Annotated in this window: 31 protein-coding genes, 1 tRNA gene and 4 pseudogenes; 8 read left to right on the top strand and 28 right to left on the bottom strand. The window is 41.8% G+C overall.

Going from position 1 to position 47,962, the window contains the following annotated elements; genetic code table 11:
* Together NWP22_RS03860 and NWP22_RS03855 are read left to right on the top strand one after the other, a co-directional pair.
* A pseudogene (locus NWP22_RS03860) lies at positions 1 to 184 on the top strand (type ISP restriction/modification enzyme); the annotation flags it as partial.
* 142 nt (positions 185 to 326) lie between these two features.
* Positions 327 to 485, top strand: a complete 159-nt coding sequence (locus tag NWP22_RS03855; RefSeq protein ID WP_280801537.1) for a hypothetical protein — start codon at positions 327 to 329, stop codon at positions 483 to 485.
* Positions 486 to 662: 177 nt separating this feature from the next.
* On the opposite strand, the gene NWP22_RS03850 is transcribed toward NWP22_RS03855, so the two are convergent.
* Entirely contained in the window at positions 663 to 2,078 is a 1,416-nt protein-coding gene (locus tag NWP22_RS03850) for a lysophospholipid acyltransferase family protein (RefSeq protein ID WP_271730969.1), read from the bottom strand.
* Between the two features lie 67 nt (positions 2,079 to 2,145).
* Here NWP22_RS03850 and NWP22_RS03845 point away from each other — a divergent pair, with 67 nt between their 5' ends.
* Entirely contained in the window at positions 2,146 to 2,778 is a 633-nt protein-coding gene (locus NWP22_RS03845; RefSeq protein ID WP_271730967.1) for a DUF938 domain-containing protein, read from the top strand.
* 3 nt (positions 2,779 to 2,781) lie between these two features.
* Here the strand turns inward: NWP22_RS03845 and NWP22_RS03840 are convergent.
* A tRNA-Ala gene (locus NWP22_RS03840) sits at positions 2,782 to 2,854 on the bottom strand.
* 70 nt (positions 2,855 to 2,924) lie between these two features.
* Here NWP22_RS03840 and trhO point away from each other — a divergent pair.
* A complete protein-coding gene (gene trhO / locus NWP22_RS03835) occupies positions 2,925 to 3,824 on the top strand; it encodes an oxygen-dependent tRNA uridine(34) hydroxylase TrhO (RefSeq protein ID WP_280801536.1) in 900 nt (299 codons plus the stop codon).
* A 123-nt stretch (positions 3,825 to 3,947) separates the two neighbouring features.
* Here trhO and NWP22_RS03830 read toward each other — a convergent pair whose 3' ends face one another.
* Positions 3,948 to 5,387, bottom strand: coding sequence for a M48 family metalloprotease (locus tag NWP22_RS03830; protein ID WP_271730965.1), 1,440 nt, complete (start codon positions 5,385 to 5,387; stop codon positions 3,948 to 3,950).
* 242 nt (positions 5,388 to 5,629) lie between these two features.
* Here NWP22_RS03830 and NWP22_RS03825 point away from each other — a divergent pair, with 242 nt between their 5' ends.
* Positions 5,630 to 5,857 carry a hypothetical protein gene (locus NWP22_RS03825; RefSeq protein WP_271730964.1) on the top strand — a complete coding sequence of 76 codons (228 nt, stop codon included), beginning with the start codon at positions 5,630 to 5,632 and terminating at the stop codon, positions 5,855 to 5,857.
* A 44-nt stretch (positions 5,858 to 5,901) separates the two neighbouring features.
* Here the strand turns inward: NWP22_RS03825 and NWP22_RS03820 are convergent, their stop codons facing one another.
* The gene (locus NWP22_RS03820) at positions 5,902 to 6,564 is read right to left on the bottom strand and encodes a class I SAM-dependent methyltransferase (RefSeq protein WP_271730963.1); all 663 of its coding nucleotides are present in this window, start codon (positions 6,562 to 6,564) and stop codon (positions 5,902 to 5,904) included.
* Between the two features lie 385 nt (positions 6,565 to 6,949).
* On the opposite strand from NWP22_RS03820, the pseudogene NWP22_RS03815 reads away from it, so the two are divergent.
* Together NWP22_RS03815 and NWP22_RS03810 are read left to right on the top strand one after the other, a co-directional pair.
* Positions 6,950 to 7,054 (top strand): annotated as a pseudogene (locus tag NWP22_RS03815) (NAD(P)-dependent oxidoreductase); the annotation flags it as partial.
* Positions 7,055 to 7,091: 37 nt separating this feature from the next.
* A complete protein-coding gene (locus NWP22_RS03810; RefSeq protein WP_271730962.1) occupies positions 7,092 to 7,349 on the top strand; it encodes a hypothetical protein in 258 nt (85 codons plus the stop codon).
* Here the strand turns inward: NWP22_RS03810 and mgtE are convergent.
* The 12 genes and pseudogenes from mgtE to NWP22_RS03750 all read right to left on the bottom strand — a co-directional run bounded on the left by mgtE (position 7,344) and on the right by NWP22_RS03750 (position 24,077).
* Entirely contained in the window at positions 7,344 to 8,744 is a 1,401-nt protein-coding gene (gene mgtE / locus NWP22_RS03805) for a magnesium transporter (RefSeq protein ID WP_271730961.1), read from the bottom strand. The two genes, NWP22_RS03810 and mgtE, sit on opposite strands and share 6 nt — an antisense overlap.
* Positions 8,745 to 8,852: 108 nt before the next feature.
* Positions 8,853 to 9,599 (bottom strand): TVP38/TMEM64 family protein, encoded by a 747-nt coding sequence (locus tag NWP22_RS03800; protein ID WP_271730960.1) that lies wholly within the window; start codon positions 9,597 to 9,599, stop codon positions 8,853 to 8,855.
* A gap of 121 nt (positions 9,600 to 9,720) precedes the next feature.
* Positions 9,721 to 10,398, bottom strand: coding sequence for a TIGR04283 family arsenosugar biosynthesis glycosyltransferase (locus NWP22_RS03795; RefSeq protein WP_271730959.1), 678 nt, complete (start codon positions 10,396 to 10,398; stop codon positions 9,721 to 9,723).
* A 175-nt stretch (positions 10,399 to 10,573) separates the two neighbouring features.
* Positions 10,574 to 11,548 (bottom strand): PRC-barrel domain-containing protein, encoded by a 975-nt coding sequence (locus tag NWP22_RS03790; protein WP_271730958.1) that lies wholly within the window; start codon positions 11,546 to 11,548, stop codon positions 10,574 to 10,576.
* 58 nt (positions 11,549 to 11,606) lie between these two features.
* Positions 11,607 to 15,179 carry a chromosome segregation protein SMC gene (gene smc / locus NWP22_RS03785; protein ID WP_280801535.1) on the bottom strand — a complete coding sequence of 1,191 codons (3,573 nt, stop codon included), beginning with the start codon at positions 15,177 to 15,179 and terminating at the stop codon, positions 11,607 to 11,609.
* Between the two features lie 126 nt (positions 15,180 to 15,305).
* A complete protein-coding gene (locus NWP22_RS03780) occupies positions 15,306 to 16,664 on the bottom strand; it encodes a tetratricopeptide repeat protein (protein WP_280801534.1) in 1,359 nt (452 codons plus the stop codon).
* Between the two features lie 95 nt (positions 16,665 to 16,759).
* Positions 16,760 to 16,981 (bottom strand): annotated as a pseudogene (locus tag NWP22_RS03775) (hypothetical protein); the annotation flags it as partial.
* 136 nt (positions 16,982 to 17,117) lie between these two features.
* Positions 17,118 to 18,326 (bottom strand): tetratricopeptide repeat protein, encoded by a 1,209-nt coding sequence (locus tag NWP22_RS03770; protein ID WP_280801533.1) that lies wholly within the window; start codon positions 18,324 to 18,326, stop codon positions 17,118 to 17,120.
* 95 nt (positions 18,327 to 18,421) lie between these two features.
* Positions 18,422 to 18,643, bottom strand: a pseudogene (locus tag NWP22_RS03765) (hypothetical protein); the annotation flags it as partial.
* Positions 18,644 to 18,763: 120 nt separating this feature from the next.
* On the bottom strand, positions 18,764 to 19,942 hold the full coding sequence (locus NWP22_RS03760) for a tetratricopeptide repeat protein (protein WP_280801531.1): 1,179 nt from the start codon (positions 19,940 to 19,942) through the stop codon (positions 18,764 to 18,766).
* A gap of 196 nt (positions 19,943 to 20,138) precedes the next feature.
* On the bottom strand, positions 20,139 to 22,172 hold the full coding sequence (locus NWP22_RS03755; RefSeq protein ID WP_280801530.1) for a serine/threonine-protein kinase: 2,034 nt from the start codon (positions 22,170 to 22,172) through the stop codon (positions 20,139 to 20,141).
* Between the two features lie 96 nt (positions 22,173 to 22,268).
* A complete protein-coding gene (locus tag NWP22_RS03750; protein ID WP_271730946.1) occupies positions 22,269 to 24,077 on the bottom strand; it encodes an aspartate kinase in 1,809 nt (602 codons plus the stop codon).
* Positions 24,078 to 24,435: 358 nt separating this feature from the next.
* Here NWP22_RS03750 and NWP22_RS03745 point away from each other — a divergent pair, with 358 nt between their 5' ends.
* Entirely contained in the window at positions 24,436 to 26,640 is a 2,205-nt protein-coding gene (locus NWP22_RS03745) for an HAD family hydrolase (protein WP_271730944.1), read from the top strand.
* A 7-nt stretch (positions 26,641 to 26,647) separates the two neighbouring features.
* On the opposite strand, the gene NWP22_RS03740 is transcribed toward NWP22_RS03745, so the two are convergent.
* From NWP22_RS03740 to NWP22_RS03685, 12 genes are all read right to left on the bottom strand, one after another.
* Positions 26,648 to 28,039: a PP2C family protein-serine/threonine phosphatase gene (locus NWP22_RS03740; RefSeq protein WP_271730942.1), complete on the bottom strand. Its 1,392-nt coding sequence runs from the start codon at positions 28,037 to 28,039 to the stop codon at positions 26,648 to 26,650.
* Between the two features lie 615 nt (positions 28,040 to 28,654).
* Positions 28,655 to 30,151: a signal recognition particle-docking protein FtsY gene (ftsY, locus tag NWP22_RS03735; RefSeq protein WP_271730940.1), complete on the bottom strand. Its 1,497-nt coding sequence runs from the start codon at positions 30,149 to 30,151 to the stop codon at positions 28,655 to 28,657.
* Between the two features lie 88 nt (positions 30,152 to 30,239).
* The gene (nusB, locus tag NWP22_RS03730; RefSeq protein WP_271730939.1) at positions 30,240 to 30,869 is read right to left on the bottom strand and encodes a transcription antitermination factor NusB; all 630 of its coding nucleotides are present in this window, start codon (positions 30,867 to 30,869) and stop codon (positions 30,240 to 30,242) included.
* A gap of 100 nt (positions 30,870 to 30,969) precedes the next feature.
* Positions 30,970 to 31,704, bottom strand: coding sequence for a DUF502 domain-containing protein (locus NWP22_RS03725; RefSeq protein ID WP_271730937.1), 735 nt, complete (start codon positions 31,702 to 31,704; stop codon positions 30,970 to 30,972).
* 336 nt (positions 31,705 to 32,040) lie between these two features.
* Entirely contained in the window at positions 32,041 to 32,877 is an 837-nt protein-coding gene (gene hpsJ-B, locus NWP22_RS03720) for a hormogonium polysaccharide biosynthesis protein HpsJ (RefSeq protein WP_280801529.1), read from the bottom strand.
* Between the two features lie 30 nt (positions 32,878 to 32,907).
* On the bottom strand, positions 32,908 to 33,549 hold the full coding sequence (locus NWP22_RS03715; protein WP_271730935.1) for a TIGR04282 family arsenosugar biosynthesis glycosyltransferase: 642 nt from the start codon (positions 33,547 to 33,549) through the stop codon (positions 32,908 to 32,910).
* 147 nt (positions 33,550 to 33,696) lie between these two features.
* Positions 33,697 to 33,933: a 50S ribosomal protein L28 gene (gene rpmB / locus NWP22_RS03710; protein ID WP_271730934.1), complete on the bottom strand. Its 237-nt coding sequence runs from the start codon at positions 33,931 to 33,933 to the stop codon at positions 33,697 to 33,699.
* A 68-nt stretch (positions 33,934 to 34,001) separates the two neighbouring features.
* Entirely contained in the window at positions 34,002 to 35,951 is a 1,950-nt protein-coding gene (gene htpG, locus NWP22_RS03705; RefSeq protein WP_271730932.1) for a molecular chaperone HtpG, read from the bottom strand.
* 193 nt (positions 35,952 to 36,144) lie between these two features.
* Positions 36,145 to 38,811 (bottom strand): ATP-dependent chaperone ClpB, encoded by a 2,667-nt coding sequence (gene clpB, locus NWP22_RS03700; protein ID WP_280801528.1) that lies wholly within the window; start codon positions 38,809 to 38,811, stop codon positions 36,145 to 36,147.
* Between the two features lie 287 nt (positions 38,812 to 39,098).
* The gene (gene gloA / locus NWP22_RS03695) at positions 39,099 to 39,494 is read right to left on the bottom strand and encodes a lactoylglutathione lyase (RefSeq protein WP_271762409.1); all 396 of its coding nucleotides are present in this window, start codon (positions 39,492 to 39,494) and stop codon (positions 39,099 to 39,101) included.
* 594 nt (positions 39,495 to 40,088) lie between these two features.
* On the bottom strand, positions 40,089 to 44,042 hold the full coding sequence (locus tag NWP22_RS03690; protein WP_280801527.1) for an Eco57I restriction-modification methylase domain-containing protein: 3,954 nt from the start codon (positions 44,040 to 44,042) through the stop codon (positions 40,089 to 40,091).
* A gap of 141 nt (positions 44,043 to 44,183) precedes the next feature.
* Positions 44,184 to 47,582 carry a helicase-related protein gene (locus NWP22_RS03685; RefSeq protein WP_280801526.1) on the bottom strand — a complete coding sequence of 1,133 codons (3,399 nt, stop codon included), beginning with the start codon at positions 47,580 to 47,582 and terminating at the stop codon, positions 44,184 to 44,186.
* Positions 47,583 to 47,962 lie beyond the last annotated feature (380 nt).

Below are 47,962 nucleotides of genomic sequence, written 5' to 3'. Positions count from 1 at the left end.
TTGCGCCTTAGAATGGATTTTAGATCAATATAAAGAGAAGAAACCCAAAGACCCCACCATTGCAGAAAAATTCAACACTTACCGGTTTGCAGACTACAAAGAACAGGTCATAGATTTATTAATGCGGGTGTGTAGAGTCAGCATGGAAACTATGAATATTGTTAATCAGATGTCGGGTGGTTAAGATCCCCGACTTCTCTCCCAAGTATTCAATAACTCCCTAGGTTATGGAAGAAGTCGGAGATTTGGGAGGGGGTGCAAGATCCCCGACTTCTCACATCATCACAGATAATCTAGGATGATTTAGCTAGAAGTCGGGGATCTGTGTGTCTGTGGGAGGGGATGGTAAGGCGATGTTAAAGGCGATCGCCACCAAGAGAAGCGTTACAAACCCCCCTCTCAAAGCCATAGAAAATAAACCTTTGCGTACCTTTGCGTACCTTTGCGCCCCTTTGCGTTTAACAACAGATATAGTCGCCACCTAAAAGGGGTTAAAATTTACGTTGGATGCTACACGGGGAGCCAGGGGTTAAAAACCCCCGTCTCAAAGCTAAAGTCAGATAAATCTGACTAGAAAATCATCTATTTGATTATCTTGACAAGATGTGATATAGAAGCGCTGCTACAAGGCGATCGCCCAAAGGTTGAAAAACCACTTGGCGTTAAACAGTATAATCAATCATGGTCTGCAAAGCATTTTGTAAGTCTTTGGTTAACTGACTGACAGCTTGACGAGTAGCAGGGCGATCGCCGGCGGATTTTTGCCAGCGTTCAGTAACAGAAATTGGTTCACCGACAGTAATCGTCGCTTTCCTGAAACCTAAACTAGGTCTACCGGGGAGGGTAGACTCCTGAATCCGAGAGAGCAGATCAAACATTAATAAAGCTGTTTCCGCTAACCTTTCGGGGGTTGGTTTTTCCTGAATATAATTAGCTGTCACACCTACAAAAGTTTCTACTATCCTCATGTGTTGCATTTTCAAATCTGCTTCACAGGCCACCCAGTCTGCTAACCCACGTTGGAAGGGTGCTAAAGCGTCAATATCTGCTAGATCATCCCGGTAGATATAATTCCAACCTGCTTCTTCTAAACGACGACAGCGATCGATAAAATTACCTTGTGGTGTTACGCCAAAATATTCTTCCGCCACCTGTAAGGCTATATCCATTAAATGATGTAATCTGTTAATGATCATCTGGTTACGGGTGGTAGATTGATCCACAGAGTTAGTTTTAGGTATGTCTCGATGATAGAAACGGCGGTAAAACTCTTCCATCTGGGTAATTAAATACTCAGCCAAACAACAAATACGTTGATAGTAAACTTCTAGTTGGTGATTAGTTCCTTGCTCAACTACCCCCAAACCGCTATCAGCTTCTAACTTACTTAATAGCCAATTCAGTCTTGACCAAGGTGGCTGGACGTAGCTATACTGAATAGCTACCGGGACAATAAACACAGTCTGATCACCCTGGGCTTTTTCCAGGTCTTCTACACACCAGAAACCTAATTGGGCTACACCGGGTTCTAAGGGGCTAACAATTCCACTATGACCATTATTACCTCCTTCTGGTGCAACGGCGATGGGCATTTGCCCATGACTAAATAAATCCCGTGCTGTTTGAATGGCTTTTCTATCTAATCGGCGACCACGACGAATGGGGACACCACCCACCCTAGAAAATAACCATCCTAACCAATCCCCAGCCCATATAGTCATACCCCGGTCATAAAGAAAATAGCTATGGAGGGGCGATCGCAGTTGAATATCCTGCTGGCGTGCAACCCGGGGCAAAATGTAGGAAAGTAGATAGAGCATACACAGAGGGTCTTCTACCTCTGGGTGACGAAATGCAATCAAAAAGCGAATTTTCCCGGACTGGAATTGTTGATAAAGTTTAGCTAAGGTCTCCACATTCTCACCTTCCACTTGCACAATTCCCGCAGGTAACCAAGGTCTAGTACGAAAACGTAGCACAATAGGCAATAACCACCGGAAAATCTGTAGTATAAATGGGTTAAAGTGATGGGGAATGAATTTGAGTGGTGGTTGGGTAGAACGAATTGACTTAGGCAAAGTAACTCTCCAGATTATTATGTAGTTGGTATGTAAAGGATTAAGTAAAGGATTAAGTAATTTGAATATGAATACACCCGAAGATGGGCGAAAGTACGCGCCAGCTACACAAAGGAATCGTGAACCTATTCTAGAGGTACTGTTACAGGTGTTACCCCCAACTGGTACTATTTTAGAAGTCGCTAGTGGCACGGGTGAACACGCTGTATATTTTGCGCCCGGTCTTACCCCCCGCAGATGGTTACCTACTGAACAAAATCCTTTATTACGTGCTAGTATTAAGGCTTGGGCTGAAGAATATCCATCAGATAATCTTTACCCACCCTTAGAACTTGATGCTAGTATGGCGAGTTGGACAGTAGAGAAAGATGCTGCACCAGACTTACCCATTGTAGCTATAGTTAATATTAATATGATTCATATTTCGCCCTGGTCAACTTGTCTAGGACTAATGGCTGGTGCGGGTCGCATTTTGCCATCTGGGGGAATACTCTATTTATATGGACCGTTTAAACAAAATGGAGAGCATACAGCACCTAGTAACGCTGCTTTTGATGAATCTTTGAGGGCGCAGAACCCAGCTTGGGGGGTGCGTAATTTACAGGATGTGATTGCAGCAGCTACCAGGGAAAATATGAACTTAAAAGCAACTTACCAAATGCCGGCTAACAATCTCTCTGTAGTGTTTGAACGCTCTTGACCATGGAGATTAGCAGACTCGAACTGCTGACATCCTGCTTGCAAAGCAGGCGCTCTACCAACTGAGCTAAACCCCCATCAACTATAAACAGCTTTGAGAAACAGTTTTTGCTGATTTTTAATTATTATATCATTACTCAATAGATTATGCAAGAAAAAAATCAGGTAGTGGCGGCGCTGTATAAATTTGTCAGCTTACCGGACTTTGCCGAGAAACAAGAACCCCTACTGTCTTACTGCCAATCACAAGGTATTAAGGGGACTATTTTATTAGCAGCAGAGGGCATTAACGGGACTATTGCCGGCTCGCGTCCAGGGGTTGACTCTGTTTTGGCGTTTTTGCGTTCTGACCCCCGTTTAGCAGACTTAGAACACAAAGAGTCATATACTGAAACACAGCCATTTGAACGCCTGAAGGTGCGGTTAAAGGCGGAAATTGTGACTATGGGTTTACCAGAAGTTGACCCAAATCAGCAGGTGGGTACTTATGTCAGTCCTCAAGAATGGAATGATTTGATTTGTGACCCGGAGGTGATTGTCATTGACACCCGTAATGATTATGAAGTGAATATCGGTACTTTTAAAACAGCACAAAATCCCCAAACCAAATCTTTCCGAGAGTTCCCGGAATATGTGAGTAATAACCTTGACCCCAATCAACACAAGAAAGTCGCTTTGTTTTGTACAGGGGGGATTCGTTGTGAAAAAGCCTCAGCTTTTATGCTCTCCCAAGGTTTTACGGAGGTCTATCACCTGAAGGGTGGTATTCTCAAGTATTTGGAATCAGTACCAGCAGAGGAAAGTTTGTGGGAGGGTGAATGTTTTGTTTTTGATGAACGGGTTGCGGTTCGTCATGGATTGGAGTTAGGTAGTCATGAGTTATGCTTTTGTTGCGGATATCCTATTTCTGAGCAAGATAAGGCTTCTCCTCAATATGAAGAAGGTATTTCTTGTCCTCACTGCTTTGATAGTCTGACTGCGGAAAAAAGGCTGCGTCAACAGGAGAAGTGGAAACAGTATAAATTACAGCACCTTTTTTCTGCGTGAGCCATACCAGGGTGGGCTTTCCTGCCCACAGAATGAGATTTATAATATTTGGATTCTTTTATATTCCAACTTTTGCCGAATCAGTTTGAGAATCTCAAGACCCAATATTACAGGCTTTTGCGATCACTCTTGCACAATTTCATCTTCTTGTTGTTTACTTTCCTCCAGAATTTGCTCTAGTCTGGCTTGAATTTCCTTGTGTGTTTGCACACCTTCAAAGGCATAACGATTATAACCATTACGCTGGATGATTTCTTCTAAATAGCGCATCCGGTCTTCAGATGCGGGGTGTGTACTCAAATAGGCGGGGATAGTTCGTCCTTTTTCCTGTTGTTTGATAGTAACAAAGAAATTGCGTAAACCATCAGCAGCATAACCCGCACCAGCTAATACACGAGTACCAACAACGTCGGCTTGAGTTTCTTGTTGACGGCCATAATCTAGGATTGCTAAATTAGAGATCAGATTGCCAAAAGGGATAATTTGCCCAACATTTGCCAGGAGATTGGCGTTAGTTATCCGATCAAATCCATGAGATAAAACTGCGTGACCAACTTCGTGTCCTAATAGTCCGGCTAATTCTGCTTCTGAATTGAGGGCCATAATCGCCCCGGTATTGACAAATACTTTACCACCGGGTAGAGCAAAGGCATTGAGCGAATCATCTAAGATGACATTAAATTCATAATCAAAATCATTGCGCCCCATTAAGTTGGCAATGTTATTACCAATGCGGCTAACGTATTCTACAATGGTGGGGTCTTCTATTAAAGTTGATTGCTGCTTATAAACTGCTGCAAGCTGCGCCCCCATAGCTGACTCACCTTGGAGGAGCAAAGGAGCTAATGTGACGGCTTGGAGATTGGCATTACCAGTTACAATCCCAATTGTAGCACCCACAATGCCCTGCAATACCACTTGTTGATTTAGTTGACTACGAAAGCGGTTAAAATTATTTTCAGCAATACTGGTAAATTCCTCGGCTTGGGGATGATCGGGGTAAGTCATCGCAAATTGACGCGCAGTAATAGAGGCTTCTAACCATTGTTCAGCTTCTTGCTGGGCTTTAATTAGGGCTTGATTTAGTTCTGCCGATTGGGGGAAAATACTGATGGCACGCTCTAAAACAGGTAGTATATCTTTCTTATCACCATATTTTTTCGTGGCTTCTGCATAGAGTGTATATGCAGGGGTGAATTCTGGATGTCTTTCTAGAAGCATTTGTAAAGGGACAAAGATTTTACTGGTAAGTCCCTGTTGCATTCCCTCGGTGGCGTTGCGCCAATATACTCTCCCAGCGCCGGAAAGTTGCTCTGGGTCAGTAATTGGCTCAGGAAGAGTAATTCTAGATGCTTCCTGAGCAAATGGGGTTTTGACTTGGCGGTAAAGTTTTTCGGCTCCTGCGGTATCTCCTGCTAGGTATAATTGATCTGCTTTCACCAGAGTTTGTAAGCGGTTAGCTACATTGGGAGTTTGTGCTGTAGAAATGATTGGTATTGTTAGGTGAAGACATAAGAATAAAAATATACCACAGGCTACCCATAGCAAGGGCTTTTTTTTCATGAATTTTTCCCCAATAATGGCAAAGCAACAAATACAGATGTATTTTAGGCGATCGCACTCGGTTTCTTTTATCTGTGCAACACAGTAATTTCACTATAATATTTTCCCCAAATATTATCCAGGGTTTCTGAAAAATTTATAAAAATTTATACTAAAATCACTAAAATAGCGATCGCTCCTCCCGTAAACGGCGTTTCCGTTAGGTTGAGATATAGTCAAAGTGTAGTTATTGTTTTGAAGTTATGCTTATCCAGAAGATAGTTCAAGAACTGCAAGACATTCCCGAAGACAAACTAGGAGAACTATATAATGTAATTCATTACTTTCGATTAGGTTTAAATCAAGAGCGTACGCAACCCCGCACCCCCGGTTTACTCAAGGGAAAACTGGGCGAGGCCTTTTTTGAAGCACTACCAGAAGAAGAACTCCAAATAATTGAAATCATTCCTGATGTAAAGCTTGATCAATAGCGATCGCCTTTAGTGGTAACTAAAGGCAATTCAAAACAGGATAATTATTTCTTATGGGCTAAAGTTAAGCCATCGGCGATGGGAAGTAAACTCAAATTAATCCGCTGGTCTTGGTGTAGTTTTTCATTGAGGGCGCGAATGTTGGTAGTGCGATTGTCTTGAATTTGTGGGTCGGCTACACTACCAGACCAAAGTACATTATCAATCAAAATTAATCCTCCTGGTCTGACTAGTTGGAGCGATCGCTCATAATAACCGTCATAATTACTTTTGTCAGCATCAATAAAGGCAAAGTCAAAGGTTTCTGCAGCACCTGCTGCTAATAATTGGTCTAATGTCTCCATTGCTGGGGCAATGTGTAAATCAATTTTATCTGCAACCCCTGCTTTTTGCCAATAACGACGGGCGATCGATGTAAACTCTGCACTCACATCACAGGCTACTACCCGACCATCGGCAGGTAATGCCAAAGACACCACCAGGGAACTATAACCCGTAAATACTCCTATATCTAAGGTTTTTTTTGCCCCGATTAATTGCACCAGCAAGGCCATAAACTGTCCCTGTTCCGGTGCAATCTGCATCACAGCCATCGGATGCTGGGCTGTTTCTGCTCTCAGTTGGGAGAGGATTTCCGGTTCCCGTAAAGATACGGATAATAAGTAGTTATATAGTGATGGTTCTATTCCCAGTGTTTTATTTGCCATAGTTCAGTGAAATTAACATCCAGATGATTGATTTTACTTCTTGAGAGTGAGAAAAGCTAATTTGTCTTTCCACCTCAAGAATGATAAATTTCTATATTTTCATAGTTAACTTAAAAGCAGATGAACAGGAGCAATCCTGACATTCCAAGAGAGTTGTGTACTTGTTTTCAGTGGTCAGATTAAGAGCGTGTGTCAGGTGTGAGGATGACAATGTCAGCTAAACCTAGTTTAGCTGACATCCTGGGTAAAACTGCCTGAACTTGAACATTATCAGTTGGGAGCTAAAGCATAAATTTTAACCTTGGATTGAGGTATTAATCCGAGGTTTGCTTTTAGGAATCTGTGAATTGTTTTTTCTTGATTAATTTACACATAAAATTATCCTATGCCAGAAGAAATATTACAACCACCACAGCAACAAAAACCACCCGGTAAAGAGTCAGAAATGAAGCCCCGTCCCCAAGCTGATGATCCGCACTATCAAGAGTCAACGGCTAATTACTTATAAAAAACAACAACTACAACCTATGACATCCCCAAAACCATTGCTAGGTACAGACTTAGTAGATTGTGCTAGAGCAAATGCCAAGCAAGGAATAGAAATTGCTGCTTATCAATGTGGGTATGGCGATGATATTAATAGTTTTAGCCAGGCCCTGAGAGAATCTTGTCAGACAATGAATTTAAAGGTGAGAGAACTCAATGAATTAATTACGAATCAAGACAAAATTATAGAATTAGGCACTGGGGAAATTGTCGCCCCTGAAACATCCTCACAGTTATAACCCTAAAATTACTCGCGCCAAATTAAAGTAAATCAAAACACCCAGGACATCAACGGCTGTAGTAATAAACGGTGCTGACATCAACGCGGGGTCTAGGCGGAAGGAGCGGAATAAAAATGGCAGTGCAGAACCTGAGACAGAAGCAATCACAGAAATAGCCACCAAACTGCTACCTACAGTAAATGCGACCTCTGGGCGGTCTTGCAAAAAATAAGCCCAGACTGTGGCGATACCACCTAACATTAGTCCCAAAAAAGCCCCGGCGATCGCTTCTCTGCCAATGACCTGCCATACTCCCAGGGATCTGATTTCATCGGTACTCATGCCGCGAATGACCACTGTAGAAGATTGAGCGCCCACATTACCACCAGTACCTGTGAGCAAAGGGATAAAGGCCGTCAGTATTACCACTTGTTCTAAGATATCTTCCTGGGACTTAATAATTGTGCCAGTGATTGTATTAGTGATGAGTAAGACAAACAACCATAGTACCCGCTTCCGGGCAACTTGTACCAAACTCATTTGAAAATAGTTGTCACCATCGGATTGCACACCACCGCCCAGGGCGTAGATATCTTCAGTAGTCTCCTGTTCGAGAATATCAATCACATCATCAACGGTGATAATACCTACTAAACGCTGTTCTTTATCCACCACAGGTAGAGCTAAAAAATCATATCTTTGAATTAATCTAGCGACTTCTTCTTGGTCTGTATCAGTGTAAACAAACACAACTTCACGGGTCATAATTTCGCCAATGGTTTGCTCTGGCTGAGATACTACCAACTCTCGTAAAGAAACAATACCCGTCAAACGCCTGACGCTATCGGTAACGTAAAGGTAGTAAATCGTTTCACTCAGATGTGCCAGACGGCGAATGCGTTCTATGGCTTGAGATACCGTCAGACGTTCTTTGATATAAATTAACTCTGGGGTCATGATCCGCCCAGCTGTACCCGCTTCATAACCTAAGAGTTGGGCTGTAGCTTGACGTTCTGCTGGGCTGAGTTGTTCTAGCAAGCGGTTGACAACTTTGGCTGGTAACTCGTCAAATAATCTGGCGCGGTCATCCGGGGACATTTTATCTACAATGTCACGGACATCCTGGCTTTTGAGTTCCTCAATTAAATGTTCTTGAACACTATAGTCGAGATATTCATACACCTCAATAGCCTCAGTTTTAGGAAGCAAGCGAAAAACCAAAGCTTGCATTGCTTCTGGTAAACCTTCAATGGCCTCAGCAATATCCGCAGGTTGTACGGGTCTGAGAATAGATTTTGCTGCTTGTAAGTCCCCCAATTCTAGGAACATTCGTAGCTCATTTCGCACCAGGTCTTGCAATTCGCTACGGCTGACATTTGGAGTGGTGAAGTTGAAATTATTTGTTTCAGTCAAAATCTACTTTCCTCATGCAGTTGCAACAGGTTTACTACTTTTAGTTTAGGGGAATAATGAGTTTTATTGACGTAAATTTAACTCAGGCACTCTGTGGTACATCGCCGGTCAATTATTAATCTGCTTATGGCTAATTTCCGCCATTCCTACAGTTTCCCTGAGAGTTTTTTGGGCAATTTTTGTGATATATACTGTTATGGCAATAGTGGCAAGTAACCCAATTATTTGCATGACCCATTGCCAGATTTGCGCTTGTGGATGACTGGGCTGATTGGGAGTATTGACCATGGCTAAATCACCGGCTAAGGAACCTATATAAACGTACATAACTGTACCGGGAATTATGCCCAAGGAACCTAAGATATAGTCTTTTAGAGAAACTTGTGTAACTCCAAAGGCGTAATTTAACAAGTTGAATGGGAAGATGGGAGATAAACGCGTGAGTAAGACAATTTTCCATCCCTCTTTAGCGACTGCTAAGTTAATGGCTGTAAATTTAGGATATTTATCAAGCTGTCGAGACACCCAATCACGGCATAAATAACGTCCGATCATAAAGGCTACAATTGCTCCGATCACTGCTGCAATTAAGACATATACAGACCCCCAAACCAGACCAAATAAGCAACCACCTTTGATAGTTAAGACAGAACCTGGTATAAATAATATAGTTGCTAAGTTGTAAATTATCATATAAGCTATGGGTGCTAAAATACCAAGACTTTGCACCTGTGAGATGGCATCATTGAAAACTTGTTTAACTGGGAAATATCGCGCCAAAATAATTAGGCTAGCAACTAGAAAACTAATTATTAATAATTTAAGTCTTCTATGTAATTGGTTTTTTGTATCCATAAAATATTTCTTTAATCCTAAGGTACTAAAACACAAAGGGAGTTTAATAAAAGATGAATGGTATCCAAATATTAAGATGTTTAATTTTTGGATATATTAATATAGGATATTTATCAAGTTTTTATCGCCGATACCAGCGGCGAATGCGTTTCGGTGATATACCCAGAAGGTAAGCAGTAATCACTATTTGATTCAGGATTGTAGTGTAAAATACTCCTTTTTGCAACCATCTCCGCGCAGAAGTAATAACTGGTACAGGGATGATGATAATTTTGCCGATGCTTTGTAAACGACGGATGAGTTCAAAATCCTCCATGATGGGTAAATCTGGAAAATGACCAACTTGATCGAATACTTCTGCTGTTAAAAATATTGCTTGGTCACCATAGGGCATTTGACAAAAACGCGATCGCCAATTTACTCCTTTTTCTACCCATCTCAAAGTCCACAGGGTGGCATTAATCTGTAAAGCAAAGGCTCCCGCTACCATCTGCGGCTGTTGTACCGCTGTGCGAATCATACCATCAAATCCAGGGGGTAAGCGTGTATCGGCGTGGAGAAACAGGAGGATGTCCCCACTTGCAGCCATAGCACCTGTATTCATTTGAGTAGCACGACCAGGAGCCGAGGCGATGACCTTGACGTTTAAAGACTCAGCTATGGTAACAGTGTCATCTTGTGAGCCTCCATCTACCACTATTAACTCTACATTAGTGCTGGGTTGAGTACAAGCGATCGCCTCTCGAATATTTCCTGCTTCATTATAGGTGGGGATAATAATTGAAATTTTGTTATACACTGCTTTTGTGAAGTCTCACAAGAGGTTATTTTAGAGGATATTTAGAATAATACTTGGAATTGAAATACCCCCTTCCGTGTATGAGAGGAAGAGGGTTAGGGTTATCTTATCTACTTAATTACGAATTACCTTGGCGTAGCGCTTCCGCAGGGAAAAGCAAATATGAGCGATTATTTCAGTATCCGCCTTCTTCTTCGTATTCTGGCTGTCTTTCTTTGATTTTCTTGGGAATATTCACTGGCTTTGGTGCATCCTCCCAAGCATCGCCTTCTACATCATCATCATCGTCGTATTCGTTGGTGTAAGCTTGGGTTTCATATCTAGGTTTAGGAGGCTCTTGATATCTATCCCTAGGAGTAACTTCACTCCAGTTATCTTCCTCGTCTTCTTCGTATGGAATAGATTCGTACTGTTGGGCCCGCATGACTTGACGACGGGGGATTTCTTCTTCCACATAGTCTTGGGTCCATTCCTCCTGTTCCACAGGTTCAGGAGCGCGGACTCTGGTTTTAGGTGGTTGTAATGGTACTCCACTAGGTAGCTGATTTGTTGGTGAAACCGTGCGGGGAATATAGCCATATTCCTCTTCTGCTTCTCTTTCCCAGGGGGCTTTACCGATACCTAAGCGCTCTAGTACGCCCACTGTTAACTGGTTAACTCGCTCTTCGGCTCCTTCAAATACAATCAACCTACTCGGTCCGGTGCTGACGACTTCATCCATCGATAACTCGTAGGTGCTGAGAAATTGGTCAGGAATTTGGGGGACTCCTAAAGAGGCGACGACTATGGAAAGAATCCGACCAGTTTCGCCATTGAACTTGAAACCCCGCACTCTCCCTAATACTTCACCCGTTTCTGTGATTACTTCCCAGTTAATCAGGTTGCTTAAACTCTCAATCTCAATATCTTCGATCGCATCTTCGTTATCAACTAGAATTACATCACCAATTTGGTTGATAGTGTTGAGGTACATATAGCGTGGCAGACCCGAAATAGAGATCAGGCTGTCTCGCAAACCAAGAGCCACAACCTCTCTTTGATCAATATCAACCCAAAGTTGATTGACGATACCGAGCCGTTTGCCGTTATCGCGAGTAATCACCTGGGTGTTTAATATGTCGGAACGCCTAATTATCTGTTCAGAGGTCATTCTATACCGAGTCCTGATCTCGAATCCGGTTTATCTATACACTATTATTAACAAAATCTCAAGCAGATGCATTGGATGATTTTAATTTAATCCCCAATACTTGAGTGTAAGCTCCTCGTGCTTGAGTAACGCCAATAGTCCGTTCGGCCGATTCTATCATCGGACGGCGTAAACTCACAACTATAAATTGGGCTTGTTGGGCTTGTTGTTTAATCATTTTAGCTAATCGCTCGACGTTGGCACCATCTAAAAACATATCTACTTCGTCAAAAGCATAAAATGGGGAGGGGCGGTAACGTTGTAGAGCAAAGATGAAACTTAAGGCTGTGAGGGATTTTTCCCCCCCGGACATGGACGCAAGGCGCTGTACTGGTTTACCTTTGGGGTGGGCGACTAGATTTAGCCCACTGTTAAAAATATCTTCGGGATCTTCTAGTTGCAAATAGCCGTCACCTTCGGAAAGAACCGCAAAAATAGATTGAAAGTTGGTGTTGACCGCATCAAAGGCTTCTTTAAATGCTAGCTGTCGCAATGTGGTAAAGTTTTCAATCCTTAGGAGTAATTCTGTGCGTTCGCCTTCTAGGGTCTGTAGTTTTTCCGTTAGTTCTTCTAGGCGGTTCTGGGTGCGTTCGTATTCCTCTAAGGCCAACATATTCACTGGTTCCATGGCCTGTAAGCGTTTGCTTAGGCTGCGCAGTTCTTTTTGCAGTTCCTCTAAATCTACCTTGTCTGGTACTTCTGGTAAGGGATTGGGCAATTCTGCGCCGGTTTCTCGTAATTGGTTTTGCAATGCTTTCAACTCTTCGATCCGTTTGTGTTGGCTTTCTTGGAGTTTTTCTATTTCCCATTGCAGTTGTTGTTGATGTAAAAGTTGCGATCGCAATTCTTGTTCTATTTTGTCCCGTTTTTGTTTCTCTAACCCTAAATTTTCGCTGATTTGCTGTAAATTGACCTGGTTTTGATTAATTTCACTGCTGAGGTTAACTGATTGACTATTCAGGGAATTTAGTTGATTTTCTTGGCTGGTTTGTTGTTGCTGATATTGCTGGATTTTAGCTTCAGCTTCTTGGATGCGTTCTTGCGATCGCTGTTGTTGAGTTTGACAATTTTTTAATTTTTCTTCGGCTTCCCTTAATTCTCTCTCTTTTTGTTGTAGTTGTTGCTCTTGGTTTTTAATAGTTATTTGCATTTCTTGCCATTCTCTGGGGGTTTGAGATGCTTCTAATTCCCCTAACTCTTGTCGCAATTGTTGTAACTCATTTTCTTTTATTGGTAATTCCCGATCTAACACTGATAAACGGGATTGGGCGAGGCTGATTTTTTCGGTATTTTGGGTCAGTTGCGATCGCGTCCCATGCAATTGCTCTGTTAAATTCTTGACTTCTTTTTGCAGTTGTTCCCATTGTAACTGCTGTTCTCTCCGGGTTTGTTTTGCTTCTGCGAGTTCCTGGGTGTATTGTTTAGTTTGAGCCGATAAAGTAGTTATGGACTCAGTACAACGTAATAAAATTCGCTCAATCTCTCCCAAGCGCCCCTTTAAAGCTATAGCTTCCTCAGATTCCGCTGACTCAGTTTTCCCAAACCGCAATACAGAACGCTGACTATTACTCCCCCCTGTCATAGCGCCGCTAGTTTCTAACAATTCCCCATCTAAGGTGACAATCCGATACAAACCCATATTTTGCCGGGCTGTTTGGATACTCGTAAATACTACAGTATTACCGAATACATAACTAAACACATCTTGATAACGGCGATCGCATTCAATTAAATTCATGGCATAATTGACAAACCCGTGGGCATAACGCAAGGTGGCATCCTGAGTAAATTTACTAGGTTTTACCTTATTTAAAGGTAAAAAAGTTGCCCTTCCTGCCCGTTTTTGCTTGAGTAATTCAATTCCCGCCGCGGCTACGCTGTCATCTTCTACGACAATATGACCCAAACGCCCACCAGCGGCAATTTCCAAGGCTAACTGATAGCGGGGGTCTACCTTACCCAACTGTACCACCAAACCGCACAACCCGGGCAGTCCCGACTGTAAAATTACCTTACTGGCTTGGGTTCCCTGTACCTCCTGTTGGGCTTGGGCTTGGGCTTCAATTTTATCTAACTGGCGTTGTTTTTCCCGTTGTTCTTGTAAAAGTCGCTTTTGGGTTTCCTGTTGGATTTGTAACTCTTGTTCTGTAGCTGCGAGAGTTGCGGTTAAATTGGCTATGGGTTCGCCCCCTCCCTGAAACTCCATTTCCCAGCGACTACATTCCGCTTGTTTACCACTTAACTCCGGTTCCCAACTATTAACCAGCTGAGTTTGTTCAGTAATTAGCTGCTGTAACTGCTCATAGCGTTCCCTCAGTTGTGCTTGTTCAGTGCGTTGGGGTTCCAGGATTTGCAGTAAAGATTCAATTTGACGATTAAAAGCTGTTTGTTGCTGTACCCAAGCTTCCGAAGCGGAAGCGATCGCCGCAGCTGCTGACCTGGAAGCATCTAAAACCCCTTGGGCTTGATTTCGTGCTTCCACACAACCCAGAATAGATTCTCTGGCTAAAACCTCAGTTTGGGCTAAACTTGTTAGTGACTGCTGATATTGTGCCACATCCTGGTGAGTTTGGCTCAATTCTTGGGTTGTTTGGGTTATGGCTGCGGTTAATTCCTGTTGTCGGCGCTGGAGTTGTTTAAATTCCGCCTCTTGGGTGGCTAAAGTAGTTTGGAGCGCCAAGAGTTCCTCCTCACCCAAAGCTTTGACATAAGCATTGAGTTGTTCTAGTTGCTCCGTCTGGAGAGTAATGGCGCAATTGAGGTTATTTAACTGAGTAGTAAATTCAATATAACTGCGATCGCCGCCTTGAATTTGCGCCACCAAATTTTCTTGCTGTGCTTGAAGAGAGCGCCAAGATAAAACCGCCTCCCAGGACTGCTTACACTGAAACTCACTGCGGAGTACTTGATACTTTTGCGCCTTAGCACGGGCTTGAGATAGGCGATCGCGCTGTATAGTTAACTCAGTCTGAATAATCCGACAACTATCCTCCTTGTCCTTCACCTCATCCAGAGTTTTCTTAGCTTGGACAATTTTACGGTCAAAAGCCGCCACCCCAGCCAACTCATCAATAATTTCCCGACGTTCCCTAGCATTCATAGAGATAATACTAGTAACATCCCCTTGTAACACCACATTGTAACCCTCTGGATAAATCCGCAGGTTATTCAACTCCTCATGTAGCTCCGTCAGAGTACAAGGTTCACCATTAATATAATAGTTAGAGGTATAACTCCCCTGCTGACTTACCCGCAACCTCCGGGTTACAGTCCACTCAGTGACAGCACCCTCCCCAATCTGGGTTTGTGTCCCCGATACATCCCCCGACAAATCAAAGGTTACCGTCACACTGGCCTCAATTCCAGCGCGTCCTTTAGGCTTTTGAGCATTATTCACCAAATCCGGTAACCTATCCGCTCGCATTCCCTTAGAACTAGAAAGCCCTAAACAAAACAGCAACGCATCCAGGATATTAGATTTACCCGAACCATTCGGCCCAGAAATGACCGTAAACCCCGGTAATAGAGGAACCGAGGTAGTACCACCGAAGGATTTAAAGTTAGTGAGTTCCACGCGCTTGACGTGTACCATAGATGCTGCTTAACTGGGCTAATGTAGCATAAGTGTATCAATTAATTAAGATTTGGCAATAGGGATAAGACCATCTTTTAGCATCCTCTAGGGGAAAACCAGATTTAGGTTAAGTATGAGTTGACATTAAGCTGTTTCAGAATGGAAATCGTTCAGATATTTAGCAGTCTTAAAATCATCAATTTCACCCTGGTTGTCTCCTAAAAAATAGCGAGCTAACCCCCGGTTGTAGTAAGCTTGAGCATAATTAGGGTCAATCTGAATAGCTTGGGTATAGTCATCAATTGCACTCTGGTAGTCTCCTAAGTTAGAGCGAGCTAACCCCCGGTTGTTGTAAGCATTAGCATAATTAGGGTCAATCTGAATAGCTTGGGTATAGTCATCAATTGCACTCTGGTAGTCTCCTAAGTTAGAGCGAGCTAACCCCCGGTTATTGTAAGCATTAGCAAAATTAGGGTTAATGTGAATAGCTTGGGTATAGTCATCAATTGCACCCTGCTTGTCTCCTAAGTTAGAGCGACCATTCCCCCGGTTGTAGTAAGCATTAGCAAAATTAGGGTTAATTTTAATAGCTTGGGTATAGTCATCAATTGCACCCTGGTTGTCTCCTAAGTCAGAGCGAGCATTCCCCCTGTTGTAGTAAGCATTAGCAAAATTAGGGTTAATTTTAATAGCTTGGGTATAGTCATTAATCGCACCCTCGTTATCTCCTAAATCACAGAGGGCTAACCCCCGGTTGAAGTAAGCATTAGCAAAATTAGGGTTAATGTGAATAGCTTGGGTATAGTGATCAATTGCACCCTGCTTGTCTCCTAACTTAGAGCGAGCTTTCCCCCGGTTGAAGTAAGCTTGAGCATTTGGCACAGGTTTATCAACTGGGGAAACTGTCAAACTTTTTAAATAGCCCCGTAAACCCCCACAATAGAGCAACTCATTGATTTTTACCCTGGCTTCCCCCCCAGTCGCATTGGTCATATTAGTGGGTAAAAACCCTGCTAGGACTAAATGATATTGATTTTGTGCCTCATTGACTTGCTCTTCAATTAAAATACAAACCAAAACAGCATTTTTGTTAATTTCTTTTTGACTAATTGACCATTCAATTTGATCAAATTGACCCTGACGAGCTTTTACCTGAATACCAATAGATGAATCAGCAGCTAGGGTAAAGTCTACACCACCATCACCATCCTGATATTCTTCATAGTCAACCTCCGTGAGCAGATCACCTAAACGGGTTTTAACTACCTCCTCCCCTAGCTTTCCCTTCATGTTGTTAACAAACACATCCTCACTCTTAGAGTTACTACGTCTATATATATCAACCATGCGCCAGCAAAACCGCCGTAATTGCTGTAACGAGTCACCGGTGATCACGGTTAACTCACTGTGCTGTCCTGGTTGGTCACACTGGAGTAAATTACCGGATTTCAGTCGGTTGATGAAGTCGGTCTGTTGGGCTTGTAATATAGTTTTCCAGTCCATTAGTAAAAATTCGCCTTCATCTGACAAGGAATATTAACATCTTGAGGAGATATGCAGACGCGGGAAAAATCACAACCATCAAAAACCCAAGGGTGTCCTTGAGGCTTTTGAGCATTATTCACCACATCCGGTAACCTATCCCCTCCCATTCCCTGAGAACTAGAAAGCTCTAAACAAAACAGCAACCCATCGAGAATATGAGATTTTACCGAACCATTGGGGCTAGAAATGACAGTAAACCCCGGTAGTAGAGGAACCGAGGTAGTACCACCGCAGGATTTAAAGTGAGTGAGTTCCACGCGCTTGACGTGTAGCATAGATGCTGCTTAACTGGTCTATTATAGCACAAGTGTATCAATTAATTAAGCCTTGGCAATAGGGACAAGAGCATTTTTTAGCATCCTCTAGGGGAGAACCAGATTTAGGTTCAGTATGAGTTGAGATTAAGCTGTTTCAGGATGGAATATCATCGTTGAGATATTTAATTTTATCCATAGCAGTTTGATAGTCTTTTGTTTTTCCTTGTCTTTCATATATATTGGCAGCAGTCTCAAAATCATCAATTGCACTCTGCTTGTCTCCTAAGTCAGAACGAGCTAACCCCCGGTTGTAGTAAGCTTTGGCATAATTAGGGTCAATGTGAATAGCTTGGGTATAGTCATCAATTGCACCCTGCTTGTCTCCTAAGTCAGAACGAGCTAACCCCCGGTTGTAGTAAGCTTGAGCAAGATTAGGGTCAATGTGAATAGCTTGGGTAAAGTCTTTAATTCCACCCAGGTTGTCTCCTAACTTAGATCGATCTACCCCCCGGTTGTGGTAAGCTTGAGCCAAATTAGGGTCAATGTGAATAGCTTGGGTATAGTCATCAATTGCACCCTGCTTGTCTCCTAACTTAGAGCGATATACCCCCCGGTTGAAGTAAAATTGAGCAAAATTAGGGTTAATGTGAATAGCTTGGGTAAAGTCTTTAATTCCCCCCTGGTTGTTTCCTAACTGAGAGGGATATACCCCCCGGTTGTGGTCAACTTGAGCATTTTGCACAGTTTCATCAAGTGGGGAAACTGTCAAACTTTCTAAATAGCCCCGTAAACCCCCACAATAGAGCAACTCATTGATTTTTACCCTGGCTTTCCCCCCGGTCGCAGTGGTTATATTAGTGGGTAAAAACCCTGCTAGGACTAAATGATATTGATTTTGTGCCTCATTGACTTGCTCTTCAATTAAAATACAAACCAAAACAGCATTTTTGTTAATTTCTTCTTGACTAATTGACCATTCAATCTGATTAAATTTACCCTGACGAGCTTTTACCTGAATACCAATAGATGAATCAGCTGTGAGGGTAAAGTCTACCTTACCATCACCACCCTGATATTTTTCATAGTCAACCTTCGTGAGCAGATCACCTAAACGGGTTTTAACTACCTCCTCCCCTAGCTTTCCCTTCATGTTGTTAACAAACAGATCACGAACAGAAGAGGACTTATTTATATACTTGTCAGCCATTTCCCAGCAAAAATCCCGTAATTGCTGTAACTGGTCATCGGTGATCACCGTTAACTCACTGTGCTTTCCTTGCTGGTCACACTGGAATAAATCACCGGATTTCATTCGGTTAATAAAGTCTGTCTGTTGGGCTTGTAATATAGTTTTCCAGTCCATTAGTAAAAATTCGCCTTCATCTGACAAGGAATATTAACACCTTGAGGAGATATGCAGACGCGGGAAAAATCACAACCATCAAAAACCCAAGGGTGTCCTTGAGGCTTTTGAGCATTATTCACCACATCCGGTAACCTATCCCCTCCCATTCCCTGATAACTAGAAAGCCCTAAACAAAACAGCAACGCATCGAGAATATGAGATTTTACCGAACCATTGGGGCTAGAAATGACGGTAAACCCCGGTAGTAGAGGAACCGAGGTAGTACCACCGCGGGATTTAAAGTGAGTGAGTTCCACGCGCTTGACGTGTACCATAGATGCTGCTTAACTGGTCTATTATAGCATAAGTGTATCAATTAATTAAGCCTTGGCAATAGGGACAAGAGCATTTTTTAGCATCCTCTAGGGGAGAAGCAGATTTAGGTTAACTATGATTTATGACTTTTGATCGCCGTTGCGTGAGAGCAGTTCAATTTTATCTACAGCATATTGATAGCATACTTCATCCCCTGCTGTTTGATAGATATATGCAGCAGCTTTCCAGTCATTAATCGCACCCTCGTTATCTCCTAAATCACAGAGGGCTAACCCCCGGTTGAAGTAAGCAGAAGCATAATTAGGATTAATCTTAAGGGCTTGGGTATAATCTGCAATTGCTCCCTGATTGTCGTCTAAGTAATAACGGGCTGAACCGCGGTTATTATAAGTATCAGCATCATTGGGGTTAATGTTGATAGCTTGGGTATAATCTGCAATTGCTCCCTGTTCATCTCCTAGGTCAGATAGAATATTTCCCCGGTTATTGTAAGCATCAGCATCATTGGGGTTAATTTTGATAGCTTGGGTATAATCTGCAATTGCTCCTTGGTTATCTCCGGCATCATAACGAGCTAACCCCCGATTGTAGTAAGCTAAAGCGTAATTAGGGTTAAGTTTGATGGCTTGAGTATAATCATTAATTGCGCCCTGGTTATCTCCTATATCGGAGTGAGCTAAACCCCGGTTGTAATAAGCTAAAGCATCATTGTGGTTAAGTTTGAGGGCTTGGGTGTAATCTGCAATTGCAGCAATGGTTTCTCCTAAGTGATAGTGAACTAGACCCCGCAAGTAGTAAGCTGTGGCGAAATTAGGGTTAATTTTCAGGGCTTGGGTATAATCTGCAATTGCTCCCTGGTTATGTCCTAAGTAATAACGAGCTTTTCCCCGGTTGTTGTAAGCATAAGCTAAATTAGGGTTAATTTTGATGGCTTGGGTATAATCTGCAATTGCATCGGCGGTTTCGCCTAAGTAATAGAGAGCTACTCCCCGGTTGTTATAAGCATAAGCATCATTGGGGTTAAGTTTCAGCGCTTCGGTATAATCTGTAACTGCTAATTGCCTATTGCCTAATTTACTGTAAGCATTACCCCGGTTGTTATAAGCATAAGCGTCATGGGGATTAATTTTGATGGCTTGGGTATAATCTTCAATGGCTGCGCTGATTTCTCCTAAGTAGTAGCGCGCTTTACCCCGCTGGAAGTAAGCGCCAGCATTGTCTGGTTTTAGTTGTAATGCTTGATTACAATGAGCGATCGCACTCTCATAATCTGTTTTATTAAGGTATTCTTTAGCCATATCAATATACTCCTCAACTTCCACAGATGTCTAAGTTTCTAAATAACTATACAAATCTTAGCATTTTACATCAAGTCACAAAAATTACTCGTCTTTGGAAAATTAGGCTGATGGGGTGATAAAATCAACTGGAACCTCACCTGAACACCCCTGGTTGATTTGACGCGGGTATGTGTGGTATTCTGCAATTTAGTTGCTAGGATTCGTGAAGTGTATCTGTAGGTGATGCCTTAGTTTGGAGTAAGTTCAGTTCTTGGCGTGCGTCACGAAGACTATTTTGATCTCCAGTTTTTTGGAAAAGTTTAATAGCTTGTTGAAAATCGGCGATCGCACTTTGTGTATTTCCCTGTTTTGTGTGATTCACAGCCCTGTTATAATAGGCTAACCCATATTGAGGATTAATGGCGATCGCCTGAGAGTAATCTTTATCCGCAGCTTTGTAATTTCCCAATTGTAGGTGAACATTACCACGATTATTGTAAGCCGCTACATCCTGAGAATTGAGTTCAATAGCTTTAGTATGGTCTGCAATTGCACCTTGGTAATTTCCAAAAGAAAGACGATGAATACCTCGGTGATTATAAGCTGCTCCCCACCGGGGATTTAGCTCTAAAGCTTGATCATAATCTTTACCAGCTTTTAATCTATATCCTAACTCGCTGTGCATATCCGCCCGTCGGAGATAGGCGACTGCTTGAGGATGGCGATTAATGGCGTGAGTATACTGCCGAATGGCTGCATATTTTTGATTTTTGCTAGCGTAAATTAAACCTTTTTGATAATAAGGTCTAGCATCACCGGGATTAATCTTAATGATAGCATCAAAATCCTCCATAGCGGTTTGGTAAATTCTCAGACGACGGCGGAGAATACCCCGTTGTAAATAAGCCTCAATATAATTAGGTTGCAGCCTGATGGCCGTGCTAAAATTCTCATTAGCGCTTCTATTGTCATTCATCTGTACTAAGGCTAAACCCCGAGCATAATAAGCATAGGCATGACGAGAATTTAAGGCGATCGCTTTGGTATAATCAGTAATTGCTTCTTGGTATTTACCCAATCCATATAAAGAAAATCCCCTATCATAGTAAGCATCAGCATTTTCTGGGTTTAATTCAATAGCTTTAGTAGCATCTATCTTTGCTTGCTGATAGTTTCCCAACCGGTAAAATGTATTTCCACGGCTCTTATAAGCCTGATAATTGCTTGAGTCTAGTCTAATAGCTTGGGTAAAATTCTCAACTGCAGATTGATAGTTTCCCTCTTGATATTTTCTCAATCCCTCCTGGTATAGTTGCTCAAATTTTACTGGAGAAGCAATAGTTATCAGTGATGAAACTAACCTCAATACTGTCACTATCCCTATAAAACCTATTCCCCCTAGGATTAACCAAACTTTTGGGAGTTGCTTGTGAGTAAATTCATGAGTTTCCACCTGCTCTATATCTTTTAAAACTTCAATTACTGACTGGTATCGCTTCTGATAGTCAAAGCGTACCATTTGATCTAAAATTTTTCCTACCTCCTGACAAATTTGAATATTTTTCCGCCGCCAAATAATTGCCCCTGTTAGCAAACCTTTCTGCTGTTGTAAGGTTGATATTTCCTGCTCTGTTAAACCCATAATTGCCGCAATGACAATTATCCCTAAAGCATATATATCACTATTATATTGAGGTTGACCGCGCAATTGTTCTATAGGTACATATTCAAGATTAGCGACGGTATTGGTTATCAGTTCGGGAATAGCGCCAAAATTAACTAAAACTAATTTTTTATCTGACTCTCGACGGATGATATTTGCGGGGTTAATATTCTGGTGAATCACTCCCCGCTGATGTGCAAATACCAAAACTTCTAATACTTGAGATAAAACACTAATTACCTCTTCCTGTGTTAAAGGTATGCCCTGTAAAATCTCATTGGTTAAGGTATTACCAATAATATATTCTTCAACTAGATAGAATTTTCCATCTTCTTCAAAATAACTCACTAGATTTTGGATTTGGTCATGTTCCTGACTAAGTTGCTGTAACTTGTGTCCCTCATGGAGAAATAACTCTCGCAGTAGATTTAAACCCGGGAGAGTATCACCATCAGGATGTAGCTCCTTGACTACCAATTGACGACCGGGAACGATAGCATCTTCAGCCAAATAGGTTTGTACCTTCTCCTCTACATTCAGGACTTCCAGGATGTGATAACGCGTATCTAAGATTCTACCAGTCATAAGTCTATCAGTGATTACACTTATAATAATGCCTATTTCCTCAAAGCAATTGTAGTCATGAATCACTGAAGACCTAGGCAGATATTCAATGAATAATTAGGCGGGAACTACAAACTTTTCGGTACCAGCTAACCCAAAGGCGCTGTGAATAACCTGCAAAGCTTTGACACCATCTTCTTGTGCTACAACACAACTAATTTTGATTTCTGAGGTAGCAATCATTTGGATATTAATTTGGTTTTCGGCTAAAGCGTCAAACATTTTCGCCGCAATACCTGGTTGTCCCACCATCCCTGCACCAACGATACTTACCTTGGCGATCGCATTATCTAAGACAACCTCACCCCATTCTAATTCTCCCGCCACTTGAGTGAGCATTTTTTGTGTACTTTCCCCATCCATCTGCGAGACGGTAAAAGCAATATCCCTTCTAGGAATACCGTCAACTATTCGACACCGTTGAGATTGAATAATCATATCCACACTGACATTATGCTGTGCTAATAGTCCAAATAACCTGGCCGCCATCCCTGGTCGGTCGGGTACTTGACGAATTGCTAGACGTGCTTGGTTCATATCGAGGGCGACACCACGGACTGCGGGAGCAGATAACACAGCAATTGCTTCTGGTTTCTTAATGTCCTGGTCTTCTGCAATTTCAAAAGCTTGACGCAGTGCAGCCACAGCGCGATCGCACTCTGTCGCATCTACTACACAACTAACTTTAACTTCACTAGTAGAAATCATCTGAATATTTACTTGTGCTGCGGCTAAAGTCGCGAACATTTTAGCTGCTACCCCGGGGCGCCCAATCATTCCCGCCCCAGCAATACTGACCTTAGCAATATTTTGCTGTACCATCACCTCAGCCTCATCAGAGTTGGGGTGGTTTCTCAATGCTGGGGCGATGGCGGATGCTACCGCTTCCGCGCGTTTTAATATCGGTGCTGTGACGGTGAAAGCAATGTCATTAGTATTACCTTCATGTATAGACTGAATAATCAAATCTACATCTACATCTTGCCGGGATATTTCCCCAAATAACCGCGCTGCTACCCCTGGTTTATCGGGGACGCGCAACAATGCCACCTTGGCTTGGTCTGTATCAAACTCTACATCATCCACAGGGCGGGCAATTTCTAGATTCACTAGCGATCGCCCTTGGGGTTTAGGGGATGTTACCCAAGTACCAGGGTCATCACGCCAACTAGATTTTACCACCAGTGGCACCCCATAATTGCGGGCAATTTCCACAGCGCGGGGATGTAAAACTTTCGCCCCCAGGCTTGCGAGTTCGAGCATTTCATTACAGCTAATCTCCTCCATTAACTGAGCTTCTGCTACCAGGCGGGGGTCTGTAGTCAATATACCAGGGACATCGGTATAAATTTCACAAAAATTCGCCCCTATAGCCGCAGCAATAGCCACAGCGGAGGTGTCGGAACCACCCCGACCCAAAGTAGTAATCTCCATATCTCTGAGACTAGATATACCCTGAAATCCAGCAACTACAACCACTTTCCCTTGAGCAATTTGATGACGCAGCCGTTGGGTTTCAATATGTAAAATTCGGGCGCGGGTATGTTCAGCTTCAGTCACAATTCCTACTTGACCACCAGTCATAGAAATTGCTGGCTGTCCAATTTCTTGCAATGCCATACTAACTAAAGCAATAGTGACTTGCTCCCCAGTAGAAAGCAACATATCCATTTCCCTGCGGTTGGGATGGCGAGAAACTTCCTGAGCCATTTTCACCAGTCCATCTGTGGTTTTACCCATCGCCGAAACCACGACGACCACAGAGTTACCCGCCTTAACAGTCTTGTAAACACGCTGTGCAACAGCTTGAATACGTTCTACAGAACCAACAGATGTACCACCGTATTTTTGAACTATGAGCGCCATAAGTTTATATGTAATCAATGCTGCCTACTTTGATCAATGCCCCCCAGGGGAAGCCGAGAAAGTATTCCTGGTTGTTTAGTTTATTAATATCAGAATCAGCGCCGACAAAAAACCAGTAATTTCGCTTTGTTGGTAATACTGTGTTCCCTGTTCGGTGTTCCCTGTTCCCTCAGATAAAAATTACCTGTTGAAAACTTATTATCAAACATCCTCTCAGACACTGTTGTTACAAATTGGCACATTTGTTTTATAATTCTTAAACATCAGCATAATTTTGTCACTAATCTGTAGAAGTCAACAGCCGGGTGTATAAGAAGCTGTTGCAGGGCTGTAACACAGTAAAATTGAGGGATGCAAAATGTCAGATAGCCCAGGATTATATATTCTACTAGTCAGTGTTCACGGGTTAATTCGGGGTAAGAATCTAGAATTAGGGCGAGATGCTGACACCGGGGGACAAATTAAATATGCGGTAGAACTGGCTCAGGCTTTAGCAGCGAACCCACAAGTAGAACGTGTAGACCTGGTAACTCGTTTAATTAATGATCCAAAAGTTAGTTCCGATTATGCTCAACCGGTAGAAGTTCTGGGTGACAAGGCCCAAATTATTCGTGTTAATTGCGGTCCCCGGCGCTATCTGCGCAAAGAAGTTCTCTGGCCGCATTTAGATAATTTTGCCGATGAATTACTCAAGCACCTGCGCCAAGTGGGAAAACTACCCGATGTCATTCATAGCCATTACGCCGATGCTGGTTATGTAGGTTGTCGGGTTGCTGGTTGGTTAGGTGTACCGCTTGTGCATACTGGTCACTCCTTAGGACGTGTGAAACAACAACGACTTTTAGACCAGGGTGCTAAAAGGGAAACCATTGAAAGCACTTATCACATGAGTACCAGAATTGAGGCTGAGGAAACCACTTTGGCCAGCGCCGCTTTAGTTATCGCTAGTACCCATCAAGAAGTCACCGAGCAGTACGGTATTTATGACCACTATCAGCCTGATAGAATGGTGGTCATTCCGCCGGGGGTAGCACTCAAGGACTTTTACCCGATTCCAGAAAATTGGCAGGAACCAGGAATTTACCAGGATTTAAAACGATTTCTCAATCATCCGGAAAAGCCGATGATTATGGCGCTTTCTCGTCCAGCAATTAAGAAAAATGTCGGTACTCTGGTGAAAGCTTATGGTGAAGATCCACAGTTGCGTCATTTAGCAAATTTAGTCCTGATTTTAGGAAATCGCGATGACATCAGCACCATGGAATCAGACCCACGCCATGTGTTTGCAGAAATTTTTCACTTAATCGATCGCTACGACCTTTACGGATACGTCGCCTACCCCAAACACCATTCATCTGATGAAGTTCCGGAACTATATCGATTGGTGGCGAAAACACGGGGAGTGTTTATCAATCCCGCATTAACTGAGCCATTTGGTCTCACCTTAATTGAGGCTACAGCCTGCGGTGTGCCAATTATCGCCACATCGGATGGTGGTCCACGAGATATCCTGGAGGTCTGCCACAATGGAATGTTGATTGATCCTCTAGATGTGACCCAGATCCAGGATGCTCTGCGTACAGCCATCACGGATACAGAACAATGGCAAACTTGGTCTGAAAATGGATTACATCGAGTGCGGGATAATTTCTCTTGGTCTAGTCACGTAGAACGTTATCTCGAACAGGTGCAGCAGTTATCTCAACGACCAGTGCAATCTCAGCTGAGTCCCCTACCAAGGGCTTTAGCAAGTGACCTCCCTGATTGGAATATCCCTGACCAAAACCGGTTACCGATCGCAGATCGGTTTCTGGTTTGTGAAATTGATAATACCTTGTTAGGCGACCAAGAAGCTTTACACAAACTGATTGAGCGAGTACATCAGGAAGGTCAATCTACCGGCGTGGGTATTGCTACAGGGCGGAATTTGCAAAGTTCTTTGGATATGTTGGAAGAATGGGACTTTCCCAGACTAGATTTGCTGATTGTCTCGGCTGGTACTGAAATCTATTATGGACCCCAGGTAGTCCCAGATAGTAACTGGCAAAGACATATTAGTTACCATTGGAATGCTGAGGCTGTCCGTCAAGCAATGGAGACACTACCGGGTGTTTCTCTGCAACCCCCAGAAGCTCAAGGTCAGTTTAAAGTCAGTTACTTTATTGATGAAGTGAAATGTTTAAGCTTTAAGGAAATTATGCGTCATCTGCGGCGGCATAAGCTCCATGTTAAAGGAGTCTATAGCCATAATATGTATCTTGATTTGTTGCCTATCCGGGCTTCTAAGGGAGATGCTATTCGTTATTGTGCTTTGAAGTGGGGACTACCAATACAACGATTTTTAGTAGCAGGTGCATCTGGTAATGATGAATCAATGCTGTCTGGTAATACTTTGGGTGTGGTTGTGGGTAATTACAGCCGTGAACTGGAAAAGTTACGGGAATATCCACAAATTTACTTTGCTCAAGGAAATTATGCCTGGGGTATCTTGGAAGCACTAGACCGCTATGACTTCTTTGGCAGTCTATCTACAGCAAAAATGCAAACTATAGCAGATAATTAGCTGATTGTCAATGGATTTTCAGAACTACTAATGTCATATCATCGGTGTTTTGCCTTTCACCACCGATAAATTCCAGAACTTGCTCAAACAAATAATCTACAATCTCCTCTGGTCCACTGCAATACCTGCAAGCGGCATTAAAAGCAGCCACAAAATTCTCTTCATCGAAGCGATCGCCACTAGCCGCCGCCGCATCAGTCAACCCGTCTGTATAATAGATGACTGTATCCCCAGGTTCTAACTGTGCCTGGGCATTTTCGTATTGGCTATTGGCATCTAAACCAATCAGCATTCCCAAAGTATCCAAGCGGGTAATAGTTTTCGTGGCTGCGTGCCACCACAACGGAGGATTGTGTGCGGCATTACTATAAGATAAAACCCGATTTACAGGATTATATTCTGAGTAAAACAGAGTCACAAAGCGATGGGAATTTTCCAAATCCGCATACATAACGCGATTCAAATTTTGCAGAATTACACATGGGGAATTACCATGGAACACTTCGCCACGAAGCATTCCCCGCATCATGGTCATAATTAGTCCTGCTGGGACACCTTTACCCATGACATCGCCAATTACCAAACCCCAGCCCCTTGTTTCCTGGGTAGTTTTACCATTTAGCTGTACTTGATTGTGATTGGTGGGGATAAAGTCATAGTAATCTCCACCCACACGATTAGCGGGTTTACAGCGTGCGGCTAGGGTCGCACCGGGAATAATCGGACATTGACGGGGTAGAAGTCGCCGTTGAATTTCTGCCCCAATTTCTAGTTCTTGATCTAAGCGCTCTTTTTTCCTCAATTCTACGGCTAGTTCTTCGTTTTCAATGGCTACAGCTGTTTGATCTGCTACCAGTCTGACTAACTTTTGTCTGGTATCCGTCCAGCTATATTCAGGATCGCGGCTGAGGACGTAAAGCCAACCCCGTTCTGTATGCTTGACGAGAATTGCTGTGCCAAAGATTTGCACATCTGGATCTAAATAGCGATGGATTTGGTCATCTAACATCCCTGTAGCTGTTGCTAAAGGTCCTGTATGAGATAGAAGTGTGATTTGACTACTAGCTGTTTCTAGAGCTTTGCGGATATTCTTACGCTGGCGGCTATCCTGCCAGTGTAGTTGCTCTAAGCGAATTTGACCATTAGGTTTATGTAGGAATAAAGCACTACCATCTGCATCTGTGACTCGAGTGGCGATCAGTGGTATCAGCTGTAAAAACTGGTTCAAATTATTGAAACTTCTGAGGGCAAATCCTAAAGAACTGAGTAAATCTTGGATTTTATTTTGTTCTCGGCGCAACCGTTCCACAAGTTCTTTGAGTGCCACAACTGGTGTGACATCCGTCTTAGCACTACTATTAGTATCAGTGGGTTGAGAGGGCAGTTGAGACACAGGCAAAGGTATGATTGCACTTAATATAGAGTTTAGGTTACTGAATAAATCAAGTAAATTGCTAAGTTATATTGGGACAAGGTGGATATTTTTAGCAATAGTCACAAGACTTAACATCGAACTAGAGAGAATTATTGTATTTGCTTATGATATCTCTAGCTAAATATTGATGCAATTTCCATCAACAATGAGTAGGTAAAAATCAGCCAATACTCTCATAACATATAAATACCCTAATTTTTCTAGAACTTAATTAGCAAATCATACATCTTTGGAGTCAAAAAAATTTTAATTTTATTATTGCTCACAGGTTTCTCATCCCCAGCATTAACTTTTATAGGCAATTACTCCTTGCCTTAATTATTGAGTGTTCTGTTTGTATTTGACTCTGGGATGGGCAAAAATCAACACCCTTGAGATTTATCAATCCGTGATGTGGGGAAAACCAACACACCAAGACAGATGTCTGAGGAGATGAAACAATTTTTGCCGACTGAAACACCAGCTAAATGGGGGTCTGTGCCCTCGACTTTGTGAGCATAGCAAATTTTCCATCTAAATATCCCCCACAGGAGATGAATCAGCCAGACCCAGAAGAAATATTAACTAAAAAAATCCCAATTAGCCACTCAAGAGAGCTTCAACAAATTCGTAACTAGAAAAAGGACGCAAATCTTCCATACCTTCACCAGCGCCAATAAAGCGAATGGGCAAACCCAGCTGCTGCACCACGGCTAAGGCAACACCTCCCTTGGCTGTACCATCTAGCTTAGTTAAGACTACGCCCGTGAGTTGGGCGGCTTGGGAGAAAACTTGAGCTTGGCGCAATCCATTTTGACCTAAAGTGGCATCTAAAACCAATAGGGATTCTATTTTGGCATTAGGGGCTTTTTTGTCGATGATCCGGCGGACTTTGCCGAGTTCGTCCATTAAGTTTTTCTTATTTTGCAGTCGCCCGGCGGTGTCTACCAATAGTAACTCCGTTTCTCGTGCTTGGGCGGCGGCGATCGCATCAAAGACCACGGCGGCGGGGTCTGTATTTTTCCCCGGATTAGCAATGACTTCCACACCGCTACGCTGGCCCCACACCTTCACCTGTTCCACTGCTGCGGCCCGAAAGGTATCTGCGGCCCCAATCAAGCATTTATAACCAGATTTTTGGGCTAGGTGGGAGATTTTGCCGATAGTAGTGGTTTTCCCTGCCCCATTCACCCCGGTAATCAACCAAATATTCAAAGTTTCCTTTTCTGGGGCGAAGCTGAAACTTGGGGCTTTTTGTAGTGGCGCGTCTAACATATCGCGCAAAATTTGTTTCAGGTAGGCGATCGCCTCTTCTGGGGGCGTTACCTCTGCTAACAGTTTTTTCTGGAGGGTATTGACAATGTAATCTGTAGCCTCCACACCCACATCAGCTTGGAGAAGTGCGGCTTCTATTTCCGACACAGCCGCTTGATTGAGTGGTCCTTGGCCGACAATTGCCTTAAGTTGGTTAAGAATATTGCGGCGGGTTTTGTCTAAACCTTGCCGGAGTTTTTTCAGCCAGGTAATTTCCTCCACAGAAATATCTTCTGCTCGCCTACCTTGGGCGGCCAATACTTCTGCTGACCAGAGAAAACCTTCATCAAAAGCTAATGCTTCTTGATCTGGGGTAGTTTCTGCGGTGGTAGCTGGGGTTACCACCTCTGGTTGAGCCACTTCAATAGCCGCGGCTATCAGCCTTTCTTGCTTGGCTTGCCGTTCTGCGGCCGCCCGTTCTAAAAAGGATAAATTACTGGGGGCTGTGGGTTCTGGTGTAGCTGCATCTAGACTCCCTGAGTCTAGATTATTGGCAGTTTCCACATCTAACTCTGCTGTAAGGGCGACTTCACTGACTACAGGGGCGGTGTCTAGCACAGTTTCTATTGTTTGTGCTTCCACATCTGCGACTTCTGGTGCTGTTGTTACTGGTGAAGCTTGTTGTTTTTGCTGGATATTTTTATAAGCAGATTTGGCAAAGGCCAATAAATCTTCTGTGGGGTCTACTTGGGGTTCTGTTACTGGAGGAGTTACCTCTTGTTTTTCGGCGGCTGGGGTATCAGAAGAATCCTGATGTTGACGCTGGAACCAATTAAAAGCCATTACATCTATAAGTATTAGTTGATGATTTTAACTAAATATCCTCAAGGGTCTTGAGGATATTTGGGGGGGGGAAAATTTGCGCTTTAATCTACACAGGTGCTTTTTGTTCGGTAAATCGGCGCAGAACACCATTAATAAAACGATGACCCTCATCTCCACTGTAGCGTTTAGCTAGCTCTACAGCTTCATTAATAGCTACTCTGTCAGGCAGATTGAAAAACATCATTTCTGCCACTGCGATCCGCAAAATATCTCGGTCTATTTGGGCTAGGCGAGTCACTTGCCAATCTACTAAAGCTGAGGAAATATGTTCATCGATAATCACTCGGTGTTCGTTGACTATTTTCACCAGTTTAATGGCATATTTGCCAACTTCCTTATCTTGATTTGCTAATTGAATCAATTCTGGGAACTCAACTGCGGCTCCCAGTTGATTGATAGCGGTTTGGGTGTAGTTAATCGCCTCTTTCAGGAGGTTTCTGGCTGTATCGATGTCTGAAGCACGAGTTTGGCTAGTTAAGAGGCGATCATTACTGCGTTGTAGTTCTCCAGTAGCATTATCTAGAGTATCTTGCACTTCTGATCTCAGGGTGCGGACTGTGGCTAGTATTAATTTTGGTAGATGCTCTTCTGTTAATTTTTTGGGGTTAATTGGCAACTGGCTGAGACTTAAAAGTGCCAATTCACGGGCAATTTGCTGGGGTTTTCGTTCTTGCATTGAAGTATGTGCTTAAGCACTAATGAGAAAGGTGAGTATGGCCGCAATGGTGGCAAAGTCAAATAATCATACTATCTATTGACTGGAAACTTTGCCGTTTTCAGGGTTGTGTTTCTATATTGCGCTCCTGAGGTATAACTAGGGGGGGTAGAGTCTTATTCTCAGCGATAATCCCTCCAGAGACTAATACTTTAAAAGCATCTTCTATGGGGATAGATAGAGTTACTACCTCATCTTCTGGAACTATGGCATACCAGCCGGTGGTAGGATTGGGGGTACTGGGAATAAACACACTCAACATGGGACGGGGCATATGAGCTTGAATATCGGTACTGATATTACCGGTAACGAAGCCGATCGCCCATATTCCTTTTCGGGGATACTCTATTAGAATTACCCGGCGAAACTTGTCGCTGGAATCTTTGACCAGGGTTGCTAACAGCTGTTTGAGAGTTTTGTATACCTGCCCTGCTAGGGGAATTGCCTGCAATAGGCGCTCTCCCAAATCCAATAACCAACGCCCAGCAATGTTCCTAGCCATCAACCCTATTAAAAGAATACTTAGTAAAGGGACTGCCAGCCCCACAGCTAAATTCAGTATATTTACTACTATAGGTTGGAGTCCGTCAAAGGGATTGAGTTGTTTAGGAATTTTCGTCAGGAAGTTGATTACCCAATTAGCAATGGTAATAGTTAGCCAAATAGTTGTTGCTAAAGGAATAACTACTAATAAACCGGCAATTAGGTCATTTTTTAAGTCTTGTTTTAGCTGATTAATTCCCCAGTCTCTATGCTCCTGTTTGAGATTACTAGAATTTTTGTGATTGCTATTCATACCAGCACACTTATCAAATTCTCAAGAGTTAATTGTAATATTTAATACTTTAGCTAGAGGGTAAAGATTGCTAGCATCTGGAATAATGCTGTAAAAATATACACTTGCTGCTCAGGAAACAGCATTTTTCTAGTCGGGTGCATATAGAGATTGACTAAGGAAGAACATGGGGGATGGGATGTGTGAGACTTGTAAACCATTATTGCAAGTCTCTAATATACTACTGATCCTATCGCGCTGAGTGAAAAGCTGCTGAAAATTCTGTAAGTCTTAGATTACAGCTAAAGAAGGATGATAATTTGTCACTGAGCGGGGGTTTTTTTTGTGAAAATTAAGTTAATAATATTTATCTTCACTAGTGACCGAGATATGTTTCATCCTTCTTAAACCTGTCCAGCCAATAATGATATATCCCAGGGATAAGAGCAAACTACTCACACCAATTCGCAGTCCAGACTTCCAAGCGTTTCCTCTGGCTTGTTTTTCAGCTTCTTCGCGACGTTGGCGAATTTCGGTTAATCTTTGATTTGCTTGTGCTTGGGGGTCTGTTTGCTGGGCGATAAAAGTCTCGAGTTCTGAGGGATTGGCTTTAAATTTCTTGAGTAATTCTTTCTGTTGTGCGGGAAGTTGAGGGTTATTGAGTGCTTGTTGGTATGTTTGGTCATTTTTGAGCAGCTCGGTAAACTGACTTCTGAGTTGGTTGCGCAGTTGTTCTAATTGAGCTTTTCCTTGCTCATTGTTGATTTGGGCTTGGAATTGGGATAACCGATTGTTAACTTCATTTTCTGCTTGTTGAGCTTCTTGGCGGATTTGGCCGAGACTGTTGGCGCTCGCTTGTCGGACATTATTCAAGTGTAAGGGGAAAATTAAGAGGAAAATCAACCCTAAAATACTGGAGAGTATCAAGATAGGAAATCTGATATCTATAGGTTTGGGGCCATCGCTATGATGAACAGTATCAGCCCAATAACCGGCGAATAGCATTCCTATACCCACTAAAGGTACAATACCTCTGTCAACTAATGAGGTAGCTAAATTGATTTGCCATCCCGGATCGGTGGGTTGGAAGGGTAAAATCACAATTAAAAACTCTAGGAAGAAGGACAAAAGTAAAATTATCCCCACTACCTTGAGTGTCAAAGCAGCATTACCCGCAGCAAGACGATTAGTCATAATTATTTTTCGTGTATGAAAGTAATTTTCCTATTTAAAGTTACCTGAATATTGTTGCCAAATCGCTAAATCCTCTGGAAGATCCACATCACCTAAAGGAGGTAGGAAAGAAACTGATATTTTCAGGTTTTCAGCAATATTCATAGTTTGTTGTAAGACTTGAGAAGTTCCCCAATGGATATTAAACAATAATTCTGGGAAGGGACGACACAAGCCAATCAAGTAATAACCGCCGTCAATGGCCGGACCCAATACCAGGTCATGGGTGTGTAGCTGCTCAAAAGCTTGGGTGAGAATGTGAGCATTGATTCCGGGACAATCTACACCAATAATAATTACTTTTTGAGCGCCAGATTGCCAGGACTCAGTTAGCGATCGCCCCATGCGGGAGCCTAGATCTCCTTCTCCTTGGGTATGGTAGAGTAAATCATATCCTAGCCAATCTGCCATCAGTTGCAAGTTACCACCGGTGAAACGTACTTCCCAGGATATAGGAGTAGTTTTTTGTAGTGCTTGCACCTGAAGTATTGTATGTTCTGTCATCTGCCGTTGTAAATTGGCAGCACCCACAGCACCCAAAGCAGGTATAAGTCGGGTTTTGGTCTTACCTGGTTCTGGGTAGCGAGTAAAAATAATTAAGTGCTGTTGCTGAATATCTAAAAATTTTAGCACATTCTATATTAAGTAATTATTCGTTGATTAGCTTGATAATTTAGGGATTGTCCCAAATTGAAAAAACCCCCACTTGGGGGGTATAAGTATTCTCTCTCAGGTAAATAGTAAAAATTAAATCTTGTACTTGATACCTTTTTTCACAGCTTAGTAATGATTAAGATTAATTCCGGCTTCTTTAGCCATGGCTTCTAAGCCTTTGGTTTCTAGGGTTTTGATGGCTTTGGTGGAGAGCTTCATTTTTACCCAGCGATTACCACCGGCCCACCAAACACGCTTATTTTGTAGATTTGCGTGTTGTAGGCGTTTGGTACGGCGGTGAGAGTGAGAAATGTCAAAGGCATTGTTAGCTTTTTTACCAGTTAATTCGCAGCGACGAGACATAGCAACTATCTCCAAGTTTTTATTTGAATACAACCTTTCTATTGTAGTCCCCAAAAGGGCGTGTGTTTCTATTTGCTGGCTTGTTCTGTCAGCTTAGTCAGCACTTCATTGGAGCGTTCAACAAAGGATTTCATTCCTTGGGGGTCAAATCCTTTTTGAGTCATGAGGGCTAAATCATAGACGTGTTGACAAATCATGGTAACTAATGGCTCTGTAGATGATTGACCATCTCCCTGAATAATACTACCTTGGTTGAGATTTGCTAGGTTTTGAATCAGAGGATGAGCGGTATTCACCAATAAAATATGGTCTTCGGGGAATTCTACATTTTGTTGTTGCATCATGGCGCTCATTTCCCGCATACGACGCAGAATTTCTGGTAAGAGTACCATTGCGGGTGGTGTTCCTTGGGGGTCTTCTGATTTTAAGGCTTCGGTGCGGATGTTAACCTTGGGTTTGTTGAGGGATTTTTCAAAGAGTTCTTTAATGGTCTCGCTCTTGGTTTTGTTGGTTTTGGGGTCAACTATTTCCCCGGTTTTGTCTTGGTCTAGCAGGGTATTATCTAGGTCGGAGTCTACCCGGGTAAATTTCACATCGGAGTATTCCCGTTCTAGGAAGTTAATAAAGTGGGTGTCGATGAATGAGTCCATAAATAGGACTTCTAACCCTTGGTTTTTGTGAAGTTCTATATATGCGGATTGACTGGTTTCATCGGTGCTGTAGAATACGCGGTTTTTATGGCGTTCTTCGTTACGTTCCAGGTATTCTTTCAGGGTTGTGTATGGTAGAGCAGATGAGTTTGAGGTGGTAGTTTCCCACGCATCCCCTTCTGATGTGGGGGTTTCGGCTTTTTCTTCCAGTTTGGCTGTGGTGCGGAAGATGATGATGTCTTCGATTTGTTTTTTAAATTTCTCGTCGTTGAGAACACCGAATTTTACAAAGGTGCCGAGGTCTTTCCAAGCGTTGATGTATTGGTCGCGGTTGTCGCGGTATAATTCTTTGAGGCGATCGCCTACTTTCTTGGCTATATAGTCGCCGATTTTGCGCACTGTGCGATCGCCTTGTAATGCACTGCGGGAGACATTCAAAGGAATATCTGTACTATCAATTACACCCCGCATGGGCATAAGAAACTGGGGTATAATTTCTTCACAGTTATCGCTGACAAAAACTTGATTACAGAACAGCTTAATTTGTCCTTTAGTCACATCCACATCGGGGCGCATTTTAGGGAAATACAAAATCCCGTTAATAATAAAGGGGTAATCAGTATTTAAATGCACCCATAACAGCGGTTCTTCCTGAAAGGGGTACAAATAGCGATAAAATTCTAAATAATCTTCCTGAGTGAGGTTATGAGCAGACTCCCGCCAAGGTGCCTTTTGCCTATTCAAAACTTCACCTTCCAGTTTAATCGGTACTGGCATGAAGTCGCAATAAGTCTTGACAAGATTCCTAATTCGTGCTGCTTCTAAAAATTCTTCTTCCTCTCCTTGGAGGGTGAGAGTAATAGTAGTACCGCGTGTGCTGCGGGTGGACTCATCTAAAGTAAAAGCTGGGGAACCGTCACAGGTCCAGTGAACAGCTTGGGCTCCTTCTTTATAGGACAGTGTATCAATTTCTACTTTTTGCGCCACCATAAAGGAGGAGTAAAAACCCAAACCAAAGTGACCAATTATCGGTTGGTCTGATTTACCTTCATACTTGTGAATAAATTCTTCAGCACTGGAGAAAGCCACCTGATTGATATATTTCTTCACTTCTTCGGCGGTCATACCAATGCCATTATCGCTGATGGCTAGGGTTTTTTTACCTTTATCGATGGTAATTTGAATTTCTGGTTCACCGATATCGCCGCTAAATTCCCCAGCACGGGATACCATATTCAGCTTTTGGATGGCGTCAACGGCGTTAGATACTAATTCCCGGAAGAAGATTTGATGGTCTGAGTACAGGGACTTTTTGATAATGGGAAAAATATTTTCAGTATGAATACTGATTGTGCCTTGTTCGAGCATGACTGGTAAATTTGATGTTAATATCTGATTTTAGCTGTCAGTAGGATTTAGAGATTCCTACCTATAGAATTTTAAAGGTATAGTCCCGGCTATTGCACCGTAATTTGGGCATTGTTTCCCCCCCATGGTATGATTCGGATTTCCGTATCTTGGCTGAGATACTTAGGTCTACCCTAGGGGAGAACAGAGCTTTTTACTGGGTTTTTGACTCTAATACTGTGAGGGTGGAGGGTGAAATAGTCACTTTGAGGGGGACTGTTTTACTAAAGCTTAAACCCTGGTCTTGTTTATCGATGTAAATAGTGTCTCCAGGGATGAAGGTATTTTCTAGTAATTTGGTAGCTAGGGGGTTTTCTACTTCTCGCTGAATTGCTCTTTTTAAAGGACGTGCGCCGTAAATTGGGTCATAGCCTACTTCTACTAAATAATCACAGGCGGCGGCGGATATGTCAAAGGATATTTTCTGCTCTTGTAAGAGGTTTTCTACCCTTTTTAGTTGGATGCGGATGATGTCGCGCATTTCTGCACGGCTCAGGGGGTGGAAGAGGATGATATCATCTACCCGGTTGAGAAATTCTGGGCGGAAGTGCGATCGCAGTGCATCTGTGACCCGTTTTTGCATCATTTCATACTTACTCTCATCCCCAGACACATCTAAAATATATTCGCTACCGATGTTACTAGTCATGACTATGACGGTATTTCGGAAATCTACGACTCTACCCTGAGAGTCAGTAATTCTCCCATCATCTAAAACTTGCAGCAATATATTAAATACATCGGGGTGGGCTTTTTCGACTTCATCTAGTAGCACCACGGAATAGGGGTGACGGCGCACAGCTTCGGAAAGTTGACCCCCTTCCTCATAACCCACATATCCTGGAGGCGCACCTACCAGGCGAGATACGGAGTGTTTTTCCATATACTCGGACATATCCAAACGGACTAAAGCATCATCGGAATCAAAGAGAAACTGCGCTAAAGCCCTCGCTAGTTCAGTTTTACCTACCCCTGTGGGTCCCATAAACAGGAATGAACCAATGGGACGGCCGGGGTCTTTCATTCCCGCACGGGCGCGACGAATGGCTGCGGATACGGCGGTGACTGCTTCCTGCTGTCCAATTACCCGTTGATGTAAATGTTGTTCAAGTTTTAGGAGTTTTTGGCGTTCCGAGGCTAAGAGGCGATTCACCGGTATACCAGTCCACTTAGCGACAATTTCGGCGATGTCGGCTTCGGTGACTTGTTCGCGCAATAATGTAGAGCCTTGGCTTTGAATTTTTAATAGTTGGGCTTCTTTAGCTTCGCGATCGCGTTGCACCCCTTCGAGTTTACCATACTTTAACTGGGCTGCTTTATTCAAATCATAGGCTCTTTCTGCCTGTTCAATTTGCACCCGCAAAGCGTCCTCTTCTTTTTTTAAGCTACTAATAGCCTCTAATAATTGTTTTTCCCCTTGCCATTGTTCATTAAACTGTTGCTGTTTCACCGTCAAACTGGCAATTTCTTGTTCAATGCGCTCAAAGCGCTCCCTAGCTGGGGCGGTTTCCTTTTCTTCCCCCGCCAAAGATAGCTTTTCCATTTCCAACTGCATCAAGCGGCGGTCAATAGCTTCTAATTCCGCTGGTTTAGAGGTAATTTCCATTTTCAACTGAGCCGCGGCTTCATCTACCAAGTCTATGGCCTTATCTGGTAAAAAGCGGTCAGCAATATAACGGGCGGATAAAGTAGCAGCGGCGACTAAAGCTGAGTCAGAAATTTTGACATTGTGGTGAACTTCGTACCGTTCCTTTAACCCCCGGAGAATAGAAATGGTGTTTTCTACACTGGGTTGACCGACGACAACCTGCTGAAAACGGCGTTCTAGAGCTGCGTCTTTTTCAATAAATTTCCTGTATTCATCTAAGGTGGTCGCTCCAATACAGCGTAATTCTCCCCGAGCTAACATGGGTTTGAGTAAGTTACCCGCGTCCATGGCTCCTTGTTGATTGGAACCAGTACCGACAACGGTATGTAGTTCATCGATAAATAGGACAATTTGACCGTTAGACTCGGTGACTTCCTTGAGAACTGTTTTCAGGCGTTCTTCAAATTCCCCCCGCAATTTCGCCCCGGCGATTAAACTACCAATATCTAAGGAAATCAATTGACGATTTTTTAGAGATTCCGGGACATCGCCATTAACCATACGCTGTGCTAGAGCTTCGGCGATCGCAGTTTTACCCACCCCTGGTTCCCCAATCAGCACGGGGTTATTCTTACTGCGGCGAGATAATACCTGAATTACCCGGCGAATTTCGTCATCTCTCCCAATTACCGGGTCTAATTTTCCTGCTTTTGCTTGTTCTGTTAAATCTCTGCCAAATTTTTGTAGTGCTTCATAGCGAGATTCTGGGTTTTGGTCTGTTACCTTTTGGGTACCGCGAACACTTTTAATGTGAGTTCCTAACTTAGCGCTATCTGTGTCAAAACTTTTGAGAATCCGTTTTCCAATCCGTTCATCATCGGCAAAAGCCAAAATGATGTGTTCTACTGAGATATAAGCATCCTCCATTCTTAGCCTGGTTGCTTCTGCCTTATCTAGTAAGATATCTAAAGAGCGCCCCAGATAAAGCTGATCATTTTTCCCAACTTTGGGTTGACGCTTGGTAAAAGCTTCTAACTGCTGTTGTAACCGCAGGGGATCAACCTCAGCGCGGGTGAATATCCGCACAGCTAAACTGGTAGGTTCTTGTAAAAGGGCTATAATTAAATGTTCTACTTCTAATTGTTGTTGTTGATATCCACGCACTATATCCTGAGATTTGACAATCGCTTCCCAGGCTGTATCAGTAAATTTATTGGGATCTGTAGGCTGCATCTTTAAGGATTTGAGATTGGGTAGGTTCAGAAAAGTGTTAATCTGTGAGTTGTGGGTGACGGTCGGGCGCAGGTTTCTGACACTCTGGCCTGTTTCCCTGTAATTAGCCTAGGATGAAAATCTTGTTTAGTCATCCTGAATTATTTTCATGATTTTGCCAGTCACCGCACCCCATACAGTTAGGAGAAAACTCTTGTCATGGGGTGAAGATTGGGAGGAATTTCCTGAGCAATTGTAGCCGATGAGTGTCAGACCCAAAGCCGCCCATCCCTGACAGACTATCTTATCTAGGTGCTGACCCTTCCCATCTGAATTAGTTCAATTTTATATCCATCTGGGTCTTCTACAAAAGCAATAACTGTAGAACCGTGTTTCATCGGTCCTGGTTCCCGGGTTACCTTACCGCCCCGTTGTTTAATTGCCTCACAAGTGGTATAAATATCATCTACACCCAAGGCGATGTGACCATAGGCGTTACCTAAGTCGTACTTTTCTACTCCCCAATTATAAGTTAATTCTATCACGGTGTTTTGGCTTTCATCGCCGTAGCCGATAAACGCCAAGGTAAATTCCCCACCGGGGTAGTCTTTTTGGCGTAACAATTTCATCCCCAGGAGTTCGCAGTAAAATTTCAAAGATTCTTCTAGGTTACCTACTCTGAGCATTGTGTGTAGTAATCGCATATTCACCTTACTGTTAATTCTGACTTGTATTTTATTCTTCTATTATGAAGCCAGACTGCCTTAGGCGATCTGCTTGCAGCAGCGCTTCGCTATCGCCTAGGGTAAGTTGTAGCAATTACCTGGGTAAATTCGATACTAAGTGAAAATGGGATTTGCTCAGTGCAGCAGCGATCGCGCAATCAACCCCGACACTGCGATCTGTGCGATCTGCTTGCAGCAGCGCTTCGCTATCGCCATGAAGCTCGACAATGGGGATCCGGGGGTTAGAAACCCCCGTCTGAAAGCGAAAGTCGGATGAATCCGACTGGCTGACTGTTAAATGTAACCAGAGTAAGATCCCCGACTTCTCACATAATTAAAGATAGTCTAGGATGACTGAGCTAGAAGTCGGGGATCTGTGTGACTGTGATAGGGGGCGTAAGATCCCCGACTTCTCACATAATTAGAGATAGTCTAGGATAATTTAGCTAGAAGTCGGGGATCTGTGGGGAGAGTAAGATCCCTGACTTCAGGTATGGGGATAAGCTGCTCGGTGCAGCAGCGCTTCGCGATCGCCTAGGGTACGTTGTAGCCATTATCCCTGTAAATTTCATACTAGATGACAAACCGATTTTTACTATATTCTACAGCTTCTTTGGTTGAAAGTTTAACGCTGGAGTTATTACTGCGAAGGTAAAATACCTCTTCTTCTCTACCGCTATTATCTTTAACTTTTACATATACAGGTTTGGGTGAAGGTTTAACAATTACTCGACATACATCCTGTCCACTTACTTGATGAAAGGTAATTTGGAATAGTGTACCACTATCTTTACCTATTTCTCTTAACAGTAAATCATTATTTAAAAACAGCATATAGCCGTCGTTATTTTGTTTTCTCAATGTTTGATAGTCATTTGTTAAGCCCAAGGGTTCGCCGTCGTCATTTACTCCAATTAATAATGTACCTCCATCTGCATTTAAAAATGCCGCAACAGTTTTGACGATTTCATGTTCCATTGCTTTATCTTGTTTATTGTCCCGTAAATTCCAACGGGATGTTGATTTGAATTCGATTTTTGCCCCTTCTCCCTGTTGAATTAATTCGATAATTTCTGCATCCCCAGTCAGGGGTGCAAAGGTGCGGTAAGCCTCTAATGCTGCTTGTTTGACTGGTTCGGGAACAATGGGGAATGTGGTGAGAATATAACTAAATTCTGCTTCTGTTAAACCGTAAACATGGGCTATGATTCCATCTAGTTCTGCACGCAGTTGGGCGCGTTCTGTTTCGTTGGTTACGCCATTTTTATGAGATTCTAGTCCTACTTCTTGGGCGAGTTCGTCAAATTCTGGTGTGGTACAAATAAGTTTAGCTGTACGTTGTACTATGTCGTTAAAGTATTTATCTCCTTCTGTTAAGCGTGGTACTGGTAGTTGGTAAACAAAAAACATATTCAGGTTAGTAGTTACTTTTTGGCGTAAACAATAATCAATCACAAAACTATTAAATATTGTTATTCCAAATAACATTTCTTGGTTATTTATAGCAACTTGATAATCTTCTGAATATATTTGTGACACCAATAATGAGTTACCACAAAATACAGATTGAGGTACAATACTTGAAATTAATGAACGCTCATTTGTACTAGATGCTACTGAACGAAAACCAAGTCTATATGTTTGATAATCTAAATCTTGACCCTCATCAATCCCATTCTTGCCTAATAACGCTTTCCTCCCTTTCTGTTCATCTACCCAATACCTGGGTTGAGCATAAAGGTGAGTAAACTGATGAATCATTTTCCCTTCGTAAAGTGGTAATTTCCCCTTCCCTGGTTGCTGCTGAAATAACTTGCTATCATTTGTCATATCAAATTCACGAGTTAACCGCAAATTCCACTTACCGTTTATCTTTTCACCAAGTAAGGGAAACTTGAGCATTTTTTCAGCAATATTAATATCTACCTCTTTCTTAAACTCCATCACAGAAAGAGAATCAGGTGATAATCTACGAATTAAAGGCACTGAAATTTGAATATGTTCATCATGATTTTGTAAAAATAGCTCAATTTCATTAACTCGCACAGCTTCTCGTGGGTCGATACGAAATGCAGACCTAAATGAATTTGTCACTCCTCCTTTTTCAAAAGTTAATAAGCAGAATTTAAAGCGATGGTCTACACCTTCAAAAATAAATCTTTCATTAGACAGTCCAAATACTGCATCAATCTTAGTTTGGGTAAATAACATTTCCCTGAGTTGCTTAGTACCCAAATCTGTGTAAATACCAGAGGGAATAATAATCCCACACTCCCCACCTTTGCGTAATAGGTTAAAACATTGTTCTACAAATAATTTATATAAGTTAATATCTGTACCAGACTTTTTACCATTGACAACAGAAATCTGATTTTTATACTGTTCTGCTGAACGATAGTAAGCACTGACATGGGGAAATTCACTCTGATATTGTAACCAAGCTTCAGCAATTTTAGGAGTTTGTAAAAGTTTCTTTTGTTCTTTCTCAAACTCTTTAATATTCATTTTGGTTTTTCTCACTAATTCATTATGCTGAAGGAAAAACTCTCTAGCATTAGGCTTAAATATTTCCCAAGGTGGGTTTGTGATAATTGCATCGAAACCTTTTTTATTCTTTTGTAAAATTTCATCAAACTCGTAACCCCAATGAAAAGGTTGAAAAGCTTCAATATCAGCCAGTGTTAAATCCCGTTTTTGTGATTTACCATTTAATTGTACTTCCTCGTATTTAATTCTTAATTTTTTAAACTCTTGCAACAAAATATCATTCAAATTATTTTGTGCTTCTGCTTTTTTAGCATCAATATCTTGACGTAATGCTTGTAAATCTTCACTATAACTACTAGCATGACGATAAGCAGAAATCAGGCGATTTTTTTCTTCTAATAACTGACTGTAAGTCTTACTGAATAAATCCAACTGTCCCCGACGAGAAGAATCATAATCTGCTTCATTTATCTGCATCAAACCAATTAAAGAATTACCTGCCATAATATTAAAATCAATATTAGGTAATGGTTCTAATTCATCCACAGTATGAGCAGAAGCAACCAATTCTAAAAATAACCGCAGTTTGGCAATTTCTACCGCTTCCGGCATGATGTCAACGCCGTAAAGATTATTAGTGATAATTTGCTTTTTAATATAATATTGTAGAGAAATATGTGCGGCTCTGTCTTTATCTAGACGCTGTTTAAGACTCGGATCTTTAATTCTAATTTCAATCGTGGCAATTACACTAGAATAAATGTAAATCAGTGTTTGCAGTGCCGCAATCAAAAATGCACCAGAACCACAAGCCGGATCTAATAAAGAAAGATTTGGTAAAATATCATAAAGTAACCGTTGACATAAATTACTATCTAGTTTGGTAATTAAATCATTAATACTGTCAAACTTGCGGGGTGCTGCTAATTGGTTTACCTGGTCGAGAATGAGTTTATTGATGGTTCTGTCGCATAAATAAGAGGTAATTTCCGGACGGGTATAGTAAGCACCGAAAGCTTTTTGGTTAATATACTTTTCAAAAATATAACCTAATACATAGGGATTAATTTCATTATCATTACCTCCTAGTGTATCATCCAAATTCCAAGAGAATTTAGCAAATAAATTCAATACATTTTCAAAAGCCGAATCCGGGATAGAAATATTATTGTATTCTTGCTCAATTTTATGCTTTAAAAATAATCCACCATTCAAATATTTAACATCACCAATTAATGCTTTAGCGGGTTCAAGACGTTGTTCTTCAGGTTTCGCAAACCCTTCAAAGAACAAAGCGTTTAAAAATTCTTGAAAAAATAAATTTTCACCTCTTGCTTGACTTTTTTGTAATTGATTTTGCAAATAGAGAGTATTATCAACATCATCTGCAAACCCCTTAATAAATCCCTTGCGTTGGAGAAAATAGACAAGCATTAAGCGGTTCAGTAAAACCGAGGTATACCAACGCCTATCTGCTTCATTATCAATCCCCTTAATTAAACTTAAAAAAGTAGTATGTTGTTGTTGAAATTCATTGAAAAATTTCTTGGTTACTCGTTCAACATCGAAACCTCTTTGTAACCGTTCTGCAATATCAATAACTGTAATATTTTCTAATTCCTCGATAGGAACTCGTAAAGCACTAATTTTACCTAAGAGTAAATCACCGGCTTGACTTTTAGTATAAACATGGTTGCGGGGATAAATTTTATTTCCTTCTCTCTTCACCCAATACCATAATGATTGAGTGCGCTCACTATCAATAAAAATTAACAAATTTTCTAAATGTAATTCAGCGATTTCTCTATAAATTGCCTCAAGGGTCTGACTATTAGGTATTTGACCAGAATCAGAGGTAATTTGCAATACAACTGCCCCCGCTAATTCTGCTATTTTACTACGGGTGTAATTTTCGCCATCAACTTCCATCACCACAGGTTTTTCTCGTCCTGGAGACTCCCACCCTAGTTGTTGGATGAATAAGTCCTGAAAATTAAAATTTTGCAGCAGTTCGCGGCTTGAGGTGAAGTCAATGGACATATTATTTAAGATAAAGAAACTGCATGAACCAGCCATAGTCCCCAAATACTTTGATGGTGACTAGCATCATTAGTTTTTAATTATACGCAATAGGTGTAATATATGTCATGTTAAAAAAAAGTGAAGATTAGTTTACGCCTGTTACGCTTGAAACAATCCCAATGAACAAATAATTTGGGGTTCTCGCTTCTCTACTTCTTCACTGACAATACACAAGCGTTCGTCCATTCGCAGTGCTACCACTAAGTCCGCCAACTGCTGATTACTGATACCGCTTCGTAGTTGCCGATTGAGAGTATCAATTGCTGACTGTCGCAAGGGATAACGGTAAATATCATCAATAGCTTTCAGCAGTTCATCTGTGACAAAAAGTGTACCTTTCATCTCCTGTGCATAACTTTTGAGTTGTTCATAGGTACGGAATCTTGCACCAGAAGGTCTTCCCAACTGACCACCAGCATTTTTTTCTTCTTGGGCAATTAATTCCGCACCCTTTTTCACTAATTCATGGTGCTGCTGATTTTTAGGTATAGCTGGTGTAGATTCTGCACAGGCCGCCGCCCTCAGCACTCCCAATTGGGATTGAGTAACGCTGTTACCTTCCCTGTCAACATAAATTAAGGAATCATTACCATCGGTGGTTTTCATGTACAGTAGTACGCCTTCTGGTTGCACAGGTTGGGGAGTATGAGCGCGGGTGGAATAAACCACACTTGGCATTTCTTCAATTATCTTTTTCAAAGCTGGGTTATTATCAGTGGCTTTTTTCCAAATTTGAAATGCTTCTGAGGTTAAATCTACTTCTGCATCTTCTTCCCCATCTAAAATTCCCGATTTTTCATTATATAAATCAAGAATTACTTGAGTATCGTCATCTTCAAAAAATGCTTCATCTGTTCCTACAACTTCGGCATTTTCTTGTAATCTTTGGCGAAGTCTCCCCCGTAAATTAATAATCCGTTCTACTCCTTCTGCTGGTAAAAAGGAATAACAGAGAATTTTTTCGGCATTTTGTCCAATTCTGTCTACCCGTCCAGCCCTTTGAATTAAACGGATAATTGCCCAAGGTAAATCCCAATTGACAATAATTGCACAATCTTGTAAGTTATGACCTTCGCTGAGAATATCAGTGGCAATTAAAACGCGCAGTTCTTGTTTTGATGATATCTGTTCTCGTTTACCATTACTCACAGGACTAAATCTGCTGGTAATTTCTGTTGGATGTTTAGATTGTCCTGTTACTCCAGCCACATTAGTAATATTCCAAGTTGGCAAATTCTCAGTTAGATAATGAACTGTATCTGCAAATTGTGTGAAGATTAGAACTTTTTCATGAGGGTGAGTTTTGGTTAAAAGGTTAACTAGGGCTGCAAGTTTTGTATCTGTCTGAAGTTGCCATTGTCCAAGTTCCTGTAATATTTTTATTAAAGATTTGGCATCTGCTAATAAATCTCGTTTCAATCTTTTAACGTCAAATAATGTAGAACGTAGCCACTTAAATCGCTTTTTATATTTGGATGTATATTCTTGGTAAATTGATTCTGCTTTTTGAGAAAAACTCTTTTCTGTGACAGTTGTATTTTCCTGTTCTTCTTGTGGAATCTCGTTACTAGAATCATCATCTTCTGTTTCTGTATCAAATAAAGTTGCTGCAACTGAATCTGTATCTTCATCGTTATTCCTAGTATCTAATAGTTCAGCATCCTGAGTACCAATAGGAATATCTAACCCCTGTTCTATTGCATATAAATAAATAAAGTTACGTAAAATATGGCGTTCAATTGATTGAACAAAAGCAATACCGCTACTTTCTAAGCGTTTAAATAAGTTGGTACGGGAAAAACCCATCAACCTTCTCCCACCGCGAAATAAACTATTTAGTTGGCGTTGTTCTGATTCTGTCGGTGGTTGTTTATGTTTGGAATTAATGTAATTACCCAGTCCATAGCGGGGTAGATTAAGTTGATTAATTACTTCGACTATTGATGCGGAATAAAGTTGAGAGTATGGGTCAGAATTGGCATTTTCTAAGGTGAATTTAATGGTACGAGGTATGCGGTCTGGGAAAAAAGAACGACTGCCATCTGCAAATTTTAAATATTTACGTCCAGCTTCGTCAACATGGGCATAATTTTCTTTAATAAATGAACGAGTCCGACGTACCATGTAGCGTTTCATCAATTCTCGCCAATCATCAGGATGTTCGCTTTTTTCAAATGCTGCTAAGGAACGTACAGAACATTGATGCTTTTTAATAAACTCTAATTCTCCTCTAGTTCCGCCTCCTAGTTCATTAATTAAAGCTTCTGGTCTAAATCCCAAATTTTCGTCTTCTGGGACAAATAGCCGCAATTGGGAAGAAAGGTCTAAATAAGTTTTATTGTAGGGAGTAGCAGATAAGAGAATACATTTACTTTCATTAGCAGCGATATATTCGGCAATTGCTCGATAACGTTTTCCTTCCCGGTTACGTAAATTATGACTTTCATCAATTAATACAACGCGGTATCGGCGTAGTTCTGGTAATTGATTCTGGACTTTACTAATTGGCATTACCTTAGCATACAGCCGATATTTATCTACATATTCTTGCCACATTTCTACTAAGTTTTTAGGACAAATAATCAGGGTCTCTAAATAACAATCTTCTTGTAATATTTTCCCTAGGGCAGTTCCTACTAAGGTTTTCCCTAAACCAACTACATCCCCAACCAGTACACCCCCACGTCTGGTAACATGACGTGCTGCTAATTGTACTGCTGCTTTTTGGAATTCAAACAAGTTATTAAATTCACGGGGAATGCGAAATTCGGAAATTCCGGCGATAGCTTCATGGGATAGATGATAAGCAATCTTGAGGTAGATATGATAAGGAGGAATTAATTCTGATCTTGCCCAACTTTCATCAATAATTTGCCCTAATTCTTGGGAGATATCTATACAACCGTAATCTTTCCAACGGTCGTCAAACCATTTTTGGAGTTTATTACAAGCATCATGATCTAAAATGTCAACGTTTAATTCTCCTTGCTTTGCCAAACCAGGAAGTGTGAGGTTACTGCTACCTAAAAATCCTACTGTGGGTGTGTTCGGGTCTTGGCGATGGACAAGATATAGTTTGGCGTGGAGAGGGTGGCGCAAAAACAGTTTAATAATTAATTTTTTTGTTTTCAGTTGGTGACTTAATCGCCTTAACCCTGTTTCATCTTCATTGGTAGGCGCACCAATAGTTAACTGTTGGCGAAATTCAGAGGCCATGCGTTTTTTGAAGCGAACAATAGCACTATTATCAATTTTTCCTTCACCAGTACCAAGGGTAAATGCAGCATGGAATTCATCACTGGGTAAAGCTTGCATTCCTATTAGTAACCGACAACAAGCGCGTTCTCCACCAATATATTGTTCAATTAAATCATCTATTTTTCGCCAACCTCTCAGATTAAAATAGCCCACACAAAAATCTGCTCTATAGGAGACTTTAAGTGTATCTCTTAATATGGGCAATAATTGTAATTCTATGTTGTCAAATATGCGCGGCATAATTTATTTTTATCAATTATTAAATTGACCTAATTTTTGCTACTAAAATCTTTTTTACCTTTTGTTTGACTTAGATTAACTCAGATAAATATTATTATTTATTTTAACAAAAAAACGATTTTATGTAGTTATTTTTATATAAGTTTTTAATATAAAAATAAGTTATTAATAGGACTGACGCAACTGGCACAGGCGATCTGCAAGCAGATCGCTAAATGAAAGTACATTAGTATTGGGTTTTATAGCAACGGACATATTGGTTAGGACATCATCATTATGGTTTTAAGGGAACAGGGAACAGGGAACAGGGAACAGGGAATAGTGAGTAGGGAATAGTGAGTAGGGAATAGGGAATAGGGGATAGGGGATAGGGAATAGTG

Origin of the sequence: Anabaenopsis tanganyikae CS-531 (assembly GCF_029891675.1) — a bacterium.
GTDB classification, from domain to species: domain Bacteria; phylum Cyanobacteriota; class Cyanobacteriia; order Cyanobacteriales; family Nostocaceae; genus Anabaenopsis; species Anabaenopsis arnoldii.
The sequence above is the reverse complement of the archived record's forward strand: the minus strand, read 5'-3'. Positions and strand labels throughout refer to the sequence as shown.

Bases quoted from the DNA above. Each gene is read 5' to 3' on its own strand.
- NWP22_RS03845 (WP_271730967.1), top strand. From the start codon at position 2,146: ATGAATACACCCGAAGATGGGCGAAAGTACGCGCCAGCTACACAAAGG.
- trhO (WP_280801536.1), top strand. From the start codon at position 2,925: ATGCAAGAAAAAAATCAGGTAGTGGCGGCGCTGTATAAATTTGTCAGC.
- NWP22_RS03830 (WP_271730965.1), bottom strand. From the start codon at position 5,387: ATGAAAAAAAAGCCCTTGCTATGGGTAGCCTGTGGTATATTTTTATTC.
- NWP22_RS03825 (WP_271730964.1), top strand. From the start codon at position 5,630: ATGCTTATCCAGAAGATAGTTCAAGAACTGCAAGACATTCCCGAAGAC.
- NWP22_RS03820 (WP_271730963.1), bottom strand. From the start codon at position 6,564: ATGGCAAATAAAACACTGGGAATAGAACCATCACTATATAACTACTTA.
- NWP22_RS03810 (WP_271730962.1), top strand. From the start codon at position 7,092: ATGACATCCCCAAAACCATTGCTAGGTACAGACTTAGTAGATTGTGCT.
- NWP22_RS03800 (WP_271730960.1), bottom strand. From the start codon at position 9,599: ATGGATACAAAAAACCAATTACATAGAAGACTTAAATTATTAATAATT.
- NWP22_RS03790 (WP_271730958.1), bottom strand. From the start codon at position 11,548: ATGACCTCTGAACAGATAATTAGGCGTTCCGACATATTAAACACCCAG.
- smc (WP_280801535.1), bottom strand. From the start codon at position 15,179: ATGGTACACGTCAAGCGCGTGGAACTCACTAACTTTAAATCCTTCGGT.
- NWP22_RS03780 (WP_280801534.1), bottom strand. From the start codon at position 16,664: ATGGACTGGAAAACTATATTACAAGCCCAACAGACCGACTTCATCAAC.
- NWP22_RS03770 (WP_280801533.1), bottom strand. From the start codon at position 18,326: ATGGACTGGAAAACTATATTACAAGCCCAACAGACAGACTTTATTAAC.
- NWP22_RS03760 (WP_280801531.1), bottom strand. From the start codon at position 19,942: ATGGCTAAAGAATACCTTAATAAAACAGATTATGAGAGTGCGATCGCT.
- NWP22_RS03755 (WP_280801530.1), bottom strand. From the start codon at position 22,172: ATGACTGGTAGAATCTTAGATACGCGTTATCACATCCTGGAAGTCCTG.
- NWP22_RS03750 (WP_271730946.1), bottom strand. From the start codon at position 24,077: ATGGCGCTCATAGTTCAAAAATACGGTGGTACATCTGTTGGTTCTGTA.
- NWP22_RS03745 (WP_271730944.1), top strand. From the start codon at position 24,436: ATGTCAGATAGCCCAGGATTATATATTCTACTAGTCAGTGTTCACGGG.
- ftsY (WP_271730940.1), bottom strand. From the start codon at position 30,151: ATGGCTTTTAATTGGTTCCAGCGTCAACATCAGGATTCTTCTGATACC.
- nusB (WP_271730939.1), bottom strand. From the start codon at position 30,869: ATGCAAGAACGAAAACCCCAGCAAATTGCCCGTGAATTGGCACTTTTA.
- NWP22_RS03725 (WP_271730937.1), bottom strand. From the start codon at position 31,704: ATGAATAGCAATCACAAAAATTCTAGTAATCTCAAACAGGAGCATAGA.
- hpsJ-B (WP_280801529.1), bottom strand. From the start codon at position 32,877: ATGACTAATCGTCTTGCTGCGGGTAATGCTGCTTTGACACTCAAGGTA.
- rpmB (WP_271730934.1), bottom strand. From the start codon at position 33,933: ATGTCTCGTCGCTGCGAATTAACTGGTAAAAAAGCTAACAATGCCTTT.
- htpG (WP_271730932.1), bottom strand. From the start codon at position 35,951: ATGCTCGAACAAGGCACAATCAGTATTCATACTGAAAATATTTTTCCC.
- clpB (WP_280801528.1), bottom strand. From the start codon at position 38,811: ATGCAGCCTACAGATCCCAATAAATTTACTGATACAGCCTGGGAAGCG.
- gloA (WP_271762409.1), bottom strand. From the start codon at position 39,494: ATGCGATTACTACACACAATGCTCAGAGTAGGTAACCTAGAAGAATCT.
- NWP22_RS03690 (WP_280801527.1), bottom strand. From the start codon at position 44,042: ATGTCCATTGACTTCACCTCAAGCCGCGAACTGCTGCAAAATTTTAAT.
- NWP22_RS03685 (WP_280801526.1), bottom strand. From the start codon at position 47,582: ATGCCGCGCATATTTGACAACATAGAATTACAATTATTGCCCATATTA.